Here is a 55,532-nt window from a genome sequence, read left to right as displayed (position 1 = left end):
GTGGCTTGCTCTGAAGCTGCTCTGCCAGTTCGTCGACGGCAGCTTCGAGTTCCTCATGAGGGACTACCCTGTTGAGCAGGCCCAATTGCTTCGCCTCTTCAGCTCCGATTATCCTGCCTGTAAGCACGAGGTCCATCGCTACCCCGCGCGGTATGATCCTGGAGAGCCTCTGGGTACCTCCATAGCCGGGGATAGTGCCAAGATTGATCTCGGGTTGACCCAGCTTCGCCTTCTCGGAAGCGACCCTGAGCGTGCAGGCCATCGCTATCTCGCAGCCGCCACCAAGGGCGAAACCCGGAATAGCGGCGATCACCGGTTTGCCCAGATTCTCAATGAGATTGCACAACCTGTGGCCCCTCTCGGAAAATTCCTTGCCGCTCAACAAATCCAGCTTCTGAAGCTCCGAGATATCAGCGCCAGCGGCAAAGGCCTTCCCTCCCTCACTGCCCAGTATCACGACTCCCGTCGTTTCGTCTGCCTTCAATTCCGTGAAAGCATCGGTCAGCTCAAGAACAGTCTTGATATTTAACGCATTGAGTTTATCCGGCCGATTGATCGTGACCCTCGCAAGGCGGCCATCCTTTTCCAGTTTTATACATTCATATGCCATAATCCGCTCCTTTCTCAACTGCGCAATTAAAGATGGCATACACGTTGCTGTCAATAGTTTATTACCCTGATCGAGCAATGGCCCGTTATGAGCTGGATGGAGATAACTGGAGATGAAAATACTTCAATCCCATAACAACATTACATTAAAGGTAGTTATGCTATTTGTGGTATTTGCATCGCTATCCATGTCATCGCCTGGCCGGGTGGATGCAAATAATTCGTTATATGATGTTAAACAACAACTTACAAGTTTTCTTCAAAGCGGAGCCGATCCAGAGGTGATACGGGAGAATCATATCCTCTATCCGGTCGTACGATTCCCTGTCCTCGCAACGACCACCCTCTACCTGTTCGGAGACGATCCGGCATATCTGGAACATTTCTATCCACGGATAAACGACCTTGTGATGAGGCGTTTCGCATCGACGGCGATAACCCCTGAAGGATTCATTCCGAACGATGGAAACGGGGAGAAACAAAGTAATGTCTATATCTCACCATCGCTGAACGCACTGGGATGCATCGAGCTTCACGCGCTTCACATGATCGCAGCACGGGCCGGATTACAGGAAGACGCACTCGAACTGAGGAAATGGTCACATCAGTTTTCTTCCGCTGTTCTAAAGACTTTCTTCGATCATACGAGAGGCTGTTTCTACCCTGTCTCCAGGGAGGGGAATTATATGATCAGGCATTCCCCGGATCTTCTCCTTCCTCTGTCCATAGACCATTCTCTGAGCCGGGCCGAGAAGACTAGGATCGCAAACAGGTTGATGCATAGTATGGAGAACATGCGCTCAGGGGTACAAGGCGGCTCCATATGGAACAATCCAGCTATCAGGCCGCTGGTGGTCACTCTGCTGTCCGGAATCGAGGGATTCCCGGCCGCAAGACTTGCAGGCCTGGCTGAATCACCTGTGCACAGGCCACCTTCAGGTTCACATCCTGCCGGAAGTACATCAACATGGTCCTCGATCTGGAACGACCCCACAAGCCTTCGAGACATACTCTTTCCACCGGCCGAAAAGATCTCATCCCTGCTTCTGTTCATGGATATAATGCGCAGAGAGGACCTTCTCGCTGAGAAAATTGAGTCCGGACTTGTATCCGATGTCGAGAACCTCAACGAGATCCTTTCGCAGAGCTGCGCTTCGATCGATGAACATATCTCAAATATGAAACTGGTCAACAGTCTGCTCCTGAGATTCGGCGACATTTCGAACCGTCTCGATAAGAACGAAAAGATCTGGAAAATCATCGATGATGTGAGGTGGAACAAGCTTTCCCCCAGGACGAGAAAACATTCGACATTTGCCGCGGCCGAGGCCGTGGACGAACTCAACCGCGCAAAACAGACACTGTCACAAATATTCATGAAAGATTCAGAGACAAGGTTTGACCTGGCAATGCCTGATATGGCCGTTCCGCTGGGAAAAAGCATAGAACTTGAAATATCGATAAGAAACGGTTCGCATGATCTCGAAATCGACCGGGCACTTTTCCAGATGTCTGGTAACAGGTGGAAGATGACAGATGACGGTACACCCATCAAGATAGATGCCGGAGCACCGCCCTGGAGATGGAAGAAGACTTTCAATCTGCCACCCGGATCGGTTCCAGGAGTGATCGAGTTACCAGCGTTCATCGATTTCATGTCAAACGGAAAACGTGTGGAGATACACTTTGACGAAAGCCTGGTACTTACTACTGGATACGATGTGACTCTCGATATGCCTGAGGGCCGGAAATTCACAGGCAGCGAAGTCCTTGCGGCCAGTATCGCCATCAGATACAGAAGTGTCGGTAGTACACAGGGCGAAGTGGATGGCGTCTTCCTTGATGGGATACAATGTTCCCCAGAGCTTCCTGCCAGATTCCTGGTAAAAGGTGGAGCCGAGATCACCGAGTTGCCGATTCACTTTGCGAGGCTCGGAGGGATCTCTCCTGGCACCTATCCAATCTCCCTCTCCGTCTCCCTGGGTGGAAACAGGATAGCATTCTTTGAGAATGAATTGATCGTCCCGATAGAATGGCTTCATCTGGGCCCGATTAAAAACAGGACCTGGGCTCTCGAAGACGGAGTCCAGCTTCAGGACAACCTGGCGACAAGCTACCTTACTCCTGAAGGTAAGCAACTGAGATGGTCTTCTGTCGCCAATGGCGCCATGGACCACGAGGGCAGTGTCATGCCAGACCATCTGTACGGAGCAGGGGCAGACAGAGGAATGCTTTTGTATACGGTGATTTCCGTGGCAAAACAGTCTAAAATAAGGTGGAAAGTCGACACTCGAAATATCGTATCTCTCTGGATCAACTCATCTCCTGTTCTGGAATCAGAGAGTGGGCGTGATTCGTGGGACGGCACCGTTATACTCAGAAAAGGCAAGAATTCCATTCTTCTGGCCACCTGCTGGCCCCTCACGGCTACACCGATATCGTTTTCCATGATGGACGAATCCGGGCTTCCCGTTCCAGGACTGAAAAACGATCTTTCGGGTCTGATAGGAGAACAATTCGCTTCCATTGAAAACAACACCGACATTTCGGGCAAGGTCAGCGATGATGACCATCCGAGAGAGACAAGCTTCATCGTCAGTATCCCCGATGCCGCGGATGTTACGGTAATAGGAGAATTCAATAACTGGGCTCCCCAGGCCACCCCCATGATCAAAGGATCCGACGGCAGATGGTCCGTTACTCTCCTGCTTGTGAAAGGAACATATCATTACAAGTTCCTGATCGATCGAAAAGTCAAGATCACAGATCCGTCGAACGACACCGTTGAGCCGGACGGGTTCGGAGGCATGAACTCGGTAATAACGGTCAGGTGATCAGAAGGGAGGATCTCAGAAAGAGATCCCGGCCAGTCCAAGGAGAAGATTCAGGGCTCCACCGGTCATCAGTGCAAGAACAAGAACAAAAAAGAAGATCACGAGCGCGTACTTCGTCCCTACCTCCTTTATCATGACTATAAGGCTCGCCAGGCATGGGAGAAAAAGACTCATCACCGTAAGGGCGACCGCGATCTGATTTCCTGTAAGCATCCCTTCCTGCCACATCCTGAAAAGTCCAGCGGCGCCGTAATCTCGTCTGAAGAAACCTATGATGAACACTGAAGCAGTCTCTACAGGAAGTCCGAGAAGCCTTCCGACGACAGGCTCGACAGCCCGATAAACAAAAACCATCGCACCGGTCCGCTCCAGAGTGAACAGGATCAGAGTGGCCAGCATAAAGTATGGTACGGCCTCCACGAGGAACCACCTTGCCCTGGCTCCGGTCTTGATCGCTATATTGTAGACTCTGGGTACTCTCAGAGGTGGAAGATCCAGTATGAAATCTGACTTGGAACCCTTCAGATAACGCCCCAGTATATATCCAACTGTGAAGAATTCCCCGACGACGATCAAAGATATCGTAATTACAGCTCCTGTCGATATTGCGGACATCAGAGCCAGCATCACTCCCAACTGCGCACTGCACGGAATCGCGAGCGCGAGAAGAGTGATGACTATCATTCTCTCTCTCTTCGTCTCCAGGATCCTGCTTGCCAGTATCGCCATGGTCACACATCCAAACCCCAATACGATCGGAAGCGTAGCCTTGCCATTGAGACCAACGAGTTTGAATCCATTGTTCGTCAGGACCGTGAGACGCGGGAAATACCCTGTGTCCTCCAGTATCCCGAACACGAGAAAGAATATGACGACGATAGGCAAGACTATCGATATCGAGTAGCTCAGTCCCATACTTACAAGACCGTATTCCCCGAGTAGCAGATCCGCCGCAAAACCATCCCCGGCGATCTTACCCAGCGCCGGAAGAATCAGTTTCGCGAACACGCCTGTCTCGATCAGGTCTACGAGAGTTCCCGCCGCGAACACCCCGACCAGCTTGTAAATCATATATATGATCAACATGAGAACCGCGAGTCCATACACCGGGTGCAGCGTTATCCTGTCCATTCTCTTTTTTCCTGCCAGCGCCATTGCGAAAACAAAAAGAGCCAGGATATAGAGAGTCGGATACAGGCCCGCTTCAGATAGAGTCGCTGTGGAGTAAATGAGATCGAGTACTCCCGCCATAGCCGCAAGGATGATTGCGGGAATAAATCTTCTCAGCCAGCCGGCACTGGTCTTGAGGAGTCCCCTCTCCTTCCTGACGACCGATTCGAATATCACGTCTACCGATTTTTTCCTGGTTTTCGCGATTATATACGAAAGAGGCTCGGAATATTTTTCTGCCTGATCCGCGCAGTCTATCGAAGAAGCCTGTAGCGCTTCCTGATCTACCGATGGATCTTCCCTGAAATATCCATCGTCGCCCGTGATGTGGGAAAGTATTCCGAAGCGGCTGTATTTTCCAAGTCCTTCCACATCCGCTACTGACCTGGTAATCGACTGTTCGATCGAACTCGAATACCCGACACTGACAGTGGGTACACGAGCATCTCCACCATCAATGAGTGAAGTAAGCTTCGAAAGTCCCCGCTTCTCCACAGCTACGGTCTCGATCACCTCTACGCCGAGCATTTCGGAAAGTCCGGCTACATCGATCCGGATACCTCTCTGCCTGGCCTCGTCAACCATGTTCAGGACAAGCACTATCCTGCATCCGGCTTCAGCCAGTTGTGTTGTAAGCATCAGTGCCCTGTAGATATTCTTGGTGTCTACTACCTGTACGACGGTGGCGCCGGGATTAGCGAAGATTATATCCCTTGTGACCTTTTCATCCTCGCTTGCGGGGAAGAGAGAGTTGACGCCGGGAGTATCGATCACTTCCGGTCCGCTTCTGGATCCATGGTGACCCGTCGAGACTTCCACCGTGGTCCCCGGATAGTTCGAGACCACGACATATTTACCAGTCAGGTATGAGAAGATGACACTTTTGCCGACATTGGGATTGCCGACCAGGAGAATCTTGTCTCTATTTTTATCGTCAGGTACCATTCAGTTCCAGTCCGGGCCGCTCAGGAGCCGGAAGTTCCGTATTCCGTATCTCCGGAGTCTGATCTTATCACAAAAATATCGCTAACGATTTGCTTGTCGAGGGCCAGCTGGGTCTCCCCTATGAATATAACGAAGAGAGGCTCTCTCTGATGGATCCTTACATGTCGGCCGGGAAACAGGCCCAGCGAAGTAAGCCGGTCGAGTCTCTCATGTTTTTTGGTAGTCATGTACAGGATCCTTCCCGTCTCACCGCATTTCAGCGAGTCGAGAGGAACGACGGCAGATTCCACATTCCTTTCCGATGTAATGCAACACTTTCCCATCGGAATGGCATTCCCGTGAGGACATGTCCTTGGATGCCCGAGAAGGACACATATATGGTCGGTGACTTCCGGTGAAAGAACATGCTCGAATCGGCAGGCATCAGTTTCCATTTCACTTTCATTGCTGACATTGAGAACATCGGTCAACAATCTTTCCGCCAGCCGATGCCGTCTTATGACATCCTTACCCCGTTCTTTTCCAGTGTCGGTGAATCTGAAAATGCCGTCATTTTCCACCAGCCATCCCTGGCTCGAGACCAGATCGATCAACTGCCTTGATATTACCCCACGCCTGTCTCTCTCGATGATCTCGTCATAACCGGTCTTAAGACCCTTTTCACCAAGTACCCATACGGCCTCAAGGATCTCATCGGTCGGATCATGGATGCAGATCCTGTTAGCGCCCAGGATACATCTATTCTTGTCATTCAAGACTCACCTCCGCTTTGACTTCGAAACAGGCTAAGTATTGTAAAAACTGGAATTAAATTCAATATTTCTTTTAAATGATCGAAACGAGCATTATATTTAAATGTTAAATGGTCTCGGTATCAAAAAGAAAGGAGACATCTTGGCTCAAAAGACATTTTCCGGCCCCCTGTCGGTGAAAATGGCTGGATTTGTGGTTGTCTTTTCTTTAGTCCTCCTGGCTGTCACATCAATTCCACAAAACGGGCACGCAGAAGTATCACGAAGGCTCAGCTCGGCAATTCTTGCTACATACACCATCCTGGACGATGAATACTGGGGAATGGATGGCGCCGCCGGCATGGACCTGGCTCTCAGGTACGAGTTGTCAGGAAACATCTACCTGGAAAACAGGCTCGGGTTGCAGTCAGGCACAAGTGAAGGTAACAGCGTGACCTGCTTTAACGGACAGATGGGGATGATGGTCTTCGCCACACACTTTCTTCCTTACAGACCATTTGCCAGAGTCGGCCTGGGACTCATGTCTGCCAACCCGGTGACTGCGACGCCGGAGCGCGCGCGTACATTCAGGCCTTCACAGACTACCTTCTATTTTGTTCTTGGAATGGGAGCAAGCAGGTATATCTGGAAGGAGATGGTGATCGAAGCCGGCGCCGATGTCCTGTTCGCGCCATACGATTACAACAAGTACAGTTTCGACCGTCAGGATGTGCTGCTCGAAAAAGTGCAGTTCACCCATTTCAATTTCTCACTGGGTATCGCGTATACGTTCTAGGGAGTTCTCACCTAGCGGAGCAGGACAAGTTTTATCGTTTTCATGTGGCCACCGTACCTTATGACGCAGAAATACACCCCGGAAGAGATCTCCATTCCGGGTTCCCACCCGATAGTATGCGTCCCCCGGTTGTATTCCCTCTCGTCTATCCTCGACACCTTTCTGCCTGCGACATCATAGATATCCGTCGTCACATTTCCACGCTCAGGAACGAATAATGTAATAGTCGTAGAGCTGCTGAACGGATTGGGCCTCGCATTGTCAAGAGTGAACGGTTCGGCAGTTATCGACCACAGTCCGGGAGCCTCGAGATACTCCGATGTATTTCCGAAATTCCCTTCGATCATGTAGCGGTACGAAATACCGGAGACAACGCTGCTGTCAGCAAATGTGAAAGAGCCTGACAATCCCCTGATCGTGTCGGGAGAGACCGGCAGATATTCCCCCGAGCCGTTTTTCCGGTATAGGAGGCACCCCCGGAGTCCTTCGGTCACCCCGACTGTCCACGATAATGTAATAAAACTTCTTCCCGGAATAACCTCTATATCTTCAAAGACCGATTCTACTTCGAGTGCTCCCGTCAGTATACCGGTCTGCCCGTCGCCTCCGGTCACGACAAGGTCATAATCTTCAGAAAGGAGGGCTATCGATCTGAACGAAGCCAGGACCCTGTTCCTGCCCAGCCAGATGAGATCGTACGCTTCGACCACTCCGAAGGCACCGGAAAGAGAGCATGTCCCACCTCTTTCTATATTCGCTCCAGAAATATCGAGAGTAAACGAATCCACGGCCGTCTTCACGATCTGTGGGGGAGAAGATCCATTCACTTCGATCGGAAATCTTCCGGCCGAGAATATCCCCCCGGAAGAAGTGATCGAGGTGATAGAGGCGGGAGTCGCCGAATTGCTGTTGCTCCTGCTTGAAGGTATCGATGACGTGCCGAATACGGTGTTCCCCGTTGAGCCCGGAAATGGATCGCTGTCATCACCGAAATTTATCGGATTATTATACTCGATCATATCGTATTCTCCGTCCGCCTCTTCCAGGACCACCCCGCGGGCCTGAGCGTTCAGATCACCACCGGAGTTTCCGTTCTCGCCATATACGATACTGTTCTCCGCGTGATAGATGAGCAGGCCCTCCTGTATCAGCTCCGAATCGCTCCCTTTCCGAACCCGTCTTTCGACCAGGAAATATTCGGCCGGTTCACTGTCGCAATACCAGCCGCCGGCGTCATCCTCCAGGTCGGTGATATAATCAAGGCCTCCCCCGCTGAGCGAGATATCGTCGACATGCAGCGCCCACCCTTCGAGGGAATCGAATCCCCCGTCCTCATCGCTGATATCGTAATCGCTCTGGAGGACAAAACGGATCCTGAATCCGCAGCCTCCCGTGGGCAGGAACCCGTCAAGGATCAACTGCTCAGCTACCGGGTCCACCCTGCCAGTATAGGCAGCGAGCGTATCGACGCTTCCATATAGTTCAATGACGACATATGCAAAATCGTATCCGTCCTCGAGGTCGGTACCGATGCTGTAATTCAGGGTCACCGGACGTGAATCGTCTATCTCGAATTCATGAGCCATAGATTCGGACCACATGTTTCCATAACCACCATCATATCTGTATCCACGGGCATCCGCCTCAGCCGCCGTGTACCCGCAGATCAGTGACCAGCCGGTGATCGGAGCAAGATTCTCTCTTCTGCGAAACCGCTCGGTCGGAAGGGCCATCCTTACGACAGATCCACCCTTCTCCACCGGTTCCAGATCGATCTGTTCCGGGGCCCACCCTATATCGACCGCCTCTACCCAGCCGAGCTGATGCTTCGACCAGCCGCATATATGTGAGGGTGATTCGGGGATGTTCCAGTTACCTGTTCCCATCAGACCCCAGTGCCCTATTCCACTTCTCCCGAAGATATCATAAAGATCGGGCAGTCCGAGAAAGTGGCCGAACTCGTGGCAGAATACGCCGATCTCTATCAGCCCCCCCTCACACGAGACAGTCGGGGCGATATTGTAGTCGTCTATCAGTATCGTCCCCCCATTAGCCGCTGGATCGGAAGTGGCAAGAGGCTGCAGGTCATCCTTCCATGAAGAGTACTGGAACGAATGCGAGACCATATGGTAGCCATAGAAACATTCGGCGCCAAGCGTCGGGTGGACTATCACCAGTATATCTACATAACCGTCATCGTCACCGGAGTTAGGTATCCCGTCGGGGCCGTCGTTGTCGTATTCGCCGTAATCGATCGAATCGTCCAGGGCCGCCACTATCTCCTCAATCATTTCATCTGTGTGGGAAGTGCCTATAATTATCCCCCAATTGAGGAGTCCACCTGTATAATAGTCCTCGATCTGCTCGAGTTCCACCCATCCGCGCACGTCTCCAGTGACGTCCAGCATACCGGAGGAGACCTCGTCCCAGTATTCGGTCATCGTGCCGGGATACCAGGGACCGTCGAAGAGTTCCTGCTGCAACATGTCGAGGTCCTCAGGCTGCCCATCGAAATCGCTGTAGAGCCCGGCAGCGACAAGCACCCTCAGCGAACCGGTGACTGCCGCCCTGTTGCCAGTCACCTCCGCCTTTACTGGTACCCCACCGGGAACAGGAATCCTTCCCGGGGCAAACGGCATCCGGACACTCTCCGCCCGACTTGTTTTCTCATCCAGCCATCTGCTGCCATACCGAAAACGGCCTTTCTTCCCGGTCTTTCCGGCGACACTATGAAACGGCCTTATGACCATGCCCCTGTCCTCGGGAGGCATGATCCCCGGCCTGGGCGATACGGTGGGAATACGCACCGATCGCAAGGATCCGATATCTTTCCTGTCATGGGAAAGGTCCTGACTGGATATGGACCGGCCTGTAATAAAGGGATAGAAAAAAAGCAGCGCAACCACGGTACGGACGACCATCGATTCCGCTGCTGTAATAAACCTTCTCAAAAGATCACCGCTGCCTAGTTACCGGGATTCACAACCGCCTTGTATGAGGATGCCCTCTCCTGTGGGAATCCTTCTGTACAGTTAGCTATCCCGAGGAAATTACCGTCTTTCGATGGAAGTATCGAGAGTGTGGCGTTCTTCAGCTCGCTGGTGATATTGAGAGTCAACTCGTGGATGATCGCCTTCGGTCCGGGAAGGCATGGCTTGAACCTCTCGCTTATTCCAAAGGGCATCTGGCCGAGAGACATGACCCTGTCCTTGTGGTACCTGTCGACATCTATCTCCAGGCCTTCCGGCAGAGAGAGCTGCCACTGCGCAGCCGCTATCTCGATAAATTCAGGGACCTGTACTATGACGAACACCTGAAGCTGCTTCTGCCCTTTCTTGAGGTCAGTCGTCCTCTTCGTCCCTTCCCTGTCGAAGAATATGCCAAAACTGATATCCTCGGAGACATAAGAAATATCTTCCTCATTAGTCTCCGCAGCATCCTTCACAATCGTTTCGGGCGTCTTCTCTGTATTCTTTTCAGAGTTGCCGCCGCACGAGACAAACGCTGTCGCTGTCAAAATCAATATAAACAGCAGAACTGACGATCTCCTCAATGACATCCTCTTACCTCCATCTGAAAGATGTTCGATTACCGACTCCCAAACAAGTCGTATCATTGTGATATCATAAACGTCTTTTCTGGATTTTACAATCCAATTCCATGATAATAGATTGACCGCAGCGGGCTCATTAAATAATATGAGGCCTTAATGCATATCGGACACTTCTGTCCGGCGCACTCCGAAGGGAGAACTGGATTTGAAATCGAAAAAGGAAAAATTCGAAGAGCTCAAGCAGAAACGCGAACAGGCACTTCTCGGAGGCGGCAGAAAAAGGATCGAGAAGATCCATGCGTCCGGCAGGCTGACGGCAAGGGAGCGCATTCATATTCTCTTCGATGAAGGGACTTTTCAGGAAATGGGCGTCTTCGTCACTCACCGGTCGACATGGCCCGGCATGGCGGACAAAAAAATGGTCGGAGACGGGGTAGTCTGCGGTCAGGGACTTATCGACGGCAGGCTGACGTACGCATTCGCCCAGGACTTCACTGTCTTCGGCGGTTCTCTGAGCGAATCGAACGCGGGAAAGATCATCAGGCTGATGGACATCGCGTTGGACAACGGCGCGCCGATAATAGGCCTCTCGGACAGCGGCGGTGCCAGAATACAGGAAGGTGTAGCTTCCCTCGCAGGATACGCATCGATCTTCCTGCGCAACACTCTCGCTTCCGGTGTCGTCCCGCAGCTTTCCGCCATTATGGGCCCAAGCGCTGGAGGCGCTGTCTATTCACCCGCTTTGACTGATTTCATTTTTATGGTCGAGGGCACAAGCCATATGTTCATAACCGGGCCCAACGTGATCAAGAAAGTCACACACGAGGATATCAGTCAGGAAGAACTGGGTGGAGCAGACACGCACAACACTAAAAGCGGAGTCGCCCATTTCAAGGCGGCAGACGATGAGGAATGTATAGACCAGATCCGGCAACTCCTCTCATTCCTCCCACAGAACAACCTCGAGGACCCTCCATACGTCAAGCCATCGGACGATCCGATGAGGATGGATCCGCGTCTGAACGATATCGTTCCTGACAGCGCCAGAGCGCCCTACGATATCAAGGAAGTCATAAAGATGATAGTCGACGATGCTTATTTCTTCGAAGTCCAGGAACTCTATGCGCAGAATATCGTCGTGGGTTACTCGAGGCTCAACGGGCACGTGATCGGGATAATCGCAAACCAGCCCAATCACATGGCAGGTGTCCTGGACATCGAAAGTTCGATCAAAGCCGCGCGTTTCATAAGGTTCTGCGACGCATTCAACATCCCTCTGGTCACCTTCGAGGACGTACCAGGCTTCCTGCCCGGCACGGACCAGGAATGGAACGGGATAATCAAACACGGCGCGAAACTGATCTTCGCCTATTGCGAGGCGACCGTCCCGAAACTGACAGTCGTCACGAGGAAAGCATATGGGGGAGCCTATTGTGTCATGTCGAGCAAGCATATCAGATCCGATTACAACGTAGCTTGGCCCACGGCCGAACTGGCGGTGATGGGCGCCGAGGGAGCAGCCAATATCCTCTTCAGGAGAGAGATCGCTTCCGCTGATGACCCCGAGGCCGAGCTTAAAAAACGCGTTGACCATTATGCAGATACATTCGAAAACCCATACATCGCGGCCGGGCTGGGATATCTGGACGATGTCATCATGCCCAACCAGACGAGGCCGATGCTGATCCACGCACTGGAGAACCTCTTCAACAAGCGCCAGCAGCTTCCTCCGAAAAAACACGGAAACATCCCATTGTAAACAGGAGGTAACAGTGGCTGAGAAGGATCACGGACTCTCGAGCCGTGTCAGGAAATGGCGTGAAGAGATCTACTCGCCCTTCAGGGAAAAAGGTGGAGAGCGCAGGGAAAGCTTCGAGACAACTTCGGGAATCGGGATCGAACCTGCATATACTCCCCTCGACAGCCCGGACGAACGCTATAATGACGATATTGGACTTCCCGGTTCCTATCCTTTCACCAGGGGCGTCTACCCCACGATGTACAGGGGGCGCCTGTGGACGATGAGACAGTACGCGGGGTTTGGTTCGGCCGAAGAGACCAACAAACGGTTCCTCTATCTGCTTGAAAGAGGACAGACGGGCCTCTCGGTCGCATTCGACCTTCCTACCCAGATGGGGTACGACTCAGACCATACCATGGCCGAAGGAGAAGTCGGAAGAGTTGGTGTTGCAATTGATTCCATCGATGACTTCAGAAGACTCATGAAGGGTATCCCCCTTGACAGGGTTTCGACGTCCATGACTATCAACGCCACCTCCGCTATTCTTCTGGCGATGTACGTCGTTCTCGCTGAAGAGAACGGAATCGGTCCCGCCTCGATCGCCGGGACTATTCAGAACGATATTCTGAAGGAATATTACGCACGTGGAACCTATATCTACCCTCCTGCCCCCTCGATGAGGATCATCACAGATATATTCTCCTGGTGCAGGGAAAACACTCCACGATGGAATACCATCTCGATCAGTGGTTATCATATCAGGGAAGCCGGCTCTACAGCAGTGCAGGAAGTGGCATTCACTCTTGCCGATGCTGTGGAGTATATCGGTTCAGCGATCGCGGCCGGGCTTGACGTCGATGAATTCGCGCCGAGACTTTCCTTCTTCTTCTGCGTTCATAACAATATCTTTGAGGAAGTGGCCAAGTTCCGGGCCGCGAGAAGAATATACGCCCGATTGATGAAGGATAAGTTCGGAGCGAAAAAGGACAAATCCTGCCTTCTGAGGTTTCATACGCAGACAGCCGGTTGTTCCCTCACCGCTCAACAAGTCGAGAACAATGTCATCAGGGTGGCGATGCAGGCCCTCGCCGCTGTCCTGGGAGGCACCCAGTCCCTTCACACTAATTCGAAAGACGAGGCCCTCAATCTTCCCTCAGAAGACGCTGTCCTCACCGCACTTCGGACACAACAGCTTATCGCAGAGGAATCGGGAGTCTGCGACACTATCGATCCGATTGGCGGAAGTTATTACATAGAAAGACTTACCGATGAGATCGAAGAAAAGGTTCTGGAGTTGATGAAACGTATCGAGGACATGGGCGGAATGACCTCCGCAATAGAAAAACATTTCCCTCAGAAAGAAATCGAGAGAAGTGCCTACGAATACCAGCTTGGTGTCGAGAAAAAGGATATCACCGTGGTCGGTGTAAACAAGTATACAGGCGGCTATACAGCGACTCCGGAAAAATTCGCCATCGACCCCGAAATAGAACAGAGGCATGTAGAAAGACTTACTGCATTCAAGTCGGCCCGTGAGGCCACGCAGGTCTCCGCTCTCCTTTCAGCCGTGAAAGATACGGCAGAAGGCGAAGGAAACCTCGTTGTCCCGATCATCGAGGCTGTCAGGGGTGGCTGCACTCTGGGAGAGATATCATCAACGATGGAAAAGGTCTTCGGCCGGTACTCCCCGGGCTCGACGGCCTGATGGATGGAGGAATAATGAACGAAAGACTTAAAGATCTGAACCACATCGGAATAGCTGTCAAAGACCTCGAAGAAGCGAAACATCTCTACTGTGATATCCTCGGTTTCGAGTTGATTGAGGAAAAGGACCTCCCGGACAGGGGACTGAGGGTCGCCCTCCTCTCTACCGGCAACACTATTATCGAGCTTCTCAAGGGGGTCACTGCCGAGAGCGCCATAGCAAGGTTCGTGGATAAACGCGGGCCGGGTATCCATCACCTCTGTTTCGACGTAACCGATATCGACGCAACGCTCAGGAGTCTGGGAAAAGATGGCATAGAGCTTATCGACACGAAAGCCCGGCCTGGCGCCGCCGGGCACCCGGTAGCTTTTATTCATCCCCGATCCACGATGAAGGTACTTATTGAGCTCGAAGAAAAGTAGGATATCCTGGACTGTGATTCTTCAACCGACCGATGACCTGTTCAAAAAAAGGGAGACATCTCATCGATATCTCCCTTATCCCAAACAGAATTTACTGGCTGTGAGCTCACCACGGTGTCCTCATTGACGTGACACCCAGCCTACCTGGTATATTCGTAGAATCCCTTCCCCGTCTTTCTGCCGAGATATCCGGCTTCGACTTTCTTTACCAGAAGAGGACAGGGACGGTACTTCGGATCACCCATACCATCGTATAGCACACGCAGGATATTCAGGCATATGTCCAGGCCGATCAGGTCTGCCAGCTGCAGGGGGCCCATCGGATGGGCCATTCCGAGCTTCATCACACCGTCTATCGCTTCGGCTGTCGCCACGCCTTCCATCAGGCAGAAGCAGGCCTCGTTGATCATGGGCATGAGGATCCTGTTAGCGATGAACCCGGGATAATCGTTGACCTCTATCGGGGTCTTCGACAGCTTTTCGCTGAGTTCCATCGTCGTTGCCATGGTTGCATCGTCAGTGGCCAGCCCCCTGATGATCTCGACCAGCTTCATCATCGGGACAGGGTTCATGAAATGCATTCCGATGAACTTCTCAGGCCGCTTCGTAGCAGCACCGAGAGCAGTTATCGATATCGATGAGGTGTTACTGGCAAAGATCACTTCATCGCCGCAGACTTCGTCAAGCTCTTTGAATATCGCGGTCTTCGCGTCGAAATCCTCGAATACGGCCTCCACTATAAGCTGGCAGTCTCCCGCCGATTTCAGATCGGTGGATCCCTTTATCCTTCCCAGGACTTCCGCTTTCACTTCCTCCGTTATCTTCTCTTTCTTTACAAGCCTGCCGAGACTCTTGTCTACCGCGGAGATACCGCGTTCGACGAATGAATCTTTGATATCTATCATCAGGACTTCGTATCCGTGAAACGCGAACACCTGCGCGATACCGTTACCCATTGTTCCAGCGCCGATGATCGCGACCTTTTCTATCGCCATTTCATTCTCCCTTCACGGCATAGTCAAGCCGTTACCATGATATTCCCTTTTACAACATCTCCAGACTCAATGCCACAGCGTTGCCACCACCGAGACAGAGTGTGGCCAGTCCCTTGCTGCCGCCTGTCTGTTTCAGGGCGTAAAGCAGGGTGACCAGGATCCTAGTTCCGGAGCAACCGATCGGATGTCCCAGTGCCACCGCGCCACCATGAACATTCACCTTCGCCGGGTCCATGCCGAGATTCTTCATGACCGCGCACGGCTGAACGGCGAAAGCCTCGTTAAGCTCTATCAGGTCGAAGTCATCTATCTTCATGCCGGTCTTCTTCAGGAGCTTCGGTACGGCAACGGTCGGGGCCATCATCACCAGTTCCGGCTCGAGTCCTCCGGTGGCGTAGCCGGTGATCTTCGCCATCGGCTTGACACCCAGCTCGGATGCCTTGTCTGAGGTCATAAGGACCAGAGCGGCTGCGCCGTCACTGAGCTGTGAAGCGTTACCGGCTGTGATCACTCCGCCTTTTTTGAAAACAGGCCGAAGTTTCGCCATCGATTCGAGGCTCACGTCACTGCGGGGGCCTCCATCCGTATCGAAAATGACCGGATCTCCTTTTCTCTGCGGTATTTCGACGGGGAATATCTCTTCCTTGAATTTCCCGGAGTTAATCGCATCGACAGCCTTCTTGTGGCTGTTATAGGCATATTCGTCCATCTCTTCCCTCGAAACGTTATACCTCTCGGAGGTGATCTCTCCAGTATTACCCATGTGGAAATCGTTATATGCGTCCCAGAGACCGTCATAGACCATCGTATCGACGATCTTCCCGTCTCCCAGTCTGTACCCCGTCCTTGCTTTCCTCAGGATATACGGCGCGTTGCTCATCGACTCCATGCCACCAGCCACGACGATCTCCTCGTCGCCTGCCTTTAAAGCCTGGGCGCCCAGGACGACTGCCTTGAGGCCCGAACCACAGACCTTGTTGATAGTAAATGCTGAAACATCAAAACCAAGGCCCGCACCAAGCTGGGCCTGTCTTGCCGGATTCTGGCCAAGTCCAGCGCCGATGACGTTACCCATGATGACTTCGGTCACCAGGCCAGCTTCGATCCCTGCTCTTTTTACTGCCTCTTTAACGGCCATAGCACCGAGCTCAGTCGCCTTCAGGGGAGATATGCTTCCCTGAAATCTGCCCATCGCTGTCCTGCATGCTCCGGCGATCACTATGTCGCTCATCCTATCGTCCTCCTTATGATCTCCATGACCAGACAGGCGTCAGGAAAATTTTTACCGAACCGTTTCGAAGGCCCGGGAACATTCCATCAGCTCAATCTTCGTCCTGGAACCTTCCGTTAATGAATTCCACGATCTTACCAGTATCGGTACCCGGTCCGAATATCCTTGAGACTCCGATCTTCTCGAGTTTCTCGACATCCTCTTCCGGAATGATCCCTCCGCCAAATACCATGATATGTTCTGCCCCCTTTTCCCTGAGCAGATCCATTACTCGCGGGAACATCGTCATATGCGCGCCCGACAGGATACTCAGTCCCACCACATCGACATCCTCCTGGACAGCCGATTCGGCGATCATTTCCGCCGTCTGGTGAAGTCCCGTATAGATAATCTCCATACCGGCGTCTTTCAGGGCATTCGCGACTACCTTGGCGCCACGGTCATGACCGTCAAGACCAGGCTTGGCGACGAGCACCCTAATCTTCCTCGACATCGCGTTCCTCCTCGTGACAATTCTCAGTTCCTATAAAAAGATCGGTTCTTCATATTCTCCGAATACCTTCTTCAGTTCTTCTATGATCTCGCCCTCGGTACAGTAGACCCTCGCGCAATCCAGAATAACGGGCATCAGGTTGTCGCTGCCGGAAGCCACGGTTCCCAGTCTTTCCAGTTCCCTGGCCGCCTTGTCGTTATCACGTTCAGCCCGGACATTCCTCACAGCTTTCACCTGGTGATTTTCCACTTCCGGATCGATCCTGAGAAGCGGAATATCGATTTTTTCTCCTTCGACCATGAGGGCGTTCACCCCGATTATGATCTTTCTCTTAGCTTCCACAGCCTTCTGATACTCGTAGGCTGCCCGTCCTATCTCCATCTGGAAGAATCCCTGCTCTATAGCCTTCACGACTCCTCCGAGTTCATCTATCCTCGTGAAATATTCTTCTGCCTTCGCTTCCATCTCCCTCGTCTTCGATTCGACGAAATAGCTGCCGGCAAGGGGATCCGCGGTATTGATGACGCCTGTCTCCTCAGCAATCAGCTGCTGGGTCCTCAGTGCTATTCTTACGGCTTTCTCCGAGGGAAGAGCCAGCGTCTCATCCATGGAATTCGTGTGCAGAGACTGTGTGCCTCCCAGAACGGCTGACATGGCCTGGAACGCAGTACGGACGATATTGTTCTCAGGCTGCTGAGCAGTCAAAGTACATCCTGCCGTTTGAGTATGGAAACGGAGTAACATTGATTTTTCGTCTTTTGCGCCATACTTTTCCTTCATTCTCTTCGCCCATATCCTTCTTGCGGCGCGGTATTTGGCAATCTCCTCAAAGAAATCAAGATGGGCGTTGAAAAAGAAGGATAATCTCGGTGCAAACTTGTCGACGTCGAGTCCGGCCGCTATTCCGGCTTCCACATACGCGAATCCGTCGGCAAGGGTGAATGCCAGTTCCTGGGCTGCGGTGGATCCCGCCTCACGGATGTGATACCCACTTATCGATATGGTATTCCACCTTGGAACATGATCCGAACAGAAGCCAAGAATGTCAGTGATGATCCTCAGCGATTGTTCGGGTGGGAATATCCATGATTTCTGCGCTATGTACTCCTTGAGGATATCGTTCTGGATGGTACCACCCATCTTCTCGAACGAAGTCCCCTTTTTCTCACCCGCCGAGAGATAGAAAGCCAGCAGTATTGAAGCGGGAGCGTTGATCGTCATGGAGGTCGTGATCCCGGCGAGATCGATCCCGTCGAAAAGAGTCTCCATGTCCCGAAGCGAATCGATCGCGACCCCGCACCTTCCCACTTCTCCTTCGGAACGTTTATGATCCGAATCGTAACCCATGATCGTCGGCATGTCGAATGCCACACTCAACCCTGTCTGTCCATGGTCGAGAAGGTAATGGTACCTGCGGTTCGTATCGAAAGCAGTACCGAAACCGGCGAACTGTCTCATAGTCCAGAGCCGCCCCCTGTACATGGAAGGATAGACACCCCTGGTATACGGATACTGGCCGGGAAAACCCAGTTCGTCCATATAGTCGAGTCCGTCGATATCATCAGAAGCATAAAGCTTCTCCACAGACGCCCCGGATACGGTCGTGAAATCGACATCGAGAAGGCCGCCCTTTCCGAATGAATCGAGATATTGCCTTTTTCCCTTTTCGAAACCTTTTTTTTCACTCATTTCGATTCTCCATCCATCGTCACAGTCTTTTCAAGTTCGTGCACAAGCCTGAAGGGCGACAACCTTCCCTCGTATACATCGTCCATCTTCCGAGCCATGATCTTCTTCACAATCTCACTCGCACGAAGTCTTCGTTCCATCTTGTCCATGAGAGCGTTCTTCACTCTTGAGAAAAGTATCTGCTTTCTTTTCTCCAGGAACAGGCCGGATTTCTCAAGATAGGACCTATGCTCTTCGATCACCTCGACAAGTTCCCCTGTGCCACTGTCTTCCTTTGCCGAAGTCAGTATCACCCGGGGTCTCCATGCGCCATCAGCTATCTTCTTCAACTTAAGTGTATCCTCGATCTCCATGGCAGCCAACTCTGCGTCTTTGTGATCCGATTTGTTCATGACAAAGATATCGCCGATCTCCATCAGACCAGCTTTCATCGCCTGTATTCCATCACCTGATTCCGGCACCAGAATGACGACAACGGTATGAGCCTTCTCCGCGATCTCCAGTTCTGATTGCCCGACACCCACGGTCTCGATCAATATCAGATCCTTACCGAAAGCGTCCATCAGGTCCGTGACTTCGTCTGTACAGTTCGATATGCCTCCAAGGCTCCCTCTGCTCGCAAGCGATCTTACGAAGACTTCCGGATCATCGGAAAGAGCCTGCATCCTTATCCGGTCACCAAGCAGGGCCCCACCACTGAAGGGACTGGTCGGATCGATCGCGATGATCCCGATCTTTTTTTCCCTCTCCCTGAATCTCTTTGTCAGCCTGTAGATCAGACTGCTTTTCCCAGCTCCAGGTGGACCTGTGAACCCGACCCTGTATACGTTGCTGGTCCTGTGAAAAATACCGTCCAGAACCTTTTCCGCATCGATCCCACCATTCTCAATTATAGTGATAAGTCTGGCGGCGGCCGAGACCTGTCCCTTTTTGAATCTCTCCAGAAGCACCGGTATATTGTATCCAGCTCTCATTCCTCTAATCTCATCCCTTTAATATTCTATTCCTTTTCTCATCTGGATACCTGAGTTGTAGTGGTGTTTGATCTCTTTCATCTCGGTCACGGTATCGGCGAGTTCGATCAGTTCGTCCGGGGCATACCTTCCAGTCAGAATCATATCGAGTCCTTCGGGCCGGCATTTGATCATCTCAACGACATCCTTCACCTCGATAAGGCCGAATGATATTGCGATATTTATCTCGTCAAGTATGAGAAGGTCCGGATCTTCAGACTCGATCACTTCAATTGCCCGGGCCCAACCTTTCCGGGCCAACTCCACATCTATCTTCTCAGGCGATTCAGGGTCGACGAATTCGTCTCTCCCATGCTGCTCGATCGTAAATCCATCTATACGGGCAGACGCGGCTATCTCACCGTATAGTCGACCTTTCATGAACTGAATCATGAACACTCGCGCGCCGTGTCCAGCGGCTCTCATACCGGCTCCAAGTGATGCTGTCGTCTTGCCTTTGCCGTTACCGGTAAATAGCATCACGATTCCTTTTTCTGTCCCCATAACGCACTTCCCGCATAAATGGACATAGGAACCCCTCAAGGAGAACCCGGCCAGTAAATTAGAAAGTGGAGATTAAATGATTTACGGGGGTTTGTCAATCGTTGACTTCCCGCTCTTCGGCAGGCAATACCCTTTATATATTTAAAGACCTCATGGCCTTTGTCGGCATGGAGACAAGGAACGACGTCTTCTCCCCCGTAACGCTTGATACAGAGATACTTCCACCATGATCCTTTATGATCCTCTGCGCAAGCGCAAGGCCCAACCCCGATCCCTTTTCCTTTGTCGTAAAGAACGGCGTGAATATCTTTGCTATCTTGTCTGCGCTTATACCTGTTCCATCATCCGATATCTCGATGAAGGCCATCGTCCTGTCTATGGAAGACCATGTCCGGATCCAGATACCTCCACCGATATCGACAGCTTCTATCGAGTTCTGAAAGAGGTTGAGGAAGACTTCGTGGATCTTGACATGATCGACCGCGCATGTCGGCAGATCGGGAGAAAAACTTTTGTACAGAGCGATCTTCTTCTCTTCAAGCTCGTTCTGAAGCAGATTGCAGTTGTCCTCAAGTACCTGATTGATGTCTTCATCGGTGAGATCCAGTTCCCCCACACGATTCTGCATGTTCTCCAGATACTTCTCAAGCCGAAGTGTCTCGTTGACGATGATCTCCAGCTTCTTCCTATCTTTTCCGGCAAGGTTACCTGTCTTGAGAAGATTCAGGGCAAAACCTCCTATAGACACCAGCGGATTCTTGATCTCATGAAGGACAGAACTGGTCAATTCACCAGAGATGGCAAGCCTTTCGGCTTTCATCATCCTCTCCTCATTCGCCTTCAACTTTCTGTATGTCAACTTTAAACTTTCGACATTAGTCTTCAGCGATTCCTTTAACTGTGCTGCTTTAAGCGATGTTGTGGCGTGACTTACGACCATTTCCAATAAATGCGCATCTTCCGGTGTAACCTCACTGCCAGTGTATATGTTGTCGACAATGATAAGTCCGAGGCTGTCCTCTGCCGTCGCTATCGGGCAGGTGCAGAAATCACGAAGACCCAGCTCCCTGGATATCTTGATATCATTCTCAGTCTTGAGATCCGCCATCTTGAGAAAACGTACTTCGTCCATCCCTTTGAAGATGATCCCGCTCTCCTCGTCAATCGGGATGGACAGTTTCGACATATTCTTCGATAACTCACTGTTCTTCAGTGTGTGAAGCTTCTTTCCCTTTGTCACAAGCTTCTCTATTGAACTGGTAGTGTCCTTGTCCAGTATCTTCCAGATACTTCCCGCTTCCTCGGCAGTAGAAGGTCCAAGGGCGTATTTTCCTCGCAGGACATCGAATTCTGTCCCTCTCAAAAAGATAAATGCCCTGTTGAATCCGAGCCCTTCCCTGGCTGTGATCACCGTCAGGATGGCGAGAATGATATCCTCTTCCTTGTCGAGATGAGCGACGATCTTGCTCACCTCACTGAGCAGGTTCATCAACTTGCTCCGGCGGATGACCTCCATGTAAAGATCCTCGACTTTACTGGAGTATTTCGAAGACCGGATCAGGGCATCCTCAAGCGTCTCGAGCAGGGTAATATCCGCCCATCTTCTTCCCTTGATCCTTTCCTTGAGCTGTATAAAGAAATCGCATTTGAAACAGCACTGTATCAGCTTCTCCTCTATCCGGGCGAACACCTTTTCCTGGCACCTGTGACCGGTAAGTTCCCAGCAGGGGACGCTGCTCTGCCCGTGAGCCGGGCAGTCTTCGCGCTTGCAGCCGAGATACTCCCAGCACCTGTTGATACTGTCATCGCTCAGGCTATTATCCTTTGCGAGATCATTGCTCTTTTTGATATCAGTGTTGTCTTCCATTGCGATATGGAAGCTACCACAAGAATATTGACCAGTAAAGCAGAAAACCGGGGCGGACCGGTTAATCGATCAACGCTGGATATCCTCCCGCGTGATCAGCTGTTATACATCTTTTTTATCCTCCCCCACGAGGAGGGCGTCGCCGATGTCGTGCAGGTGTTCACCATGCCCGGAGTCGGGACACAACCGTTTCCTATTGGATCACAATTGCCTCCACAGGGATTATAGGCATCGAATATCTCCCATTCCCTTTCGGCATGAAGACTTCGACCAGCCGACCTGTCATCCTGCGCGGCGCTTGCTCCATATGTCACCTCATCCATAAGCACCGTATCACCCGCCGAGACATGGAACAGTGATATCATGTCTCCGGTATTGTTAAGACTCAGGCCGTATGCAGGATTCCCGCTGGATTCCTCCCAGGCCCTTGAATCACTCCCGAACACGATCATGATCTGCCCGGGCTGTATGATCCCGGAGAAACCGTATCTCCAGACACCTGCACCCTCCGCGTCGGTCAGCATATAGCCGTCAAGATCCACAGAGGTCTCACCGACATTCAGGATCTCTACCCACTCGTCGTCCCGGTAATAGTACTCTCCATCACCGTCCCAATCCCTGGCAGGGTCAGCCATGAACTCGTTTATAACGACCTGTGCCGAAAGACCGGAAACAACACTCAGAATTGTCATTGAAAAAATAGTGACGGGCATGAAAAAACGGAATAGTCTCCTCATCCTCATCCTCCCTTCCTCCTCCTCAGGAAACGTTTCCCTCGGAAAACGGTCCGCCCCGTTTTCACTTCCACAGCGCGTATTTTATTACATTCCAGAATCTATTTCCAGTAAAATCGAAGTGGGCATCCTGTTTTCCTGCGAATTTGTCTGTGGATGGATGAAGCTAAACTATGGAATGGTCTGAATTACTCAATCGATCGACCTTAAAGGTATGGTGAACCTGAGTGGTTTTTGTAAATGGAACCCGTTGAACTCATATACGCGGAGACTGAAAGAGGCTTTACCCTGCTCAAGAGCAGTTCCTCCTGTTATTCCTGTATAGATGACTTTTCTCCTGCCTGGAAGGATCATTGGTACTACTGGCAATCGATTCAGGGACAGATCCAGGCCCAGAGAATCCGGGAGGATCATCGACACCAGCTGGTACGCCGTTCCTGCACCATCGTTTCTGATGGTGAATCTGAGCGCTGAACTTTCCTCCCTCCCAAGATATCCATCTCCCGAACGGTCTACATATTCGACTTCGCAGGAAAGCCTTACGGGAAACACGGGCTGGGGTATCGATGCAGGATCAGGGCAAAGTCCAGCAGCCGAGATATCCCATAGAATGACCTTCATATCGTCACTACAACTCGCCAGGAGCGACGCGTTGGAATTGAACGCTAAATCATTCACCTGCCTGGAATGCCCGACAAGAACCATTACAGGTTCACCGGTGACCGCATTTCTTATCTGAACCGTATTGTCTGTGCCGCAGCTACCTATAAATAGTCCGTCTTTCGTGAATTCGAGAGCAAGGATCTCCTTCAGATGCCCGTCGTAATCACGCACTATCTTTCCTGTCTGAACCTCCCATATCACTATTGAACCATCGGAACATCCACCTGCCAGAAGTCCAGAATAAGGATCGAAGGATATGGCATTGACACTCCTGTCCGGATCCGCCAGGTCGATCTCGCGATAGTCCGGAAATGTCCAGATGTGAATATTTCCCAGATACTGGCACGCGGCGATATATCGGCCGTCTGGACTGAACGCCGTTTCTGTGACCGCCCCATGGATAGAGGACATTCCCATTGAGTTCAGAAGCCGGCCTGTACTCGTATCCCAGACCTTTATATGATGATTCTCGTGTCCCGACACTATGAAACGGTCGTCCGGAGAGAACGCGATCGCAGATACAAAATGATATTTCTTCTGGTACTCTACATTTCTGATGACGAACGGCCAGGCGATCTCGCTGTTTAGATCGATGAGTCTTTCATCGATGTAGGCATCCGCGGTGAATGATCTCTTCAGCCCAAAATCTTCAGAGTCTATCAGGAAAGCAGTCAGACTACCGATCGCGACACTTTTTCCATCGTGGCTGAATATGGCTTCGAGGTCGAGAAATTCTTCGTTCCGAAACGATTCGATCTTCCGTCCTGAATCGGCATACCAGAATTCGATCATCGACCTGTCGGACCCTTCTTTGCTGAGACAGACCAGAATATTGCTTCCTGCCCTGAAATCGACCCTGATAACCGGACCGGCCAGCGGCCCGAACGTATCAACAGGAACAGCGATCCCTGACAGATCGTCGAACCCTTTTGGCATGACTCGTGGTTCAGGAATATTGAATGTGCATGCCGGCAAAACCAGCAAAACGATGACAATCAAACTTACCGATCGCATAAGTCCCTCACTGGAAAGAAGAACGCTCCTGTTTAAAGATACAGCCGAGTATTGTATGAGTCAATAAAAAGAGATTCAAGGGTTAGCTTTCGACAGAAAAGGCCGGTAGGGCTTTCTCCCTTCCGGCCTATTCTGGAATCATTTACTGATTTCACTCTACTTGATGCCCTCTTTCTTTTCCAGGTATGAGGCGAGCAAGAGGCCCGCGCCAAGCCCCATCGGCATAAGGGCCCACACACTTCCCTCAAAACCGTTTACTACGTGCAGTCCTATCATCAACCCAAAACCGGGGAAAAGGAACACGAATCCCCAGGCTCGCATAGCAAGATATTTCGGACGTTTCTTCTTTTCTTCAAGTTTGGGAAGTTCCAAAGCCTTCTCCATAGCTAACAATCTCTCCTTGTGAAGAAGTTCCTTTTTTCCTCCTTCAACGATAATTGCCGTTATCGTGATCGCTACCCCTGCCAGCAGAAACATGACGGGAATCGCTATGGCTATTGCCGATGGTGTCAGATCAAACATTCTCCAGCCCCTTTCCTCTTACCCGACTAATGGTTTCTTAATCATTCCAATTTCATTCGATACGTTAATTGGACATCCGCGTCACGATAATGTTTCAAATATTTTCAGAAATCGTGTCGTTGCATAAAAACTCAGTTTCCCATAATATTCTTGAAACATTTCTTCACCCAGCCTGTCATACCTCTGGAGGATTAATTGAGAGGTGATAGAGACCATGAACTGGTCAGACGGTCTATCGATGGCGATTGCAGAGCCTTCACCAGGATCATCGAACAGAACAACAACGTTGTCTATTCGGCCGTCAGGGCTGTATTCAGAGGTTCGACGGATATCGACGACGTCGTTCAGGATATATTTATCAAAATTTTCAAAGGCCTGCCCGGGTTCAGACATGGAGCGAAGTTATCGACCTGGATATACCGTATCGCGCGGAATGAGGCCCTCAACGCAGTTGGAAAGTCGAAGCCTTCTATTCCGATCGACGAGCTACCCGAGATCGGAACAGACAAAGACCGCCCTGACAGGTTATATGAACAAAAAAATATTGCCGGGAGGCTGCGAGACCATATATCCCGCCTCGATGCCAGGTACAGGGATGTGATAGAATTGCGATATACAGCTGAGAGGTCATACTCTGAGATTTCGGAGATTCTTGATCTGCCCGAGGGTACTGTAAAGACATACCTTTTCAGGGCAAAAGTTCAATTGAAAAGGATGATGAACATTGAAAACGGGAAATCAGAGAGGGAATAATGGATTGCATCGGAACTGAAAAGCTTCTTGCACTTTATTATGAGGGTAAGCTCTCTGTCGAGACAGCCCGGGATCTTGAAGCTCACATCGCCTCTTGCGGGGACTGCGCTGAGATGGCTGATGCCTGGACTTCACTTGAGCCGCAACTCAGAGAACTGAAGAACGAGATACCTCTTCCTGGATTGGTTGCCTCTCGAGTCATAACCAGTCTGGGACTCGAGAAAAAGAGTATATTATCCATCTTCAGGTTCGGCAGACCCGGTTTTGCTGCTTCTGGCCTTTTATCTATCTCCATCTTTTTCTTTATCTTCAGAAAATCTGTAGAGAGAGTGCTCCCGGGATTGAGTGAATCGTATTCGACATTCTACGATTCCACATTGAACTCACTGTCTGCCTGGCTATCGGATGTCATATCGGGACCGTCGAGGGCATACATCGCGCTTATCGATGGATTGGTCTCGGCTGCCGGAAAGATGAACGGATGGTATGAAGCGGTAGATTTTCGAATCCTTCTCTCGGTCTATATCCTGATCATACTTTGTATGAGTCTTTCTTTCGGACAGATAGTCCGCAGGATCCTGCGGGATTGATCATCAATGCAGTCGTTCCTTAAGGATCTCGTTCACTTTTGAAGGGTTCGCCCTGCCTCCGCTCATCTTCATCACCTGTCCGACAAAATATCCAAGCAATTTCCTCTCCCCTTCCCTGTATCTTCGCACCTCGTCTGGTGCGGCTTCAAGCACTGTCCCGACCATCTCCGAGATCTCATCCTCACCACTGACCTGTTCGAGGCCGAGAGATGCGATCGCGTCTCCGGGTTCGACATCGGAACGGACCATCTCCCCGAAGACCTCTCCACCAGCTGTCGCGCTGATCCTTCCCGATGCTATCTCCTTGATCAGTTCTGACAACCCTTCGGGGGATACACCGAAGCTCCTGATATCCTTTCCAGTATTATTAAGTTCTCCCATGACTTCTCTCATGATCCAGTTCGAGCTAGACCTGGGATCACCCGAAAGACGTGCAACTTCCTCGAAATAGTCGGCTATTTCCTTTTCGGATGTCAAAACAACTGAGTCATAATCGGAGAGTCCGTATTGATCGACGAACCTCCCCCTTCTCTCTCGTGGCAATTCTGGCATGAGGGATTCCACTTTTTTCAGGAGTCCTTCATCAAGGACGAGGTCCTCAAGATCAGGCTCTCTGAAATACCTGTAATCGTGAGCTTTCTCTTTACTCCTCATCACCACGGATTCCCTGTGCTGACTGTCCCACAGGCTGGTCACCTGCTCGATCTCTTTTCCGGCATCGAGCAAAGCGGCCTGACGAACGATCTCAGCTTCCAGCCCCGATTCTATAGCCTTGAACGAATTGAGATTCTTTATCTCTGTTTTGGTCCCTAGCTCTGTCTCGCCAGGATTTCTGAGGCTTACGTTGACGTCGCACCGCATCGATCCTTCTTCCAGGTTGCCGTCACAGATCCCAAGATACCTCACAAGCTGCCTCAGTTGCTTCACCAGCATGCGGGCTTCAGCTGGCGTGCGTAGATCGGGCATCGTAACTATCTCGGCCAGAGGAACACCGCACCTGTTGAAATCAACGAGGCTTCCCCCATCACTCTCATGGATCAATTTTCCCGAATCGTCTTCCAGGTGTACTCTCTCGATCCTTATCCTGACAGGTGCATCGTCCGAGTCCAATTCGACGACACCGTTCTCGCAGAGAGGCTTATCGAACATCGAGATCTGGTAGTTTCGCGGACAATCCGGATAAAAATAATTCTTCCTGGCGAAGACCGAACGACTTCGCACATCGCATCCAAGTGCTGTTCCGAGCAGTACGGCCATTTTTACTGCTTCCCGGTTAACGGCCGGAAGAGCTCCAGGAAGACCGAGGCAGACCGGACAGATACGTGAATTAGGTTCTCCTCCGAATTCAGCGGGACACGCGCAGAACAGCTTTGTCGATGTAAGAAGCTGAACATGGATTTCCAGCCCGATAACCGTTTCATACCTGCCGGCGCTCATCGATCACCCTCCCCACTCTCATCGGACAGGCTGTAGTAGCGTTTATTGAAACCGAACGATCTTTGCAGGGTCCCGGCAACCCGGAAGACCATATCTTCCCTTCCCTCTGCAGCGATTACCTGCATCCCCACAGGAAGCCCGTCGACCGTTACTCCGACCGGCACGGAAATGGCGGGAAGTCCAGCTATGCTGGCGGGCGTAGTAAATATATCCGACATGTACATCGACAATGGATCATCGAGTCTTTCTCCCAGTTCGAATGCCGGTTCAGGAGTCGTCGGAAGTATGATCGCGTCATACTGTTCGAATATTTTTCTGAAATCCCGCTTTATTTCCTCTCGCGCGTGCAGTGCTCTGGAATAGTACAGATCGTAGTATCCGGAAGAGAGTACATATGTTCCCAGAAGGATCCTTCTTTTGACTTCTGCTCCGAAGCCTTCTCCTCTCGTCTCTTCATACATCCGGGTCAAAGTATCGGCATCAGACCTCATACCATACCTGACACCGTCATATCTCGCGAGGTTCGAAGAAGCCTCCGCGTTGGCGATAATATAGTAACAGGCTATCGATTTATCCATTTCCGGAAGTCGGGCACCGCCAGTCGTGCATCCCGACTCGATGATCGCGTTGACAGCCTGATCAAAGAGCTCTCTTACATCAAGATCCATCTCCCATTTGGAGTTTTCTAATGGAAGGCCGACTCTCAAACCGTCGATACCCCCGCCGGAAGAATCTTTCCAGAACTCAGTATCTCCCGCTATAGATGTCGCATCGAGAGGGTCTTCCCCTGAAAGCACCCCCATCACAAGAGCGCAGTCCTCCACATCCCTCGCAATGGGTCCGATCTGGTCGAGGCTACTCGCGAATGCGATCAAACCGTACCTGGATACCCTTCCATAAGTGCCCTTGATACCGGTCACCCCACAGAACGAGGCTGGCTGACGAATCGATCCCCCTGTATCCGAACCTAGAGCGACGGGTACCATACAGGCCGCGACCGCGGCCGCTGATCCACCACTCGATCCTCCAGGAGCACGGCTCTCATCCCACGGATTGCGTGTAGTGTGAAAGGCTGAATTCTCAGTTGAGGACCCCATTGCGAATTCATCAAGATTCGTCTTTCCAACGATAACAGCACCCGCATCTTCCAGTCGTCTGACAACGGTAGCATCATATGGAGGTCGATAACTTCCCAGAATGCGTGACGCGCAGGTCGTCGGCATCGTACTTGTGCAGATATTATCTTTTACGGCAACCGGCACTCCGAATAGAGGTCGCCCACCGATTCCTTCCGCGTCCAGCTTTGAAGCTCGCGCCATAGCCCCTTCTGCGTCAACATGAAGAAAGGCCCCGACTACAGCTTCTTTCGATTCGATCCCATCCAGGCAAGCTCTGAGGACCTTGGACGGAATCGTCTCACCTCGCTCGTAGAGGCCAAGAAGTTCGATGGCTGTCAGACTGGTTAGATCGTGCATCTCCTGGACCTTTCACATCCTGGAATCATCTTCCTCACTATCGATAACGGCAGGCACTCTGAAATGCCCGACTTTGCTGTCCGGCGCCTGCTCCAGAACCGTTTCTCTATCAAGGCAATCTCCAGGTTTGTCGACTCTCAGCATCCTGGAAATCTGTCGCTTTTTTTCATTAAGGCTTTCATCCAGCGTTTCCGCGCCTTCCATCCGGCGTACAAAGTCTATGATACCGGCAAGCTGGATCCTCAGGGTTTCCCTCTCCCCGGTTTCCAGCCGGATCCTGGCAAGGGCTTCGAGTCGTGACAATTCTTTATCGGACAATCGCATCAATGGCCCCTCTTCAGTAAAAACGAATACATCCCGCTCAGGCTATCAACAGGCAACACCTGATGTCAACAGCCGTTCTAACAAGATTCGTCTCTTGCAATAATATTTCACACAATCTATATTTCATGAGTGCCTGGGCTGCTCTAAAACTCCCACCATAGCAGAACGGAGTTGATCGATGTCGATATCACGATGTTTCCGGTTTTTCATCATAGCCATGGCCCTTTCTTTTCTTTTCCATTCAGGTTGTGCCACCAGGGACGATTCCTCGTCCGGTGACACATTCCCCGTGCTGACCGGCGACTATTTCGGACAGATTCCTCCAGGGAAAGAACCTGAACTGTTTGCTCCAGGACTTATCTCCACCTGTCTGTTCACGAGGGATGTCGCAATGACCCCTGAAGGTGACGAGATCTTTTTTACGAGCGTAGTCGGACGATACAATATCACACAGATCCTGCACACTAAAAGGATCGATGGTGTATGGACCAGTCCCGAGGTCGCTTCATTCTGCGGTAATATCGACTACATGGATGCTGAACCATTTATCACTCCAGACGGCAAACAACTTCTATTCCTTTCAAACAGACCTGATACAGCCAACGGAAAACCAGCCAACCAGGATATCTGGGCAGTTGACAGAACAGAAGACGGCTGGTCGGACGCGTATAATATCGGTGGCCCTGTAAACACTGATGCCGCGGAGTTCTTTCCTTCTATCACGAGGGACGGCACTTTCTATTTCACCCGGACCGTTGGACGATCAAGCTATATCTTCCGGTCACGACTGATCGATGGCGGATATACCGAGCCCGAAAAACTTCCAGAACAGGTAAATTCCACGAATCAGCAATACAACGCCTTTATCGCTCCGGATGAAAGTTATATCATAGTGCCGACCGGGGGACGTGAGGATTGCCTAGGTGGAGACGACTACTATATCTGTTTCAGAAACACCGACGACACATGGAGTGAACCGATAAACATGGGAGTCCCGGTAAACTCCGAATACGGCAGTGAGCATTCACCATATCTGTCTCCAGACGGTAAATATTTCTTCTTCATGTCGGGAAGAATGAGTGAGGATATGGTATTCCCAAATGGCAGGATCACCCGGGACCTGATGCTTCGCATCCATAATGAACCTGGAGAAATACTGGCTTCCATCTATTGGATGGATGCATCGTTCATCGAGGGACTCAGACCCGGAAGGTGACTCCGTCACCTATCTGAATTCAAACGGTGCGTAGCTGGCAAGAAATTTTTTCGTCCCGAAACCGGTGAACTGGACCGAGACCTTCATCTCCTGCCCGGTCCCCTCTATCTTTTTGATTGTACCTTCCCCGTATGAGGGATGAAAGATCACCACGCCCACTCTGTATCTTGAATCGCTCTGTCTCGTACTTTCGCTGGATTTGAATGAATCCGGAGAATCGACCCGTTTGAAAAGATCGTCTCCATAATTCCCCGGCCGCGCGCTCCCGGATACTTCCACCAGTTCACTCGGGATCTCCCCAAGGAATCGTGAAGGCCTGTTTCCCGTCCAGTTGCCGAACTGCATCCTGCTTGATGCGCATGTAAGAACGAGTTTCTCCATAGCCCTGGTCATCCCGACATAAAAGAGCCTTCTCTCCTCTTCCAGTTCGACATCATTATCGAATGCCGAATAATGTGGTAGCAGGCCTTCTTCTACACCCGTTATAAAGACAGCTCGATATTCCAGTCCCTTCGAGTTATGAAGTGTCATCAGGGCTACTTTTTCATCGTCCTTCAACGAATCGACAGCACTTACCAGGGCGATCTCTTCGAGAAACGCGCCCAGAGATGGGTCCTCGGCCATAGAGGAATAACGTTCGGTCTCGTTGAGAAGTTCTTCTATGTTCTCCAAACGGACTTGCTGCGTTTTGGGATCTTCTCCAAGATACTCCCTGTATCCTACGGCTTCTATCAATCCTGACAAAATCTCCCAGGCGGTCTCTTTCCTTGCCCGAAGCTGAAACGAGGCTATCATCTTTGAGAATGCCTCGATCCGCCTGCTCTGAGTCGGCGAGAGCCTCTCCAGTATATCGGCCCTCCGTACAGCCTCAAGAAGATTGAGGGACCCCGCTTCCTCCTCTATTCGTTCGAGGCTGACTTTTCCTATTTTTCTCCTGGGCACATTCACTATCCTGCGAAAATTCACGTCATCGTCGGGATTTGCTATGAGCTTCATATATCCAAGGAGGTCCTTTATCTCTCTTCTCTCATAAAACCTCACACCACCGATTATCTGGTAGGGCAGCCCTCCTCTCATCAGTTCTGACTCGAGGGCCCTGGACTGAGCGTGCGTACGGTACAGGACGGCGATCTCACTTCTCCTGAACCCGTTTCGGACAAGTGACACGATCGAGTGCCTCACCACGGCAGCCTCGCTCCTGTCGTCAGGTTCGTAGTCGATCACCAGAGGTTCACCGCGCCCTTTCTTCGACCACAGTTTTTTCCCTTTCCGACCGATATTATTTGCTATAACAGCATTTGATGCTTCCAATATCGTATTGGACGAGCGGTAATTCTCCTCGAGCTTGATGGTCACAGTCCCCTCGTACACCCTGTCAAACTGGAGAATGTTATCGATAGTCGCACCCCGCCAGCCATAGATCGCCTGATCGTCATCCCCGACAACGAAGAGGTTTCCGTGTATACCGGCCAGCATATCGATCATCATCATCTGTATCGTGTTAGTGTCCTGGAATTCATCGACCAGGACATAACGAAATTGTCGTGAGTACCGCTCTTTTACCTTTGGATGTATGGTGAATAGCTCTACCACCCTGGTGATAAGATCGTCGAAATCGAATGAATTGCACTTTTTTAATTCACTGCAATAGCGCTGATAGACTTCCGCCTGTAGTTCCTCCACCGCATCCACCGCGATTTCCAGTGCTTCTTCCGGAGTGACAAGGCTGTTCTTCCACCTCGATATTCTCGTCCTGAGTATCGAAGGTGGATACTCATCGAGCTTCCACCCTTTCTTTTTTACTATATCTTTTATAAGGCTCTGCGCGTCGTCCTCATCATAGATCGCGAAGTTTCTTCTGAACCCTATATTTTCAGCCTCCCGCCTGAGTATTTTCAGGCCGGTCGCATGAAAGGTCCCGACCCAGAACGGGATTTTCTGTTGCCCGAGAGTTCTTTCGACTCTCGACCTCATTTCCCCAGCCGCCTTGTTTGTAAAGGTAAATGCAAGTATCCGTTCGGGAGATACTCTTTTCTCCCTCATCAGATAGGATATTCTTTCGGTGAGGACCCTGGTCTTGCCGCTACCAGCGCCCGCGAGGATAAGGTAATGGCCCTCCGTGGCGAGGACCGCTTTCTGTTGTTGTTCGTTCAGCCCGGTGTTCATATTCTCAGCCCTCTGGTTGTCCCATTCCGGGCTCCCGTCGAACTGTCAGAACTGAGAACCCAGATAGAAGTGAAATACAGAATCGCCAGTGTATTCAAAATCCGTCGGCCAGGCAAGCTGGAAATTGAGAATAAGGAACCCGAACCTCATATAGAATCCCATCCCGAAGTCGCTGTAGAATTTGAGTCCGTTGACCACCCGTGGATTGACCCCTTCGGGCAGAGGCTCAATAAAGGTATCTTCACCCCATACACTCCCCGTATCAAAGAAGAATGTCCCACCGATATTGGTAAATCCCCACCTGCCAGGCCAACCGAATATCAGAGCATCCACCAGCGGATAACGGTATTCGAGATTAAAAAGCATCATCCGGGGCCCCTGGAACTGAAGATAATCGTATCCTCGCATCGTCAGGGGGCCTCCGAGAAAGAAATATCTTTTATCCAGCCCGTCACTGATAGACCCAATTGCTCTGAACGCGAGGTAGTTCCTGTACCATAGGGGCTGATATTTTCTATAGTCGCCGAATAATGTCGTCCTGGAAACATCATCACCGGAGAATGAGAGTGCCCTGGAAAAACTCAGCATCCATCTGGAACCGATCACAGGACCGTATGAACCAAAATATGCCGAATCATGGACCAGGGATATCGAGGGCTGTAACAGTCTTCTGGTCGATACTTCACCTGCCAGGGGAATATAATATCCCTGGTAACTTTCACTATTGTCCCAGGTCAGGAACTCTCTTTCGCTGATAAATGCCTGGACTTCCAGTTCCGCCCTGGTGAAGGTAGAAAATGGAAAGCTGGCATTACCGAAGATCCCGTAATTTCTTTCAGAGAAGAAACGATAATCAGTGAACGCTTCGCCGACCGAGGAAAATCTTGAATTGAGGTAGTTTTTAAACTGGAATACGCCAACCGAATAATCAATGCGTTTCTTAACATAATAATAGGAGAGCATAAGGTCGCTATCCTCGATCGATCCAAAAAGGTTGAATGCCAGAAAGAGGTGATGGTCTCCGAGGAGATCGCTGAATGCTATCTGGTTTGCAAGCCCAAACCCGTAACCTGTAGAAAAAAACACTCCCATTCCGTTACCGATATAATCGGGAGAAAATTTGACACTGTAGGGCTTGATCGTCCCGATTTTCTCGCGAAACTCATCTCGTATCGCCTCTAGAGAATCGGGATCCACATCTTTGTTCGAATCCTCATCGATCACTACATCCGGAGTCGCCGGAGGGTTCTTCCACTTCATCGTTGGAAGTTTCCCTCCTGTCGGACTGCCTCCGATACTTTCCACCCTGACAGAGCCCGAGATCTCCAGAGCATCCTCCCCACCAGGATCAAGAGCGGCAACACTTCCACCATCAAGACCACTCTCCACATCGAAGCCAGGTTCCTGAATCATCAGTTCGCCAGATGGTATCATTCCGAACGAGGGCCATTCCGCGCTGGATTCCGCCATCAGGGGACTTCCAGTAGAGTAGGAAACAGCAGCTTTATCGCTAAAACTGTCCATTATGTACAAATCGTAGCCAGCCATGTTGAACCCTGAATAAACAAGGTTATCTCCAGTACTGGAGTATGACGGATTGAAGATGCCCCCCGGAACGTCAGTGAACCTGTAGTAGCTGCCTACTTCCAGGCTGCCCCTGTAGAGGTTGCTGACTCCGGTCTCATCGGATGTGAATATTATTTCTTTCCCGTCAGAAATGATAAGTGGTGACTCATCGTTACCCGGTGTCGCTATCAGGAGTTCTTTTTCACCGCTATCGAGATCTATGCTCCAGATATCACCAGTCACCTCAAGGAGATTCCTCATATCTGTAAAATCTACACCCGCAAGTCTTGGATTCCCGTCATCACCATAATCAAAAGCATGTTGCATGGCAACCTGTGGAAATCTTGTGTACGCTATCCTGCGTCCTCCTGGAAACCAGGATAGATATTTTTCGTCTTCCAGATCGTCTGTGACCCTGAACAGTGATTGTTTCCGTGTGTTATAGACATATATGTCTGTCTGGCCGTTTATTGTCCCGGCAAGCGCGATCGATTCTCCCGTTGGTGACCAGGCAGGATTGAAAAAGAAATCAAGAGGCAGTTCAATCTTCTCAAGTATTTCTCCGCCGGGAACCTCCATTATGAAAAGCTTGTCCTCCCCATCGGACTTGGCCACAAAAACGATACTTTTCCCGTCCGGGCTCCACGACAGGCTCGATTTCAAAGTCCGTATATACTCGAACTCGCTTGACATAGAGCTGGAAAGAAGCTTGCCTGTCACCTCCCCGGTAAGGGAATTCAAAAGGTAGATACCCTGGAGTCCACCTCTGTCGGAATAAAAGACAATATCCCTTCCATCGGGCGAGAAAACAGGTTTCGAGTTCATATAGTGATGTTTCTTTATATGGTCGGTGAGCTGCCTGCCGAAGAAATCGGGTTCCTTCTTGCCGGCATATACCGGCCAGTATCTTCTTCTGAGGTCCTTTTTCCAGTCTCGCGTCAGTTCATGCGTAGTCAACCCGATCGAGTTCTGAAGAGCGATCTCGAGTGACCTCTGATATCTGAGTTGGTCCATCAGCTCGACGACCTTTTCATTGCCGTACGTCCTGCTGATATAGTCTATTGCAGACTGTCCCGCCTTATAATTCATATATCCACCGGCGTAGGCCAGATCAAAGGGGAGATAGTCGAAGATCGTGCCATCCCGCATGAACATCTCACACTCATCGTCCATGCCGCCTATCGAATAATATTCAGCCATTCCCTCGGCAAACCACAGTGGGATCCTGAACAGCAGATTGCGGGAAAATACGGATCTCAGAAGATTGCCGTATATGATATCAAACTGGAATATGTGCACCAGCTCATGGATCGCAGTATGGCTGAAATCAACATTTGATCCGCTGAAATGCAGGACCATCCTTCTTCTGCTCGGTTCTGCAAAAGCCTGGACTCCTTCGGGAAGCAGCTGCCATGTCGTGTTGGTCTGCTGAAAATCGGTATGACTCCCATATATTATTACAGGAATACGCCATTTAAGCTGGTGATCAAAATCACTCGATAGTTTGCCATAACCGTATTCGAGGATTACTGCCGTCCGCGCGGCGAGATCCCTGTATCCTTCGTTGAAATGAATATCAAAATGTGGCGTTGTCAGGATGCTCCAGCGAAAATCCTTATATTGCACTTTGTTCTTGCCGAACCACCATACCTGTGAACGACTACCAGTGGGAAAGGAGAGAGTACCGGCCAGAACAAGCAGTAAGATTACTGTCCGCTTCAAATATGACCCACCTTTCATCGTCATCATCCTCCGGGTTTCGTCATGAGGGCTATACTAAAGATTGCGTTTCTACTGTTCTTCTTCAAGTAAAAACCTCATTTAGAACTCCCATCTGATCTTAAGGTCGACGTTGTATTCATCTCCACTTCTCTTGCTGCCTCCCTGAATCACCTTTTCGGAATACATGATGATCTCGGAACGTATCTGAAACAAACGGCTCAATCTGTATTCAACTTCAAAATGTCTGGCCGTGGAAATCGACAATCCCTGTTTGTACTTTACATAGAGTCCTTCCGACAGGTACTTACCTATCGCCACTACTGTCTGATTAGGCTCGAATCCCGATGATACTCCATCGGAACCACCTGAAGTCTCAAGTTCTATGGTGATTCCCTCCATCTGGGAATTGAGCATTTTTTCAATATAGTTTGCCGCCAGGCTCTGCGCAGTGTTCAATGCGTCCCAACCTGCTCCGTCCTCCGCTCCGACAACGCCTCCCCCAAGCATCTTCCAGATATCGGTCTCACTATAACCTGGATCCTCATGATAGAGTGAAAGTCTCGGCTCTATGTCATCCTGGTGCCAGGAAAGCATCAGGTATATCTTTCTGCCTTCCGGATCGACAGTCTCTGCCTCAATATCTACTATCGGCCTCATGCTCTCGGCATGAACGAATTCAAGTTTTCCTGCTTTTACACGAAACTTGTTATTGTACACATTATACCAACCCCTGATCAGATTCAGTTTACCTCTGAGATATGTCCCTCTGCGATCGTGGTGGATGGTAACATTCCCCTGCATCTCGACATTTGCGTCAGGAGTCTTTATCCATGTATTCCCTCTTGCTTCCAGTTCAATTTCCGCAAACCAGCTGGGGGCCTCCATTGTCCCTTTTGTGCTTGTCGATGAGAATTCTCCTATGTCGAAATAGACCTCCGCCCTGTTGACATCCAGCATCCCCGTAATAGATGGGACAAGGCGCCCCTCATGTTCCAGATTACCTACTTTCAGGTCTCCTGAAACAATCGCCATTATGTCAGTGATACTTGCCAGGAGAAATTTATCCAGATGGGCTGTCAGGTCGTATCTGGATGGTCTCCATCCATCAAGGATGATCGTTCCTCCGCAATCGAATGTACCATCGCGCCCCTCGCGGCCAGCGAGCGATGATATGGTTATAAGTGTATCTTCCAGTATCACTTTTGCGTTGACATCCCTGAATCTTTCTTCCATCCCGGAAAATCGGAAAGAACCGTCAAAAAGGTTAAGTTCTCCATGGAGTTTCGGGTCATTGAAAGTCCCGTCTATCCTGAGTCCGACCGAATACCTGCCATCTGCTTCAGCGACCACCTCAGTCATTTCTGGAAAATCTGCAAGATCACTCTCCTCCATATTCAGTTCGAGATATAGCGGTTCGTTCCCGGCAGGGGAATAGAACCAGTCCGATTCCTCGACTGGTATCTTCCCATTGAATAAACCTTCTTTTCCTCCAGGGCAGAGAAGGCTCCCTTCCATCAGGAACCCTTCCTTGTCCACAGACGCGTCGAGACGGACACCGTACAGAGTGATCGGATCTGAAGCCAGACTATCTATTGTTCCTTCCATATTTATCGATGGATGTACCAGTGAATCCCTAACCGAGATAGTACCGGTAAACTTTCCACCGTCAAAAAATGATCTGTCTGTCATCCGGAGAAAAGGTTCCATCTCCAGCTTGTCACATTCGGTCTGTATGTCCAGGACCAGTTCGTCCAATCCGCTGCCACTGCCTCTAAAAGCCTCAACGTATCTCAACCCTGACAGAGAACCCGAAAGAAACAGGTTTCCTCCCGGAGAAACAACACTCATTGTATCAATGGCTGTCTTGCCATCCGAATATTCTGCCGTGAGTCTGATACCGTCTATGTCTATTGAGTCAACGACCGCCGGGCCAGTTGAAAAATCTATCAAAAGGGAGGGATCATCAATGGATCCACTCAGACTCAAACTGCCCAGGCTTCTTCCCCTGAGAGGAAATGACACTATCCCCGTCTCCTCGATAAGTGACAATCCGAGTCTCTCGAAACGCAAGACACCATCTATCATCCTTTCCTTGCTATCATAATTGCCGTCAAGATAGAGTGCCCCCATCTTTGAATGCAGTTGCATGTCATAAAAATCGATTTTACCGCTTTCCAGAGTGATTCCCGGGTCTCCTCCACTCATCCAATCCTCTCCCATAGCGGTGATTTCGGCATTTTGCACAAGAATGGACACTATCCCGTCATCAGAATGGACCGAAACACTTGCTTCACCAGAGAATCCAGGTCGAGAAAGTAACAGCTTCTTGATATCGGTGGTTCCGTTCATATATTCCAGAGACAGCACCACGTCATCGAAAGGGATCGGTCCTATGTAACATGTGTCTCCTTCCATCTCCATGAGGAATTTGCTGGATTCTCCTCTCCTCAGGATCAATTTGATATCGCCTTCCGACACAGAAGTGAATCTGTATTCAAGATCCGAAAACTCTCCATTCGCTATTAGATCCCACTCTTTCAGATTCCCTTCCCAGATCCCGTTCAACGACACATCTGCCCTGTACTCTTCAATTCCGAAATACGGAAAGAGTGAATCCTGACTGGCAGCGTTCAGGTCAAAATAGAACCTCATTCCACCGCTTGTCGTAATCAAGCCATCCGACCTTATATCGTGTGTGGGAGATTCGAGGATGATGGAATGGAATGTTATGGTATCCGCTATAAACCCACCTATGATTTTGCCGCTATCAAAGGGGATCTCCCTGAAATGACCCTCCTGAAGGTCGAGATCGAACCGCAATCCGGCCGGAGCGGGACCGTAATCCATGCTTATCGATCCATTCAGCATAGTCTCCGGCAAATTCGCTCCCCTGACAAACCCTGCGGAAAGATCGAGTTCTTTTACATCAAGCTGTAGGGATACGGAGCTATCATCTCCAAGGATCATTTCACCTGTTCCATCGATCTCCGAACCATTAAATCTACCCCAGCCCCTGTTCATGTGAAGGACAGGAGACTTCCATGACATATCGATCCGGAATGATTCCAGTGCGTACCCCGAGAAAATACCGTTGACCATACCTCTGATATCGAGGGTTCCTGGTACTCCTCTTACAGCCAGCGCACCCTGCAGTTCTCCATATTGTGTCGTCTGTATCCCGAGAGCTCTGGTTATCTCTTCGACTTCCAGAGGTTCTGCCGCTACATTCAGATCGAAAAACATCGAATCCGGATCAACTGTGCCATTGACTATCATTGTGGATTCATCGAGTTCGAGAAAAAGATCTTCAAGCCGCAGAATCCCCCCACTACCTCGATCCGGGTCACCATCATCGTTACTCCATTGCACGCTTCCATTAATATTCCTGAAATACAGCATTCTTCTGATATCTTCTCCGCTACCGGTTTCTATATTGATCTTCAAACCGTCGCTATCAGAAGTAAGGCGACCGTCCAAATCGATTCTCCTGACCGCATCGGCCATCTTCGGCCCCTGATATATAAACTGTCCCTCTCTTATAACAAATCTGCGGATTTCAAAAGAAGGGTTAGTGCCGGTCCTGCCACCCCGGGAGTGCGGAAATATGTTGATTCCAGAAGTGTCCGGTTTTATCCATATATGCGGCTTTTCGAAGATGATAGTCTTGATTACTGGATTCATGCTGAACATCGTATTCAGCTCATATTCACACTGGAATCTCTCTATTCGGACTACATCATACGAATAGTCAGCCCCGTTAAACCTTACATACAGCCCATCAAAGGTAACATTCTTCAGAGGATTTCCGGAAAGACGATCAATATGAAGAGAAAAACTGGTGCCTGCAAAAAAGTACTTTGTGAGCATCTGACTTGCTCTGAGGGCAAAGAAATCGGTGCGAAATATCAACAAAAGAACAATAATCGCTGTCATTGACAAAGCTATTATCAGCGATATCCAGGAAGTGATTTTTGATTTAAGTATTCTTTTTACCAAATCCAGAGCTCCCTGTCAGAATATCTGCCCCAGGCTCATATGAACCCGGTAATCAAAATCCATATCTGCCGACCTTACCAGCGGGAATCCCAGGTCTATCCTGATCGGTCCTACAGGAGTGTAATATCTAATTCCAAATCCCACACTCACCCTGAAATCATCGGGCATGACTTCGGTCTTTTCACGGACCAGGCTGAAGTCGTCCAGTGAGATCTGTTCAAGTCCATCCCATGAATTACCTGCATCTATAAAAGCAGCACCACCAAAATTGAATTTCGAGATATAAGGAACAGGGAATCTCAGTTCCAGGTTGGTCAGTATCATCACATTCCCGCCCTTGGATTCTCCAGTGCTGCCGACAGGTCCCAGAGAGTTTTCCTCATATCCACGCACCGAGTTGCCTCCACCAAGGAAAAATCTACTTTCCACAGGCAACCCCGTTTCCTTGCTGTCCCCAAAAGCCCTGGCATACCCGGCTCTTATCCTGTACGCGAGAATTGTACTCTCACCTATCGTCCGATACTCCTGATAAGACGGAATTATAGAATAGTAATTATCTTCGCCCCCCAGGATCCCACCTGCCATTCTGTTTTCAAAAGCGATATAATGTCCATGCTTCGGATTGAAATAGAAATCTCGCGTATCTCTCCTGAATGTGGCATCGATAGAGCGACGTCTGGATTTTTCCTTTTCATCCAGGACCTCCTCTCTACGCACTTTCTCATAAAAATATCCGAGCAGAAAGGAAGTGTGGCGTGAAAACCTTCTGGAAACCGTCCCATTGAAACTGACCGCCTCCACAACGATCGGTTCCACCGTAGCATCGCGTTCGTAAAAGGCTCCAATTGAAAATGTGTTCCAGGTGGAAAAAATATGGGGAAAGACCAGCTCTCCCTCATGCCTCTCGAATTTATTCTCGAGATCCATCTTGTCTAGCGAGTAATCACCTTCACGGAACAAACTGAAAGCGAATTCGCTTTTGATATTCAAAGCATACCCTCTGCCCAGCACATTTCTCTGACCCCACTCCGCAAAAACTCTGTTAGCATGGACATTCCCCACACCAAGTCCGGTCTCTACATACCCCATCTTCCGTTCACGGACCTGGAGGTGCAGATCAACACTCCCCCTCTCAATATCGAGTGCTCTGGGCTCTACTTCCACCGATGTAAAACAACCGGTATCGTACAGGTTTTGTTTGCTCTCTACGATTTTTGCAAGGTTGAAATATTCTCCGCTTCGGACCCGGAGTTCTCGCCTAATCAGCCTTTCTACCACGGAACTATTACCAGAAATATGAATATCTTTGATCTTGATCGGATTTCCCGGATCCATCTTCCATGATATGTCGACTCGTGTGGAATCTACGACAGTTTCGCATGAGACCATGGCTCCCAGATACCCTCTTTCGAAATATTTACTGAAAATCGTATACTTATCTACGTTGACCAGGATCGGATTGTACGGCTTGTCTTCTGTCAATCTCAGGCCTTTTCGTAATTCTTTATCTTCAATCAACGAATTCCGGCTCAGCGACAGGTGACGTATCATTGTCTGTGGACCCTCGTTTATCATTATCTTGATCGATACGCTATTGTTACTTTCATCCCTTTCGACCGACTCAATCGACACCGACGCATCAAAGAAACCATTAATGTGATAAAAGGTCCTGACAGCCTCAATGTCTCGTCTTAAAAAATCTCTCCTGAAAGACGGTTTTCTAAAGAAACTGAAAAACCCCGATTCCCTGGTCCTCATCCTTTTTTTCAAAACCTTGTCTTCGAATGACTTGTTTCCGAGAATGATGATTTTTTCTACAGAGGGAAGATCTGCTCCGAAATCATCTGCAGAAAGAGGTACGGAGAGTACAACCAGCGCGATGACCATCAAACAAGCCGATTGGAGCTTGATCGAAGATAATTTGTATTTATTCCATACCATTACGATTGACATCATCCACTTTGATATTGTTATATATGATAATGAAACGAGATGCTGAACTATCAGAAAGCAGTGAACAAATCGACCACAGGCATACCCGGGCCGGGCTATTCCATCGATTCTCGCTGATCTTTCGACACCCCATGATCCTCACATTCTGTGCTGCCCTCATCGTCGTTACCATCGGTTGTTCAAAACCGAAGGAAACTGTCTCCGAGAAAAGCAGCACCCTCTCCCCGGATGAACGATATATCGTCCAACTCTATATGAAAATAAATGATTTAGAGAAAAATCTCCAAGAGAATCCATCCGATAGCACAAAAAAATGGGCAGAACTCCGCAAGGAAGTCGATGAAGAAAGGATCAGGGCCATTCTCGTCGAACTCGAGAAAGACCCTGAAAGGTGGCTTGCCGTCTTTGGGAGAATCTCCGAACTAGTCGACAGAAAACAGTGAGACTCACCTCATAAGGTTAAAAAGATCCAGGAATAAAATAAAAGCCATCAATCCGATCAGTATATAGAATCCTATCTGTAGCATCACATTCTGGACCTTCGGACTAGGTTTCACGCCAGTCGTACCTTCCAGAAGGAACAGGACAAAATGTCCCCCGTCGAAAGGAAGTATTGGTAGAAGGTTGAATATGGCAAGGTTCATCGAAAAGAACGCCAGGAAATTTATCAGATAGCTGAATCCCCACCTGATCATATCGCCAGCCATCACTCCCACCCTGATGGGGCCGCCCACAGCTCGCAAGGTAGCTTTGCCCGAGACAAGTTTTCCCAGAAAATCAATTATCGAGAGGAAAAGATTATTGAAAGCCCTTGTACCATAAACAACTGATTGGCTGAATGATACAGGGACCTTGTCATAATACTCTCCTATACCTATCGCTCCGACCTGGACCACATCAAGTTTTTCTCCCTGCGAGGGAGCATCCATCCCGGTCGGAGTTATCATCGCGAAAAGAACTTCTCCGTCCTGTCTCCATGTGAATTTCATGGGAATCCCGTTCTGGGAATATATCTTCTCTGCCACTTCTATATAGGTGTATACGAGTGTATCGTTGATGGAGATTATCTCCGCGCCCCTTTTTATCCCTGCTTCCTCAGCCGGGCTGTCTTTCTTTACGTCACCGATCTTTGCAGGGCCTGACGAGAAGATTCCGAGGGTCAGCCTGCCGGCTTCTTCGTTCCACTCAGGTACCACAGAGACTGTCAGTGTCTCTTCAGCTCTCAAGATCTTGAAAGTGGACCGTATGCCCTCTTCGTAAACGACAAGATCGCTGATCTGCGAATCCTTATCGAGTCCACTATTATTGATCTCGATAATTCTATCTCCACGGAGAAACCCCGCCTCCGCGGCCGGTGATCCTTCCACTATTCCGCTGATTATCGAATCAGGCTCTCTGACAAATATCCCTTGTGACCATATATTGAATATGTATAGCAGAAGCGCCAGAACTGCGTTCATAACCGGTCCGGCCAGAACGACAGACATCCTCTGATAAGGATTCTTGTTCCTGTAGAGTCGGTGCTCTGGAATATCCAGTTCAGGGACCTTTTTGTCACTATCTTTTTCGCCGCCCTCGTCAGCATCCTCCCCGGCAAACTTCACATATCCACCAAAAGGAAGCGCCGATATGGCATATTCAGTCTCTCCCCACTTAAACTTCAGTATCTTCGGGCCAAAACCCAAGGAAAAAGTGATTACATATATCCCGTTCATCTTGGCAACCAGGAAATGACCCAGTTCATGCACAAGTATCACGATGCTCAGGACAAACAAAAATGCGGCTATCGTCAGTAGCATGTTTCCTCCGTAACTCCTTCTATCCCGCCATATTTATCTAACAGGAATTCTTTTGTCCATCTATCAGCTTCAAGGACATCTCCGACCGACTCTATTATTGCCGGGGAATGCGCTGAGAGAGCTTCCTCTATCCATTCAATTATCGTCAGGAACCCTATTCGGCCTGACAGAAAATTTGACACGGCCATCTCGTCCGCAGCGTTTAGTACAACAGGAGCCGAACCTCCGGTCCTCATCGCCTCGACGGTCAGTTCAAACCCTCTGAACCTTCCCCGCTCCAGCGGATGAAATTCGAGACTGCAGAGTTCATCGAACGACAGCTCATTCCATGGAAACTCCCTGACTTCGGGAAAGAAGAACGCGTTCATTATCGGCAATCTCATATCTGGAGGACTGAGATGTGCAAGAAGCGAACCATCCCTCATCCTGATCAGAGAATGTACTATAGACTGTGGATGTATGACAACTTTGATATCATCTATTGGAAAATTAAACAGCCAGTGTGCCTCGATGACCTCCAGTCCCTTGTTGACCATATGCGCCGAATCAACTGTCACTTTCTTGCCCATATTCCATGTCGGATGGGCAAGGACCTGTTCGAGGGTCACATCTGCCAGTGTCTTCGGATCCCTTTTGAAAAAGGGTCCCCCGGAAGCAGTCAGAACAAGCTCGGTCGTCTTGTCTCGATTACCCGACAGGCATCTGCTCAGAGAGAAGTGCTCGCTATCGACAGGAATTATCCTTTCTCCGTCCTTGCCAGCCATTCCCATTACCAGACCACCTCCCGTGACAAGACTCTCCTTGTTCGCGAGGGCCACACTGCATCCGCATTCAAGAGATGTGATAGTAGGCATCAGGCCGGCTATCCCTACGAGAGCATTTACGACCAGATCAGGATCTGTCTCCCGGATCATATTCTCGATACCAGATGAGCCGGTCCCCACAAGTCTTCCTGCAAAAGACTCCTGTGAAGAAAGAAGTCCGGGTAGAATATCATCATCCCTGACAGTAAATCTCGCCTTCGGGAAATTGATGAGTTGTTTTTCGAGTAAATCAACGTTTCTACCCGCCGCGAGTCCTACGATCTCGATATCTCCTATACCTGCCCCAGCTATCTCCAGCGCTGCTTTTCCTATCGATCCTGTAGATCCGAGAATCAATACCTTTTTCAAAGAAGACCTTCTTATTCGAGAATGAAATATTTTAAAAAATAATAGATCATAGGCGCCGTAAATAGCAGAGAATCGAATCTATCAAGGACTCCACCGTGCCCTGGTATCGCTCCTGATGAATCCTTGATCTTCACATCACGTTTCAGCATTGATTCGACCAGGTCGCCCAGTTGTCCGATGATTGAAGCCATGAATGCCAGCCCTATGGCTTCATAAATCCCGAGAAAAGTGACCAATGTGTACCTGACGATCAGTATTCCCGCGATTGAGAAGACCAGCCCACCCAGAGCCCCTTCAATAGTCTTCCCCGGCGATATAGATGGAAAAAGTTTGTGTTTACCGAATAGCCTGCCGATCGTATAGGCGCCTGTATCATAGCACCACGTCAATGCAAAGGTCATTATTACGAAGTAATATCCGTACCTGTAGTCCATCCCCTTGATGAGTGGAAGCTCCCTCAAAAGTACAAGATGGCTCCCAAGCCAGGCTACATAGAGAACACCGAAAACAGTAACGGAAATGTGATATACTGCAAGTCCCTTTTCTCTTCTGGCAAGTTCCATCAGCATGATGCCGATAAATATAATACTCAGAAGAAAGTTTACGTATATACCCTGCTGAAAGAATATATACCATGGGAGAGCGACACCGCTGATTATCCCGATAGTCTTGTATGGAGACAACCCCTTGACTTCCATCATCCTGTAAAATTCCAACAGACCTACAAGGATAATGATGTCAATTAATATCAGGTAGTATATTCCACCCCTCCATGCAATGATAAAAAGGCATGGAAGAAAGATGGCGGACATGATTATGCGGAGAAACAACGAGTTGGATTTCCCCCCCTGAGTCTTTCTTTCTTTTTCGTCTTTATGATATCCGGCACCGTTCATTTCCGACTCTTCACCCCTCCGAACCGCCTCTCACGCTCCATGAAATCGTTTACTGCAACCAGCAGATGTTCCTCTCTGAAATCCGGCCAGAACAGGTCCGTCACAAATATCTCCGAATATGCGATCTGCCACAACAGGAAGTTACTTACCCGGAGTTCTCCACTGCTTCTGATCAACAGGTCAGGATAAGGAAGGTCTGGTGAATAGAGGTATCTTCTGAATGTTTCTTCATCTATTTCGCCGGATTGGATTTTACCACTTATGGTATCCTCCGTGATCCTGTTTACTGCGTCCAGGATCTCGGCTCTACCGCTGTAACTGAGGCAAAGGTTCAGGATCATGCCATCGTTATCAGAAAGTTTCTCGATCGTCTTCTCAAGTTCCTTCCTGGTCACCTCGGGAAGAAGCTCGAGTCTACCCATAGCCCTGAGCCTGATATTGTTTTCATTCAGTTCCAGATATTCAGAGCTCAATACGTTCCTGAGAAACGTCATAAGGCTCTGGACCTCTCGTTTGGGACGAGTCCAATTCTCCAGAGAAAATGTGTACAGGGAAAGGACTGGAATCTCCAGTTTAGCGGCAGTGCGCACAACGCATCTCACCGATTTCCTACCGGCCCGGTGTCCTGCTATACGAGGCAATTTACGCTGTTTTGCCCACCTGCCGTTTCCATCCATTATTATTGCGATATGGTCGGGCAGCCTCGGATCGCCCTTTAGTGCGGCGATCTCCTTATCCAGATCCATCGATCATCCATTCTGCCGTATATATCCGGCGATACTCAGAATTCGATTATTTCTTTTTCCTTGGTGCTGGACACCTTATCCAGATCTTCGATAGATTTGTCCGTCAATTCCTGAATCTCTTTCTGGTAACGATGATGATCGTCCTCTGGTATCTCATGGTTTTTTTCAAGCTTCTTCAATTTGTCATTCGCGTCTCTTCGAATATTCCGGATCGCGACTTTTCCCTCTTCGATCATATGCTTCACAGTCTTGACAAGTTCGAGTCTTCTTTCCTCCGTAAGCGGTGGAAGAGGAATCCTGAGAAAATTTCCGTCACTCTGTGGATTCAGCCCGAGATTCGATGACTGTATTGCTTTGACTATTTCGGCCACCATAGGTTTTTCCCAGGGCTGTACTGTTATGAGTTTAGGGTCGGGAATAGCGATATTTGCAACCTGGTTAAGTGGGACCATAGAACCATAGTAGTCAATCCTGATACTGTCCAGGAGGGAAGGTGAAGCTTTTCCCGTCCTGACTGAGGCCAGCTCTGCCTCAACGTTCTCAATTGATTTATTCATATGTTCTTCGGCTTCTTTGAAGATCGCATCGACTAGATCCATCTCATTCCTCCTCACTTGACAATAGTACCGATTTTCTCACCTTCGAGTACTTTATTCAGGTTACCTTTTTCCCTGATATTGAACACGATGATCGGAATCTCGTTATCCCGGCAGAGAGCAACAGCCGTCCCATCCATCACTCTCAGATCGTCTCTGAGTACTTCGGAATAACTTAACTCTTCGATCATTGTGGCATCCTGATTCTTCACGGGATCACGGTCATAGATACCTTTTACTTTCGTCCCCTTGACAAGGACATCCGCACCGATCTCAGCAGCTCTTAGAGCTGCCGCAGTATCAGTTGTAAAATAAGGATTTCCCGTTCCACCTGCCAGAACCAGGATCCTTCCCTCACTAAGATGATACAGGGCCGTTCTCCTGACGAAATTTTCCGATACCTGCCCTATCGCGAAAGGAGTCATCACCCTGGCTTCGATTCCCATTTTTTCCAGAGCGCCCTGCAGGGCCAGCGCGTTTATCACTGTACCCAGCATTCCCATGTAATCTGCCGATACTCTGCTGACTGTCTTCCCGCTGAGCATCGAACCCCTCAGGATATTACCGCCTCCTGCGACGACCGCCAGTTCAGCTCCCGTCGCGCGGGCATCCTTGAGTTCAGAAGCAAATTCTTCCACCATATCGAGGTTAATGCTCTGTTCGATGCCGCCAAAAACTTCTCCGCTGACTTTTAGGAGCAGCCTCCTGACTTTCGGGCGACCTGCCATCGATTACTCCTTCCATAAAAAAGCGCAGGAGGTAACAGCCTCCCGCGCCATCTTATAACGCTCAGATAATCAACATATTAACGTTCAGGATATTCACTCTCCCAATTGGAACCGGGAAAAACGTCTGATTACCATGTTCTCACCGAGTTTTCCGATCGTCTCTTTGAGAAGCTCTTCCACTGTCACCTTATCGTCCTTGATGAACGGCTGATCGAGAAGAACAGTCTCATGGTAGAACTTTTCAAGTTTGCCTTCAACGATTTTATCCAGAACTTTCTCGGGTTTTCCGGACTGAATTGCCTGATTCCTGAAGATCTCTTTCTCGTTCTCGATTACTTCGGCCGACAGATCCTCTCTCTTTACTACTAGAGCGCTGGCAGCAGCCACCTGCATTGCGATGTTCTTGCCAAGAGCAATAAAGTCTTCCGTTTTGGCAACGAAATCGGTCTCACAATTCAGTTCGACCATCACGCCGAGTTTCTCATTACTATGAATATAAGAGAATATCTTCCCCTCGTTAGCTTCTTTGTGCGCTCTCTTGGCAGCAGATGCAAGACCTTTTTCACGCAGAAATTTGACGGCTTCGTCGATGTTCCCTTCCGTTTCCAGAAGAGCTTTCTTGCAATCCATCATCCCTGCGTTGGTCATTTCCCTGAGTTCTTTTACAAGTTTGGGTGCTATTTCCATTGATCCATCCTCCAGTGACTTTCTATTTTTCAGCCTTGCCCTTTTCTGGACCGGCATCCGGTTTTGCCTTTTGTGTCTCGGCTTTTTTCCCGGATGTGGCAGAATTGTCAGGCGGCGTATTCTTCTTTTTATTGTCCATAAAATCTTTGTTCTTCAAATATCTCGACCTGCCCTCGATAATCGCGTCCGAGAGAGTCTTGGTGAACAGTTTGATGGACCTTATCGCGTCATCATTCGCGGGAATCGCCAGGTCTACGTCGTTGGGATCACTATTAGTATCGACAAGACCGATGAGAGGGATCTTGAGCCTTCTGGCTTCCCTGATCGCGATCGCTTCCTTATTCGTGTCGAAAACGATTATACAAGCCGGCATCTTCTGCATCTTGCGAATACCGGAGAGTACCTTCAGAAGCTTCTGTTTGTGCTTCTCGAGATCCAGCCTTTCCTTTTTTGACAGCTGCTCGATTCGTCCGTCCTTTTCCATCGCTTCCATGTCATCGAGCTTGGCTATGCTATTGCTGATCGTCTTGAAATTTGTAAGCGTCCCGCCGAGCCATCGTTCATTGATATAATACATATCACAACGGTCGGCGTCCTCCTTTACGCTCTCTTTCGACTGACGTTTTGTCCCGACAAAGAGCGAGGTCTTTCCCTGCGCCGCGATATCGACCAGCATATCGTATGCTTTCTGGAGTTTCTGGAGAGTAATACGGAGATCTATAATATATACGCCACTCTGCTCTTTATATATGTAGGGCTTCATCTTTGGGTTCCAACGACGTGTCTGGTGCCCGAAATGAACGCCCGCTTCGAGCAGATCTTTGATCTGTACGTTCACGGGGTTACTCCTTCTGGTTTATCCTCCATCCCCTACTGAACCGATCCAATCCTCGAAAGGACACCAAGGACCGATAGGAGATGTGTGAATTCCGGCCTAACGCTTGGAGAACTGGAATTTCTTCCTGGCTCCGGGCTGACCGTACTTCTTTCTTTCTTTTTCCCTGGGATCTCTAGTTAGAAATCCACCGGATTTCAGAACCTTCCTGAGAGAATCGTCAGTAAGTATTATCGCTCTCGCAATACCCAGTCTGATAGCTCCAGCCTGCCCGGCTGTGCCGCCACCTTTCACAGTAGCCCTGATATCGAACTTGTCCACGGTATTGGAGACTTCAAGCGGCTGCTTGACTAACAGTGTCAGGCTTTCCCTCTTCATATAATCCCTGAGGGAATCACCATTTACGGTCAGCTTGCCACTGCCTTCAGTCATGTAGACACGTGCAACGGCTGATTTTCTTCTCCCTACCGTATGAAATACTTCTTTCGTCAAATCGTACACCTCCTTCCATCTGTTTAAAGACGATCTGGTTATCGATCAGGCATATCAGAATTCAAGAGGTTCTGGCTGCTGAGCCTTGTGAGGATGCTCAGTACCACCATATACCTTGAGTTTCTTGAGAAGCCTTCTACCGAGTTTATTATGCGGGAGCATACCTTTAACGGCATTTTTCACCGCGAATGTGGGATCCTTTTCCATCTTCTCCTTGAAACTGATCAGCTTGAGCCCTCCGGGATAACCGGTATGTGACCAGTACTGCTTGTCCTCTCGCTTGTTACCAGTGACATGTATCTTCGAAGCATTAACAACAACGATGAAATCACCGATATCCATATGAGGTGAATAACCCGGTTTGTGTTTGCCCCTAAGGACCGTAGCAATCCTGGTTGCGAGTCTTCCAAGCGTCTTACCGCTCGCATCGATAAAATACCAGTTTTTTTCGAATTCTCCATCTTTCAATATTGTAGTCTTTTGCATCCTGCTCCTCCAAAAAGCACACTTCGCCCAGGAAAATTAAGTACCAAAATATAAACGGCTTCCGCCTGTCTGTCAAGTTTCTTTAATGGACTTCTAAAATTATCCGACAGAAAAAATACTGGTCCAGCTATTTGTCGGTGGAAATGAACAATTGTCTGATGTTTTCCCCGTATGGAGCGCGGATGACCGACTTTTCAGTGATTATCCCACTTATGAGGTCGGAAGGCGTCACATCAAACGCCGGATTGTATATATGGACCCCTTCCGGAACGATTCTGGTTCCATTAAAATGTGTCAACTCGGTCCCGGACCTTTCTTCAATAACTATCCCCTCTCCGGATCGGGTAGCCGGGTCGAATGTGGAAAGCGGGGCCGCCACAAAAAACGGTATATCGAACCTGTCGCAAGTCGATGCCAACCCGAACGTCCCTATTTTGTTAGCTGTATCGCCGTTTGCTGCGATCCTGTCGGCGCCCGTGATCACAATATCCACCTTTCCCGAGGCTATCAACGGATGGGCCGCGCTGTCGCAGATGACAGTCGTATCGATCCCGTTTTTCTCAAGTTCGTAAGCCGTGAGTCGGGCGCCCTGGAGCAATGGCCTGGTCTCGTCAGCGAATACTTTCACCTTTTTCCCCTGGTCCGAGGCACTGTATATAACTGAAAGAGCCGTCCCCAGGCCTGCTGTGGCAAGCCCACCCGCATTGCAGTGAGTCAGAATAGTCATGCCATCGCTGATCAGTCGGGCTCCGTTCAGTCCTATGCGCCTTTCGACTTCAAGTTCTTCTTCATGAATACGAAAAGCCTCGCCTGCAATTTTCCCACAATATGCTTCCGGGGAAGGTTCCTCACTCTCCACCGCCAGACGCATCATGTCGAGGGCCTGAAAAAGGTTTACCGCGGTCGGCCTGGTCAGTGCCAGTTTCTCGATTGCCGTGATGAGCCTGTCCCTGCATAAGCCGATATCCAACCCTTTCACCCGTTCCGGATCGAATCCCGACGCCCTGTCAAAGATGAATCCTTTCCCGTCGACACCACCTTCTGCAAGAATATTCTCGAGTTCCAGAAGGACCCCGTATGCGGCAGCTATCCCGATAGCCGGCGCACCGCGTACTTTCAGCGATCTGATCGCATCGGCAACATCCTCGACACAATCAAGATCGAGCCGAATATCCTTCCCGGGAAGCAGGGTCTGATCGATTATCCTAACCCTGCCACAGGTATAATCCACGGTATCTATAAGGGTCATCACCTATTCTCCGATCAGGTTCACATGAACACGCCTGCTGCGCTCCCTGTTATCAAAATCAAGGAAGACTACCTGCTGCCAGGTACCGAGAACCAGTTGTCCGCTGCTGACAGGGATTGTCATCGAAGTCCCGACAAGGGATGAGCGGAGGTGGGAAAACCCATTACCATCTCCCCATGTCGCGTCATGTTCGTAGCCTACATTCGATGGTATGATCCTTTCCAGGAATTCCGGGATGTCCCTGAGGAGGCCCGGCTCATATTCCATCGTCGTTATTCCGGCTGTCGATCCAGGAGTGATAATCGAGAGTTGCCCGGTAAGGATACCGCTCTCCTGAACAGCCTCTCTGAGAAAACCGGTAATATCTACAATAGTCCCATCACCTGAGGTCTGGAATCCATATTCTTTTTCAAAGGTCTTCAATCCTGCATCCATCCTTTTTCAACGTGGTATAACATTCTCGAGTTTACGGAACATTTTAAAAAGCCTCTGGACCGGAAGCCCTACGACATTCAGATAACATCCTTCGATCCGTTCAACAAAAACCGAGGCATGGCCCTGAATCGCGTATGCTCCAGCCTTGTCTCTCGGTTCATCCATATCCGCGTACTTTTCAATCTCACTCCTGGACAATTCTCTGAACTGTACCATTGTCGTCTCTACTTCCACCAGACGGATATTTGGTGGAGTCGCGACGGCGATCCCCGTCAGCACTTCATGCGAGCAGCCCGAAAGCATCTGCAGCATCTTTACTGTCTCTTCCCTGCTGCCAGGCTTTCCCAGAACCGTTCCTTCACAGACAACAATAGTATCTGCTCCTATAACGGTCTTTCTGGGCTTTCCGGACTGAACATCCACAGCCTTCAGCTCTGCCAGGAGAGTCACGATCTTTTCAGGATCTTTCCAGAACACCTCATTCTCATCGACATCAGGAGGAATCACTTCGAACTCAAACCCCAGCGAGGACAGGATCTCTCTTCTTCTCGGTGAGGCAGATGCCAGAACGAGGTTGCTCTGAACTTCCATTGAAAGAAAAGGGTTCAAAAATAGTCACCTCCTGAGATAATGGAGTCGCTTCACAGAGGATCTCTGTCGAGGACCATAGTCACAGGCCCATCGTTCAACAGCGCAATATTCATATGAGCGCCGAAAACTCCCTCCGACACTCTTGGATAATGAGACTCAAGGATCTCGATAAACCGACGATAAAGCACGGCTGCCTCGCTTGAAGGCGCACTGTCGGTGTAGTCAGGCCTTCTTCCCTTCCTGCAATCACCATAAAGGGTGAACTGGGAAACGACCAGGAGTTCAGCCCCCACATCCGTCAAGGAAAGGTTCATCTTGCCCTCATCATCTTCGAATATTCTCAATTCCAGACATTTCCGGGCCATCCAGGCAAGCTCTTCATCGCTATCATCTTTCCTGAATGCGGCAAGCGCAAGGATGCCCTGTCCGATCGATGAGACCTCAGTACCCCCTACTTCCACATTTGCACGTCTTACCCTTTGAATGACTACCCTCAATCCGCCCCACTTTCCCTGATACGTATTCCTCTTACTATCAACTGCAGGTTCTCTCTATTATTCCACTGATTTATACTGAGATTGGCCAGTACATCTACCATTTTCCCGGCCAGATCGACAGGATTCCAGGCTCTCGCCAGAGAAAACCCGATAAAACTTCCCCTGTTACTATCCCCATCCCCTGCATCAAATTTTATATGGCTGCTGCCCACTATCTTTGCCCCTGGCAAGACTTTAAGCCTCTCTATCAGAAAAAGAGGCTCTTCATTTCCCGGACCGAAAGGCCCCATCCGCTCCATCGACCTCGCCATGGCAATATCACAATCTTTTAGACCTGCCCTGGAATCGTAGGCCTGAACACTTTCCCTGCCCGAAAGTTCCGATATCTCTTTTACCGCATTGTCGAAGCATTTCGTGAAATCATATATCTTATTTTCCGGAACAGTAAAGCCACCAGCCTCCCGGTGTCCACCATAGGCGGTCAGATATTCAGAACACTTTTCCAGTGCTTCCCTGACATTGACAATTCCAGCCGACCTCGCCGACCCCTTCCCAAAATTACCCCTGACAGCTATCAATGCCGATGGCAGAGAGTACTTCTCTGCGAGTCTGGCAGCGCCTATTCCAACTACACCTTCATGCCACGCCGGGGAAGAAAAGACAAGGGCGTTCGGATTGCTCTTCTTCATCTCGACATCAGCAAGCTGGGAAGCCTGTTCAGTGACTAAAATATCAAGAGATCTTCTCAGGGAATTGATCGTCTCGATCTCACTCGCGATAGCTCCGGCCTTACTACTATCATCCGTCACGAGAAGCTCCACGACATCCCTTGCGCTTCCCACCCTTCCCGGAGAATTCAATCGTGGCACGATATTGAAACAGACCTGTTTCGCAGAAAACCCGCTCCTTACCAGGTTGCTCGCCTGCCGCAGAGCTGCAAAACCCGGACGATTCCATTCGCCGAGTTTTTCAAGCCCGAGTGAAACGAGTGCCCGGTTTTCCCCAGTCAACGGGGAATAATCTCCCAGAGTTCCTACAGCCACAAAATCGAGAAGATCGGTGAGCCCCATATCCTTCTGAATGACAGTCTGAAAACCCTGCAGTAGCTTGAACGCCACTCCGACCCCCGCCAGATCTTTGAACGGATATGTCTCTCCAGGAAGCTTTGGATTGAGAAAAGCATCAGCTTCGGGTATTCGATCGCTTATATCATGGTGGTCCGTAATAATTGTGCGGACCCCATTTTCAGCAAGGAATGAGATTATTTCCCTGTCACTCGACCCACAATCGACCGAGATCACAAGTTCCAATCCCGCTTCTACGCCACGTCTCATCATCCTGGAAGCAAGGCCATAACCATCCTTCGCCCTGTCCGGAACAAAGAAGTGGACGTCCGCTCCAATAGCAGCCAGTGCCCTGTATATCAGCGCTGCACCATTGATCCCGTCAGCATCATAATCCCCATGCACCAGGATCTTCCGGCCCTTGTCAATCGATTCGCCAAGAATCGAGACTGCCTTTTCCATCTCCAGAAACATGAACGGATCATGCAGGTCGTCCCATGATGGATTCAGGAAGGCCGATGCCACTTCTGTATCAATGATCCCTCTGGCGACAAGTACCCGGGCCTCGATCATTGACAGTGCCAGACTGCTCTCCAGTTCCCGGGCAACATCCATGTCAATTTTTCGTTCTATCCACTGGATCATTTTCTTCTCCGAATAATGGTGAAGCAGACTTGTAAGCCGGATTCTGTCCCCTCCCTGAACGGGAGGATGGTGATCATTTATCTGGGACCGATGTTACCATCGGCCTCGAGCGACCTACCCGAGAGTCGGACGAAACGGGCCGTTTCTCCTCTTCTATTTGGTCTTTCACCGGGTGGGGTTTACCT

At 49.9% G+C, this 55,532-nt stretch carries 46 protein-coding genes and 1 other RNA gene; 9 read left to right on the top strand and 38 right to left on the bottom strand.

Annotated elements, in window-relative coordinates; translation table 11 throughout:
- Positions 1-610: enoyl-CoA hydratase/isomerase family protein (locus tag KOO63_02330; GenBank protein MBU8920674.1), on the bottom strand; the 610-nt coding region annotated here is incomplete at its 3' end.
- A gap of 112 nt (positions 611-722) precedes the next feature.
- On the opposite strand from KOO63_02330, the gene KOO63_02325 reads away from it, so the two are divergent.
- A complete protein-coding gene (locus tag KOO63_02325; protein ID MBU8920673.1) occupies positions 723-3,443 on the top strand; it encodes an isoamylase early set domain-containing protein in 2,721 nt (906 codons plus the stop codon).
- A 15-nt stretch (positions 3,444-3,458) separates the two neighbouring features.
- On the opposite strand, the gene feoB is transcribed toward KOO63_02325, so the two are convergent.
- Both feoB and KOO63_02315 read right to left on the bottom strand, forming a co-directional pair.
- Positions 3,459-5,558: a ferrous iron transport protein B gene (feoB, locus tag KOO63_02320; GenBank protein MBU8920672.1), complete on the bottom strand. Its 2,100-nt coding sequence runs from the start codon at positions 5,556-5,558 to the stop codon at positions 3,459-3,461.
- Positions 5,559-5,578: 20 nt separating this feature from the next.
- The gene (locus KOO63_02315; GenBank protein ID MBU8920671.1) at positions 5,579-6,313 is read right to left on the bottom strand and encodes a metal-dependent transcriptional regulator; all 735 of its coding nucleotides are present in this window, start codon (positions 6,311-6,313) and stop codon (positions 5,579-5,581) included.
- A 139-nt stretch (positions 6,314-6,452) separates the two neighbouring features.
- Between KOO63_02315 and KOO63_02310 the strand changes: the two genes are divergently transcribed.
- A complete protein-coding gene (locus KOO63_02310; protein MBU8920670.1) occupies positions 6,453-7,085 on the top strand; it encodes a hypothetical protein in 633 nt (210 codons plus the stop codon).
- 11 nt (positions 7,086-7,096) lie between these two features.
- On the opposite strand, the gene KOO63_02305 is transcribed toward KOO63_02310, so the two are convergent.
- Complete coding sequence (locus KOO63_02305) at positions 7,097-10,036, bottom strand: M6 family metalloprotease domain-containing protein (protein MBU8920669.1); 2,940 nt, start codon at positions 10,034-10,036, stop codon at positions 7,097-7,099.
- 14 nt (positions 10,037-10,050) lie between these two features.
- Positions 10,051-10,644 (bottom strand): hypothetical protein, encoded by a 594-nt coding sequence (locus tag KOO63_02300; protein ID MBU8920668.1) that lies wholly within the window; start codon positions 10,642-10,644, stop codon positions 10,051-10,053.
- Between the two features lie 199 nt (positions 10,645-10,843).
- Between KOO63_02300 and KOO63_02295 the strand changes: the two genes are divergently transcribed.
- The 3 genes from KOO63_02295 to mce all read left to right on the top strand — a co-directional run bounded on the left by KOO63_02295 (position 10,844) and on the right by mce (position 14,506).
- Entirely contained in the window at positions 10,844-12,397 is a 1,554-nt protein-coding gene (locus KOO63_02295; protein MBU8920667.1) for an acyl-CoA carboxylase subunit beta, read from the top strand.
- A 67-nt stretch (positions 12,398-12,464) separates the two neighbouring features.
- Positions 12,465-14,084, top strand: a complete 1,620-nt coding sequence (locus KOO63_02290; protein MBU8920666.1) for a methylmalonyl-CoA mutase — start codon at positions 12,465-12,467, stop codon at positions 14,082-14,084.
- A gap of 14 nt (positions 14,085-14,098) precedes the next feature.
- Positions 14,099-14,506 (top strand): methylmalonyl-CoA epimerase, encoded by a 408-nt coding sequence (mce, locus tag KOO63_02285; GenBank protein ID MBU8920665.1) that lies wholly within the window; start codon positions 14,099-14,101, stop codon positions 14,504-14,506.
- Positions 14,507-14,646: 140 nt separating this feature from the next.
- Here mce and KOO63_02280 read toward each other — a convergent pair whose 3' ends face one another.
- The 10 genes from KOO63_02280 to KOO63_02235 all read right to left on the bottom strand — a co-directional run bounded on the left by KOO63_02280 (position 14,647) and on the right by KOO63_02235 (position 25,231).
- A complete protein-coding gene (locus KOO63_02280; GenBank protein MBU8920664.1) occupies positions 14,647-15,501 on the bottom strand; it encodes a 3-hydroxybutyryl-CoA dehydrogenase in 855 nt (284 codons plus the stop codon).
- Between the two features lie 49 nt (positions 15,502-15,550).
- Entirely contained in the window at positions 15,551-16,732 is a 1,182-nt protein-coding gene (locus KOO63_02275) for an acetyl-CoA C-acetyltransferase (protein ID MBU8920663.1), read from the bottom strand.
- A gap of 91 nt (positions 16,733-16,823) precedes the next feature.
- Complete coding sequence (locus tag KOO63_02270; protein ID MBU8920662.1) at positions 16,824-17,225, bottom strand: cobalamin B12-binding domain-containing protein; 402 nt, start codon at positions 17,223-17,225, stop codon at positions 16,824-16,826.
- Between the two features lie 30 nt (positions 17,226-17,255).
- A complete protein-coding gene (locus KOO63_02265; protein MBU8920661.1) occupies positions 17,256-18,914 on the bottom strand; it encodes a methylmalonyl-CoA mutase family protein in 1,659 nt (552 codons plus the stop codon).
- Positions 18,911-19,888: a methylmalonyl Co-A mutase-associated GTPase MeaB gene (gene meaB, locus KOO63_02260; protein ID MBU8920660.1), complete on the bottom strand. Its 978-nt coding sequence runs from the start codon at positions 19,886-19,888 to the stop codon at positions 18,911-18,913. The genes KOO63_02265 and meaB overlap by 4 nt, the downstream gene beginning before the upstream one ends.
- Before the next feature lie 18 nt (positions 19,889-19,906).
- Positions 19,907-20,431: a cob(I)yrinic acid a,c-diamide adenosyltransferase gene (gene cobO / locus KOO63_02255; protein ID MBU8920659.1), complete on the bottom strand. Its 525-nt coding sequence runs from the start codon at positions 20,429-20,431 to the stop codon at positions 19,907-19,909.
- A gap of 133 nt (positions 20,432-20,564) precedes the next feature.
- Positions 20,565-22,298, bottom strand: coding sequence for a hypothetical protein (locus KOO63_02250; protein ID MBU8920658.1), 1,734 nt, complete (start codon positions 22,296-22,298; stop codon positions 20,565-20,567).
- Positions 22,299-22,393: 95 nt separating this feature from the next.
- On the bottom strand, positions 22,394-23,035 hold the full coding sequence (locus KOO63_02245; GenBank protein ID MBU8920657.1) for a lamin tail domain-containing protein: 642 nt from the start codon (positions 23,033-23,035) through the stop codon (positions 22,394-22,396).
- Positions 23,036-23,224: 189 nt separating this feature from the next.
- Positions 23,225-24,709 (bottom strand): WD40 repeat domain-containing protein, encoded by a 1,485-nt coding sequence (locus KOO63_02240; protein MBU8920656.1) that lies wholly within the window; start codon positions 24,707-24,709, stop codon positions 23,225-23,227.
- 156 nt (positions 24,710-24,865) lie between these two features.
- Positions 24,866-25,231 (bottom strand): hypothetical protein, encoded by a 366-nt coding sequence (locus KOO63_02235; GenBank protein ID MBU8920655.1) that lies wholly within the window; start codon positions 25,229-25,231, stop codon positions 24,866-24,868.
- A gap of 195 nt (positions 25,232-25,426) precedes the next feature.
- Between KOO63_02235 and KOO63_02230 the strand changes: the two genes are divergently transcribed.
- Both KOO63_02230 and KOO63_02225 read left to right on the top strand, forming a co-directional pair.
- Complete coding sequence (locus KOO63_02230) at positions 25,427-25,984, top strand: RNA polymerase sigma factor (protein MBU8920654.1); 558 nt, start codon at positions 25,427-25,429, stop codon at positions 25,982-25,984.
- The gene (locus KOO63_02225; protein ID MBU8920653.1) at positions 25,984-26,574 is read left to right on the top strand and encodes a zf-HC2 domain-containing protein; all 591 of its coding nucleotides are present in this window, start codon (positions 25,984-25,986) and stop codon (positions 26,572-26,574) included. The genes KOO63_02230 and KOO63_02225 overlap by 1 nt, the downstream gene beginning before the upstream one ends.
- Positions 26,575-26,577: 3 nt before the next feature.
- Here the strand turns inward: KOO63_02225 and gatB are convergent, their stop codons facing one another.
- From gatB to gatC, 3 genes are read right to left on the bottom strand one after another with little or no spacing between them, the layout of a single operon-like run.
- Entirely contained in the window at positions 26,578-28,011 is a 1,434-nt protein-coding gene (gatB, locus tag KOO63_02220; protein ID MBU8920652.1) for an Asp-tRNA(Asn)/Glu-tRNA(Gln) amidotransferase subunit GatB, read from the bottom strand.
- Positions 28,008-29,486 (bottom strand): Asp-tRNA(Asn)/Glu-tRNA(Gln) amidotransferase subunit GatA, encoded by a 1,479-nt coding sequence (gene gatA, locus KOO63_02215; protein MBU8920651.1) that lies wholly within the window; start codon positions 29,484-29,486, stop codon positions 28,008-28,010. Before gatA ends, gatB begins: the two co-directional genes overlap by 4 nt.
- Before the next feature lie 12 nt (positions 29,487-29,498).
- Positions 29,499-29,810, bottom strand: a complete 312-nt coding sequence (gene gatC / locus KOO63_02210) for an Asp-tRNA(Asn)/Glu-tRNA(Gln) amidotransferase subunit GatC (GenBank protein ID MBU8920650.1) — start codon at positions 29,808-29,810, stop codon at positions 29,499-29,501.
- Between the two features lie 178 nt (positions 29,811-29,988).
- Here gatC and KOO63_02205 point away from each other — a divergent pair, with 178 nt between their 5' ends.
- On the top strand, positions 29,989-31,026 hold the full coding sequence (locus KOO63_02205; protein ID MBU8920649.1) for a hypothetical protein: 1,038 nt from the start codon (positions 29,989-29,991) through the stop codon (positions 31,024-31,026).
- A 9-nt stretch (positions 31,027-31,035) separates the two neighbouring features.
- Here the strand turns inward: KOO63_02205 and KOO63_02200 are convergent, their stop codons facing one another.
- From KOO63_02200 to bamA, 4 genes are all read right to left on the bottom strand, one after another.
- Positions 31,036-33,192, bottom strand: a complete 2,157-nt coding sequence (locus tag KOO63_02200; protein ID MBU8920648.1) for a UvrD-helicase domain-containing protein — start codon at positions 33,190-33,192, stop codon at positions 31,036-31,038.
- Positions 33,193-33,237: 45 nt separating this feature from the next.
- Positions 33,238-36,480: a hypothetical protein gene (locus KOO63_02195; GenBank protein ID MBU8920647.1), complete on the bottom strand. Its 3,243-nt coding sequence runs from the start codon at positions 36,478-36,480 to the stop codon at positions 33,238-33,240.
- Positions 36,481-36,579: 99 nt separating this feature from the next.
- Positions 36,580-40,476 (bottom strand): translocation/assembly module TamB, encoded by a 3,897-nt coding sequence (locus KOO63_02190; protein ID MBU8920646.1) that lies wholly within the window; start codon positions 40,474-40,476, stop codon positions 36,580-36,582.
- A gap of 15 nt (positions 40,477-40,491) precedes the next feature.
- A complete protein-coding gene (bamA, locus tag KOO63_02185; GenBank protein MBU8920645.1) occupies positions 40,492-42,417 on the bottom strand; it encodes an outer membrane protein assembly factor BamA in 1,926 nt (641 codons plus the stop codon).
- Between the two features lie 41 nt (positions 42,418-42,458).
- Here bamA and KOO63_02180 point away from each other — a divergent pair, with 41 nt between their 5' ends.
- Positions 42,459-42,872, top strand: a complete 414-nt coding sequence (locus KOO63_02180) for a hypothetical protein (protein MBU8920644.1) — start codon at positions 42,459-42,461, stop codon at positions 42,870-42,872.
- Between the two features lie 3 nt (positions 42,873-42,875).
- On the opposite strand, the gene rseP is transcribed toward KOO63_02180, so the two are convergent.
- The 16 genes from rseP to rnpB all read right to left on the bottom strand — a co-directional run.
- Positions 42,876-44,228 carry an RIP metalloprotease RseP gene (gene rseP, locus KOO63_02175; GenBank protein MBU8920643.1) on the bottom strand — a complete coding sequence of 451 codons (1,353 nt, stop codon included), beginning with the start codon at positions 44,226-44,228 and terminating at the stop codon, positions 42,876-42,878.
- Complete coding sequence (gene dxr / locus KOO63_02170; protein ID MBU8920642.1) at positions 44,219-45,400, bottom strand: 1-deoxy-D-xylulose-5-phosphate reductoisomerase; 1,182 nt, start codon at positions 45,398-45,400, stop codon at positions 44,219-44,221. The genes rseP and dxr overlap by 10 nt, the downstream gene beginning before the upstream one ends.
- Before the next feature lie 11 nt (positions 45,401-45,411).
- Positions 45,412-46,296 carry a phosphatidate cytidylyltransferase gene (locus tag KOO63_02165; protein MBU8920641.1) on the bottom strand — a complete coding sequence of 295 codons (885 nt, stop codon included), beginning with the start codon at positions 46,294-46,296 and terminating at the stop codon, positions 45,412-45,414.
- The gene (locus KOO63_02160) at positions 46,293-47,042 is read right to left on the bottom strand and encodes an isoprenyl transferase (GenBank protein MBU8920640.1); all 750 of its coding nucleotides are present in this window, start codon (positions 47,040-47,042) and stop codon (positions 46,293-46,295) included. The genes KOO63_02165 and KOO63_02160 overlap by 4 nt, the downstream gene beginning before the upstream one ends.
- Positions 47,043-47,077: 35 nt before the next feature.
- Entirely contained in the window at positions 47,078-47,641 is a 564-nt protein-coding gene (frr, locus tag KOO63_02155; GenBank protein ID MBU8920639.1) for a ribosome recycling factor, read from the bottom strand.
- A gap of 11 nt (positions 47,642-47,652) precedes the next feature.
- On the bottom strand, positions 47,653-48,366 hold the full coding sequence (pyrH, locus tag KOO63_02150) for a UMP kinase (protein MBU8920638.1): 714 nt from the start codon (positions 48,364-48,366) through the stop codon (positions 47,653-47,655).
- A 93-nt stretch (positions 48,367-48,459) separates the two neighbouring features.
- The gene (tsf, locus tag KOO63_02145) at positions 48,460-49,053 is read right to left on the bottom strand and encodes a translation elongation factor Ts (protein MBU8920637.1); all 594 of its coding nucleotides are present in this window, start codon (positions 49,051-49,053) and stop codon (positions 48,460-48,462) included.
- 22 nt (positions 49,054-49,075) lie between these two features.
- Positions 49,076-49,891, bottom strand: coding sequence for a 30S ribosomal protein S2 (rpsB, locus tag KOO63_02140; GenBank protein MBU8920636.1), 816 nt, complete (start codon positions 49,889-49,891; stop codon positions 49,076-49,078).
- Positions 49,892-49,987: 96 nt separating this feature from the next.
- A complete protein-coding gene (gene rpsI, locus KOO63_02135) occupies positions 49,988-50,380 on the bottom strand; it encodes a 30S ribosomal protein S9 (protein MBU8920635.1) in 393 nt (130 codons plus the stop codon).
- A gap of 54 nt (positions 50,381-50,434) precedes the next feature.
- The gene (gene rplM, locus KOO63_02130; protein MBU8920634.1) at positions 50,435-50,866 is read right to left on the bottom strand and encodes a 50S ribosomal protein L13; all 432 of its coding nucleotides are present in this window, start codon (positions 50,864-50,866) and stop codon (positions 50,435-50,437) included.
- 127 nt (positions 50,867-50,993) lie between these two features.
- Positions 50,994-52,115 (bottom strand): S-methyl-5-thioribose-1-phosphate isomerase, encoded by a 1,122-nt coding sequence (mtnA, locus tag KOO63_02125; protein MBU8920633.1) that lies wholly within the window; start codon positions 52,113-52,115, stop codon positions 50,994-50,996.
- A 3-nt stretch (positions 52,116-52,118) separates the two neighbouring features.
- On the bottom strand, positions 52,119-52,538 hold the full coding sequence (locus KOO63_02120) for a secondary thiamine-phosphate synthase enzyme YjbQ (GenBank protein MBU8920632.1): 420 nt from the start codon (positions 52,536-52,538) through the stop codon (positions 52,119-52,121).
- Between the two features lie 18 nt (positions 52,539-52,556).
- Positions 52,557-53,159 carry a Maf family protein gene (locus KOO63_02115; protein MBU8920631.1) on the bottom strand — a complete coding sequence of 201 codons (603 nt, stop codon included), beginning with the start codon at positions 53,157-53,159 and terminating at the stop codon, positions 52,557-52,559.
- Between the two features lie 32 nt (positions 53,160-53,191).
- On the bottom strand, positions 53,192-53,638 hold the full coding sequence (gene dtd, locus KOO63_02110; protein ID MBU8920630.1) for a D-tyrosyl-tRNA(Tyr) deacylase: 447 nt from the start codon (positions 53,636-53,638) through the stop codon (positions 53,192-53,194).
- On the bottom strand, positions 53,635-55,347 hold the full coding sequence (gene recJ / locus KOO63_02105; protein MBU8920629.1) for a single-stranded-DNA-specific exonuclease RecJ: 1,713 nt from the start codon (positions 55,345-55,347) through the stop codon (positions 53,635-53,637). The genes dtd and recJ overlap by 4 nt, the downstream gene beginning before the upstream one ends.
- 16 nt (positions 55,348-55,363) lie before the next feature.
- An RNA gene (gene rnpB / locus KOO63_02100) (RNase P RNA component class A) lies at positions 55,364-55,532 on the bottom strand; the annotation flags it as partial.

This window comes from Candidatus Latescibacterota bacterium (genome assembly GCA_019038625.1).
In the GTDB taxonomy this organism is placed as follows: Bacteria; Krumholzibacteriota; Krumholzibacteriia; order Krumholzibacteriales; family Krumholzibacteriaceae; genus JAGLYV01.
The sequence above is the reverse complement of the archived record's forward strand: the minus strand, read 5'-3'. Positions and strand labels throughout refer to the sequence as shown.

Excerpts from the sequence above, each read along its gene's own strand:
- mtnA (MBU8920633.1), bottom strand. The coding sequence starts at position 52,115 with ATGACCCTTATAGATACCGTGGATTATACCTGTGGCAGGGTTAGGATA.
- gatB (MBU8920652.1), bottom strand. The coding sequence starts at position 28,011 with ATGAGCGCCGGCAGGTATGAAACGGTTATCGGGCTGGAAATCCATGTT.
- KOO63_02240 (MBU8920656.1), bottom strand. The coding sequence starts at position 24,709 with ATGCGATCGGTAAGTTTGATTGTCATCGTTTTGCTGGTTTTGCCGGCA.
- meaB (MBU8920660.1), bottom strand. The coding sequence starts at position 19,888 with ATGAGAGCTGGATACAATATACCGGTGCTTCTGGAGAGATTCAAAAAG.
- gatC (MBU8920650.1), bottom strand. The coding sequence starts at position 29,810 with ATGCGATTGTCCGATAAAGAATTGTCACGACTCGAAGCCCTTGCCAGG.
- KOO63_02205 (MBU8920649.1), top strand. The coding sequence starts at position 29,989 with ATGTCGATATCACGATGTTTCCGGTTTTTCATCATAGCCATGGCCCTT.
- KOO63_02300 (MBU8920668.1), bottom strand. The coding sequence starts at position 10,644 with ATGTCATTGAGGAGATCGTCAGTTCTGCTGTTTATATTGATTTTGACA.
- KOO63_02280 (MBU8920664.1), bottom strand. The coding sequence starts at position 15,501 with ATGGCGATAGAAAAGGTCGCGATCATCGGCGCTGGAACAATGGGTAAC.
- KOO63_02250 (MBU8920658.1), bottom strand. The coding sequence starts at position 22,298 with ATGGAAGACAACACTGATATCAAAAAGAGCAATGATCTCGCAAAGGAT.
- rplM (MBU8920634.1), bottom strand. The coding sequence starts at position 50,866 with ATGCAAAAGACTACAATATTGAAAGATGGAGAATTCGAAAAAAACTGG.
- KOO63_02180 (MBU8920644.1), top strand. The coding sequence starts at position 42,459 with ATGAAACGAGATGCTGAACTATCAGAAAGCAGTGAACAAATCGACCAC.
- mce (MBU8920665.1), top strand. The coding sequence starts at position 14,099 with ATGAACGAAAGACTTAAAGATCTGAACCACATCGGAATAGCTGTCAAA.
- KOO63_02270 (MBU8920662.1), bottom strand. The coding sequence starts at position 17,225 with ATGTCGAGGAAGATTAGGGTGCTCGTCGCCAAGCCTGGTCTTGACGGT.
- feoB (MBU8920672.1), bottom strand. The coding sequence starts at position 5,558 with ATGGTACCTGACGATAAAAATAGAGACAAGATTCTCCTGGTCGGCAAT.
- recJ (MBU8920629.1), bottom strand. The coding sequence starts at position 55,347 with ATGATCCAGTGGATAGAACGAAAAATTGACATGGATGTTGCCCGGGAA.
- rseP (MBU8920643.1), bottom strand. The coding sequence starts at position 44,228 with ATGCTACTGACGATAGCCGCATTTTTGTTTGTCCTGAGCATCGTGATA.
- frr (MBU8920639.1), bottom strand. The coding sequence starts at position 47,641 with ATGGATCTAGTCGATGCGATCTTCAAAGAAGCCGAAGAACATATGAAT.
- KOO63_02265 (MBU8920661.1), bottom strand. The coding sequence starts at position 18,914 with ATGAGTGAAAAAAAAGGTTTCGAAAAGGGAAAAAGGCAATATCTCGAT.
- KOO63_02325 (MBU8920673.1), top strand. The coding sequence starts at position 723 with ATGAAAATACTTCAATCCCATAACAACATTACATTAAAGGTAGTTATG.
- tsf (MBU8920637.1), bottom strand. The coding sequence starts at position 49,053 with ATGGAAATAGCACCCAAACTTGTAAAAGAACTCAGGGAAATGACCAAC.
- cobO (MBU8920659.1), bottom strand. The coding sequence starts at position 20,431 with ATGGGGACAGAAAAAGGAATCGTGATGCTATTTACCGGTAACGGCAAA.
- bamA (MBU8920645.1), bottom strand. The coding sequence starts at position 42,417 with ATGGTATGGAATAAATACAAATTATCTTCGATCAAGCTCCAATCGGCT.
- KOO63_02225 (MBU8920653.1), top strand. The coding sequence starts at position 25,984 with ATGGATTGCATCGGAACTGAAAAGCTTCTTGCACTTTATTATGAGGGT.
- KOO63_02275 (MBU8920663.1), bottom strand. The coding sequence starts at position 16,732 with ATGAGCGACATAGTGATCGCCGGAGCATGCAGGACAGCGATGGGCAGA.
- KOO63_02160 (MBU8920640.1), bottom strand. The coding sequence starts at position 47,042 with ATGGATCTGGATAAGGAGATCGCCGCACTAAAGGGCGATCCGAGGCTG.
- KOO63_02165 (MBU8920641.1), bottom strand. The coding sequence starts at position 46,296 with ATGAACGGTGCCGGATATCATAAAGACGAAAAAGAAAGAAAGACTCAG.
- KOO63_02245 (MBU8920657.1), bottom strand. The coding sequence starts at position 23,035 with ATGAGGAGACTATTCCGTTTTTTCATGCCCGTCACTATTTTTTCAATG.
- KOO63_02235 (MBU8920655.1), bottom strand. The coding sequence starts at position 25,231 with ATGTTTGATCTGACACCATCGGCAATAGCCATAGCGATTCCCGTCATG.
- pyrH (MBU8920638.1), bottom strand. The coding sequence starts at position 48,366 with ATGGCAGGTCGCCCGAAAGTCAGGAGGCTGCTCCTAAAAGTCAGCGGA.
- KOO63_02200 (MBU8920648.1), bottom strand. The coding sequence starts at position 33,192 with ATGAACACCGGGCTGAACGAACAACAACAGAAAGCGGTCCTCGCCACG.
- gatA (MBU8920651.1), bottom strand. The coding sequence starts at position 29,486 with ATGCACGATCTAACCAGTCTGACAGCCATCGAACTTCTTGGCCTCTAC.